The organism is Rhodobacter maris (assembly GCF_900217815.1).
In the GTDB taxonomy this organism is placed as follows: Bacteria; Pseudomonadota; Alphaproteobacteria; order Rhodobacterales; family Rhodobacteraceae; genus Rhodobacter; species Rhodobacter maris.
The window spans coordinates 56140-111195 of record NZ_OBMT01000010.1; the positions used below are offsets into that span (position 1 = coordinate 56140).

At 66.3% G+C, this 55056-nt stretch carries 52 protein-coding genes (1 of these 52 only partly in view); 37 read left to right on the forward strand and 15 right to left on the reverse strand.

Annotation, left to right across the window (positions count from 1 at the left end; translation table 11 throughout):
* From amaB to CRO22_RS13285, 5 genes are all read left to right on the forward strand, one after another.
* Positions 1-404: the end of an L-piperidine-6-carboxylate dehydrogenase gene (gene amaB, locus CRO22_RS13265; RefSeq protein ID WP_217991903.1), read on the forward strand. 1108 nt of this gene lie to the left of the window's left edge; the window shows 404 of its 1512 coding nt (coding positions 1109-1512); its start codon lies off the left edge, out of view; the stop codon is at positions 402-404.
* Between the two features lie 8 nt (positions 405-412).
* Positions 413-1648 carry a pyridoxal phosphate-dependent aminotransferase gene (locus tag CRO22_RS13270; protein WP_217991904.1) on the forward strand — a complete coding sequence of 412 codons (1236 nt, stop codon included), beginning with the start codon at positions 413-415 and terminating at the stop codon, positions 1646-1648.
* Positions 1649-1799: 151 nt separating this feature from the next.
* Positions 1800-2747, forward strand: a complete 948-nt coding sequence (locus CRO22_RS13275) for a TAXI family TRAP transporter solute-binding subunit (protein ID WP_097070649.1) — start codon at positions 1800-1802, stop codon at positions 2745-2747.
* Positions 2748-2816: 69 nt separating this feature from the next.
* Positions 2817-4892, forward strand: coding sequence for a TRAP transporter permease (locus CRO22_RS13280; RefSeq protein ID WP_097070650.1), 2076 nt, complete (start codon positions 2817-2819; stop codon positions 4890-4892).
* Positions 4889-5254, forward strand: coding sequence for a DUF1850 domain-containing protein (locus CRO22_RS13285; protein ID WP_097070651.1), 366 nt, complete (start codon positions 4889-4891; stop codon positions 5252-5254). Before CRO22_RS13280 ends, CRO22_RS13285 begins: the two co-directional genes overlap by 4 nt.
* A gap of 108 nt (positions 5255-5362) precedes the next feature.
* On the opposite strand, the gene CRO22_RS13290 is transcribed toward CRO22_RS13285, so the two are convergent.
* From CRO22_RS13290 to CRO22_RS13320, 7 genes are all read right to left on the reverse strand, one after another.
* The gene (locus CRO22_RS13290; RefSeq protein WP_097070652.1) at positions 5363-6916 is read right to left on the reverse strand and encodes a Ppx/GppA family phosphatase; all 1554 of its coding nucleotides are present in this window, start codon (positions 6914-6916) and stop codon (positions 5363-5365) included.
* Positions 6917-6953: 37 nt separating this feature from the next.
* Positions 6954-9131: an RNA degradosome polyphosphate kinase gene (locus tag CRO22_RS13295; protein WP_097070653.1), complete on the reverse strand. Its 2178-nt coding sequence runs from the start codon at positions 9129-9131 to the stop codon at positions 6954-6956.
* Between the two features lie 49 nt (positions 9132-9180).
* A complete protein-coding gene (locus CRO22_RS13300; protein WP_097070654.1) occupies positions 9181-9855 on the reverse strand; it encodes a P-loop NTPase family protein in 675 nt (224 codons plus the stop codon).
* 1 nt (position 9856) lies between these two features.
* Entirely contained in the window at positions 9857-10978 is a 1122-nt protein-coding gene (locus CRO22_RS13305) for an AI-2E family transporter (RefSeq protein WP_097070655.1), read from the reverse strand.
* 162 nt (positions 10979-11140) lie between these two features.
* Positions 11141-11452 (reverse strand): hypothetical protein, encoded by a 312-nt coding sequence (locus CRO22_RS13310; protein ID WP_097070656.1) that lies wholly within the window; start codon positions 11450-11452, stop codon positions 11141-11143.
* Between the two features lie 264 nt (positions 11453-11716).
* Positions 11717-12115, reverse strand: a complete 399-nt coding sequence (locus CRO22_RS13315; RefSeq protein ID WP_176518644.1) for a DUF1842 domain-containing protein — start codon at positions 12113-12115, stop codon at positions 11717-11719.
* 214 nt (positions 12116-12329) lie between these two features.
* Complete coding sequence (locus CRO22_RS13320) at positions 12330-12821, reverse strand: NYN domain-containing protein (RefSeq protein WP_097070658.1); 492 nt, start codon at positions 12819-12821, stop codon at positions 12330-12332.
* Between the two features lie 155 nt (positions 12822-12976).
* Between CRO22_RS13320 and proS the strand changes: the two genes are divergently transcribed.
* From proS to CRO22_RS13340, 4 genes are all read left to right on the forward strand, one after another.
* Complete coding sequence (gene proS, locus CRO22_RS13325; RefSeq protein ID WP_097070697.1) at positions 12977-14314, forward strand: proline--tRNA ligase; 1338 nt, start codon at positions 12977-12979, stop codon at positions 14312-14314.
* A 186-nt stretch (positions 14315-14500) separates the two neighbouring features.
* The gene (locus tag CRO22_RS13330; RefSeq protein WP_097070659.1) at positions 14501-15139 is read left to right on the forward strand and encodes an outer membrane protein; all 639 of its coding nucleotides are present in this window, start codon (positions 14501-14503) and stop codon (positions 15137-15139) included.
* 189 nt (positions 15140-15328) lie between these two features.
* Positions 15329-17275, forward strand: coding sequence for a threonine--tRNA ligase (thrS, locus tag CRO22_RS13335; protein ID WP_097070660.1), 1947 nt, complete (start codon positions 15329-15331; stop codon positions 17273-17275).
* Positions 17276-17528: 253 nt separating this feature from the next.
* On the forward strand, positions 17529-17735 hold the full coding sequence (locus CRO22_RS13340) for a cold-shock protein (RefSeq protein WP_097070661.1): 207 nt from the start codon (positions 17529-17531) through the stop codon (positions 17733-17735).
* A 142-nt stretch (positions 17736-17877) separates the two neighbouring features.
* Here CRO22_RS13340 and CRO22_RS13345 read toward each other — a convergent pair whose 3' ends face one another.
* From CRO22_RS13345 to CRO22_RS13360, 4 genes are all read right to left on the reverse strand, one after another.
* Positions 17878-18150 carry a helix-turn-helix domain-containing protein gene (locus CRO22_RS13345; RefSeq protein ID WP_176518645.1) on the reverse strand — a complete coding sequence of 91 codons (273 nt, stop codon included), beginning with the start codon at positions 18148-18150 and terminating at the stop codon, positions 17878-17880.
* 135 nt (positions 18151-18285) lie between these two features.
* Positions 18286-18606, reverse strand: a complete 321-nt coding sequence (locus CRO22_RS13350; protein ID WP_097070663.1) for an arsenate reductase family protein — start codon at positions 18604-18606, stop codon at positions 18286-18288.
* Positions 18603-19286: an ABC transporter ATP-binding protein gene (locus tag CRO22_RS13355; RefSeq protein WP_097070664.1), complete on the reverse strand. Its 684-nt coding sequence runs from the start codon at positions 19284-19286 to the stop codon at positions 18603-18605. The genes CRO22_RS13350 and CRO22_RS13355 overlap by 4 nt, the downstream gene beginning before the upstream one ends.
* Complete coding sequence (locus CRO22_RS13360) at positions 19279-20571, reverse strand: lipoprotein-releasing ABC transporter permease subunit (RefSeq protein WP_097070665.1); 1293 nt, start codon at positions 20569-20571, stop codon at positions 19279-19281. Before CRO22_RS13360 ends, CRO22_RS13355 begins: the two co-directional genes overlap by 8 nt.
* A 215-nt stretch (positions 20572-20786) precedes the next feature.
* Between CRO22_RS13360 and murB the strand changes: the two genes are divergently transcribed.
* The 8 genes from murB (at position 20787) to recN (ending at position 30850) form a co-directional block, all read left to right on the forward strand.
* A complete protein-coding gene (gene murB / locus CRO22_RS13365; protein ID WP_097070666.1) occupies positions 20787-21707 on the forward strand; it encodes a UDP-N-acetylmuramate dehydrogenase in 921 nt (306 codons plus the stop codon).
* A gap of 95 nt (positions 21708-21802) precedes the next feature.
* Complete coding sequence (locus CRO22_RS13370; protein WP_176518646.1) at positions 21803-22717, forward strand: D-alanine--D-alanine ligase; 915 nt, start codon at positions 21803-21805, stop codon at positions 22715-22717.
* The gene (locus CRO22_RS13375) at positions 22705-23670 is read left to right on the forward strand and encodes a cell division protein FtsQ/DivIB (RefSeq protein ID WP_097070668.1); all 966 of its coding nucleotides are present in this window, start codon (positions 22705-22707) and stop codon (positions 23668-23670) included. Before CRO22_RS13370 ends, CRO22_RS13375 begins: the two co-directional genes overlap by 13 nt.
* Positions 23667-24995, forward strand: coding sequence for a cell division protein FtsA (ftsA, locus tag CRO22_RS13380; protein ID WP_097070669.1), 1329 nt, complete (start codon positions 23667-23669; stop codon positions 24993-24995). The genes CRO22_RS13375 and ftsA overlap by 4 nt, the downstream gene beginning before the upstream one ends.
* Before the next feature lie 205 nt (positions 24996-25200).
* Positions 25201-26880, forward strand: coding sequence for a cell division protein FtsZ (gene ftsZ, locus CRO22_RS13385; RefSeq protein ID WP_097070670.1), 1680 nt, complete (start codon positions 25201-25203; stop codon positions 26878-26880).
* A 235-nt stretch (positions 26881-27115) separates the two neighbouring features.
* On the forward strand, positions 27116-28066 hold the full coding sequence (lpxC, locus tag CRO22_RS13390) for a UDP-3-O-acyl-N-acetylglucosamine deacetylase (protein WP_097070698.1): 951 nt from the start codon (positions 27116-27118) through the stop codon (positions 28064-28066).
* Between the two features lie 248 nt (positions 28067-28314).
* Entirely contained in the window at positions 28315-29169 is an 855-nt protein-coding gene (locus tag CRO22_RS13395; protein ID WP_097070671.1) for an outer membrane protein assembly factor BamD, read from the forward strand.
* Between the two features lie 31 nt (positions 29170-29200).
* Positions 29201-30850, forward strand: a complete 1650-nt coding sequence (gene recN / locus CRO22_RS13400; RefSeq protein ID WP_097070672.1) for a DNA repair protein RecN — start codon at positions 29201-29203, stop codon at positions 30848-30850.
* Between the two features lie 20 nt (positions 30851-30870).
* Here recN and CRO22_RS13405 read toward each other — a convergent pair whose 3' ends face one another.
* The gene (locus CRO22_RS13405; RefSeq protein ID WP_176518647.1) at positions 30871-31257 is read right to left on the reverse strand and encodes an SgcJ/EcaC family oxidoreductase; all 387 of its coding nucleotides are present in this window, start codon (positions 31255-31257) and stop codon (positions 30871-30873) included.
* Positions 31257-32642: an FAD-binding oxidoreductase gene (locus CRO22_RS13410; protein ID WP_097070673.1), complete on the reverse strand. Its 1386-nt coding sequence runs from the start codon at positions 32640-32642 to the stop codon at positions 31257-31259. The genes CRO22_RS13405 and CRO22_RS13410 overlap by 1 nt, the downstream gene beginning before the upstream one ends.
* 159 nt (positions 32643-32801) lie before the next feature.
* On the opposite strand from CRO22_RS13410, the gene CRO22_RS13415 reads away from it, so the two are divergent.
* Positions 32802-34187 carry a bifunctional enoyl-CoA hydratase/phosphate acetyltransferase gene (locus tag CRO22_RS13415; RefSeq protein ID WP_097070674.1) on the forward strand — a complete coding sequence of 462 codons (1386 nt, stop codon included), beginning with the start codon at positions 32802-32804 and terminating at the stop codon, positions 34185-34187.
* Positions 34187-35356, forward strand: coding sequence for an acetate/propionate family kinase (locus tag CRO22_RS13420; protein ID WP_097070675.1), 1170 nt, complete (start codon positions 34187-34189; stop codon positions 35354-35356). Before CRO22_RS13415 ends, CRO22_RS13420 begins: the two co-directional genes overlap by 1 nt.
* Positions 35357-35446: 90 nt before the next feature.
* Here CRO22_RS13420 and purU read toward each other — a convergent pair whose 3' ends face one another.
* A complete protein-coding gene (purU, locus tag CRO22_RS13425) occupies positions 35447-36331 on the reverse strand; it encodes a formyltetrahydrofolate deformylase (protein WP_097070676.1) in 885 nt (294 codons plus the stop codon).
* A 934-nt stretch (positions 36332-37265) separates the two neighbouring features.
* Here purU and mraZ point away from each other — a divergent pair.
* From mraZ to CRO22_RS13480, 11 genes are all read left to right on the forward strand, one after another.
* Positions 37266-37751: a division/cell wall cluster transcriptional repressor MraZ gene (gene mraZ, locus CRO22_RS13430; RefSeq protein WP_245860980.1), complete on the forward strand. Its 486-nt coding sequence runs from the start codon at positions 37266-37268 to the stop codon at positions 37749-37751.
* 1 nt (position 37752) lies between these two features.
* Positions 37753-38763 (forward strand): 16S rRNA (cytosine(1402)-N(4))-methyltransferase RsmH, encoded by a 1011-nt coding sequence (gene rsmH, locus CRO22_RS13435; protein ID WP_097070678.1) that lies wholly within the window; start codon positions 37753-37755, stop codon positions 38761-38763.
* On the forward strand, positions 38760-39149 hold the full coding sequence (gene ftsL / locus CRO22_RS13440) for a cell division protein FtsL (RefSeq protein WP_097070679.1): 390 nt from the start codon (positions 38760-38762) through the stop codon (positions 39147-39149). The genes rsmH and ftsL overlap by 4 nt, the downstream gene beginning before the upstream one ends.
* On the forward strand, positions 39146-40948 hold the full coding sequence (locus CRO22_RS13445) for a peptidoglycan D,D-transpeptidase FtsI family protein (protein ID WP_097070680.1): 1803 nt from the start codon (positions 39146-39148) through the stop codon (positions 40946-40948). Before ftsL ends, CRO22_RS13445 begins: the two co-directional genes overlap by 4 nt.
* A 158-nt stretch (positions 40949-41106) precedes the next feature.
* On the forward strand, positions 41107-42591 hold the full coding sequence (locus CRO22_RS13450; RefSeq protein ID WP_097070681.1) for a UDP-N-acetylmuramoyl-L-alanyl-D-glutamate--2,6-diaminopimelate ligase: 1485 nt from the start codon (positions 41107-41109) through the stop codon (positions 42589-42591).
* A gap of 1 nt (position 42592) precedes the next feature.
* A complete protein-coding gene (locus tag CRO22_RS13455) occupies positions 42593-44041 on the forward strand; it encodes a UDP-N-acetylmuramoyl-tripeptide--D-alanyl-D-alanine ligase (protein WP_097070682.1) in 1449 nt (482 codons plus the stop codon).
* On the forward strand, positions 44041-45123 hold the full coding sequence (mraY, locus tag CRO22_RS13460; RefSeq protein ID WP_097070683.1) for a phospho-N-acetylmuramoyl-pentapeptide-transferase: 1083 nt from the start codon (positions 44041-44043) through the stop codon (positions 45121-45123). Before CRO22_RS13455 ends, mraY begins: the two co-directional genes overlap by 1 nt.
* A 274-nt stretch (positions 45124-45397) precedes the next feature.
* Positions 45398-45769 carry a hypothetical protein gene (locus CRO22_RS13465; protein ID WP_097070684.1) on the forward strand — a complete coding sequence of 124 codons (372 nt, stop codon included), beginning with the start codon at positions 45398-45400 and terminating at the stop codon, positions 45767-45769.
* A gap of 228 nt (positions 45770-45997) precedes the next feature.
* Positions 45998-46576: a DedA family protein gene (locus tag CRO22_RS13470; protein ID WP_097070685.1), complete on the forward strand. Its 579-nt coding sequence runs from the start codon at positions 45998-46000 to the stop codon at positions 46574-46576.
* A gap of 78 nt (positions 46577-46654) precedes the next feature.
* On the forward strand, positions 46655-48055 hold the full coding sequence (gene murD, locus CRO22_RS13475) for a UDP-N-acetylmuramoyl-L-alanine--D-glutamate ligase (protein ID WP_097070686.1): 1401 nt from the start codon (positions 46655-46657) through the stop codon (positions 48053-48055).
* Positions 48056-48072: 17 nt separating this feature from the next.
* The gene (locus CRO22_RS13480) at positions 48073-48534 is read left to right on the forward strand and encodes a GFA family protein (RefSeq protein WP_097070687.1); all 462 of its coding nucleotides are present in this window, start codon (positions 48073-48075) and stop codon (positions 48532-48534) included.
* 6 nt (positions 48535-48540) lie between these two features.
* Here CRO22_RS13480 and CRO22_RS13485 read toward each other — a convergent pair whose 3' ends face one another.
* Complete coding sequence (locus tag CRO22_RS13485) at positions 48541-49470, reverse strand: L-lactate dehydrogenase (RefSeq protein ID WP_097070688.1); 930 nt, start codon at positions 49468-49470, stop codon at positions 48541-48543.
* Positions 49471-49732: 262 nt separating this feature from the next.
* Between CRO22_RS13485 and CRO22_RS13490 the strand changes: the two genes are divergently transcribed.
* From CRO22_RS13490 to CRO22_RS13520, 7 genes are all read left to right on the forward strand, one after another.
* Entirely contained in the window at positions 49733-50902 is a 1170-nt protein-coding gene (locus CRO22_RS13490) for a peptidoglycan glycosyltransferase FtsW (RefSeq protein WP_097070689.1), read from the forward strand.
* 10 nt (positions 50903-50912) lie between these two features.
* Positions 50913-52022 (forward strand): UDP-N-acetylglucosamine--N-acetylmuramyl-(pentapeptide) pyrophosphoryl-undecaprenol N-acetylglucosamine transferase, encoded by a 1110-nt coding sequence (locus CRO22_RS13495; protein WP_097070690.1) that lies wholly within the window; start codon positions 50913-50915, stop codon positions 52020-52022.
* Complete coding sequence (murC, locus tag CRO22_RS13500) at positions 52019-53434, forward strand: UDP-N-acetylmuramate--L-alanine ligase (protein ID WP_097070691.1); 1416 nt, start codon at positions 52019-52021, stop codon at positions 53432-53434. The genes CRO22_RS13495 and murC overlap by 4 nt, the downstream gene beginning before the upstream one ends.
* A gap of 17 nt (positions 53435-53451) precedes the next feature.
* Positions 53452-53694: a DUF2484 family protein gene (locus CRO22_RS13505; RefSeq protein ID WP_097070692.1), complete on the forward strand. Its 243-nt coding sequence runs from the start codon at positions 53452-53454 to the stop codon at positions 53692-53694.
* A 494-nt stretch (positions 53695-54188) separates the two neighbouring features.
* Positions 54189-54524, forward strand: a complete 336-nt coding sequence (locus CRO22_RS13510; protein ID WP_097070693.1) for an STAS domain-containing protein — start codon at positions 54189-54191, stop codon at positions 54522-54524.
* A complete protein-coding gene (locus tag CRO22_RS13515) occupies positions 54521-54889 on the forward strand; it encodes a response regulator (RefSeq protein WP_097070694.1) in 369 nt (122 codons plus the stop codon). Before CRO22_RS13510 ends, CRO22_RS13515 begins: the two co-directional genes overlap by 4 nt.
* On the forward strand, positions 54886-55056 hold a 171-nt coding region (locus CRO22_RS13520), incomplete at its 3' end, for an Hpt domain-containing protein (RefSeq protein WP_141399428.1). The genes CRO22_RS13515 and CRO22_RS13520, both read left to right, overlap by 4 nt.

Below are 55056 nucleotides of genomic sequence, written 5' to 3' on the forward strand. Positions count from 1 at the left end.
ATTACGTCCGCCCCGCGCTGGTCGAGATGCCCGCACAAACCGGCCCGGTGCTTGAGGAAACCTTTGCCCCGATCCTTTATGTGATGCGCTGGTCCGCGTTCGATGCGGTGATCGAAGATCACAACGCCGTCGGGGCGGGGCTCTCGTCGTCGATCTTCACGCTCGATCTGCGCGAGATGGAGCAGTTCCTCTCTGCGGCGGGGTCGGATTGCGGCATCGCCAATGTCAATATCGGCACCTCGGGCGCCGAGATCGGCGGCGCCTTTGGCGGCGAAAAAGAGACCGGCGGCGGGCGCGAAAGCGGCTCGGATGCCTGGAAAGGCTACATGCGCCGCGCCACCAACACGATCAACTTCTCGCGCGAGCTGCCGCTGGCGCAGGGCGTCGTTTTCGATATCGATTGAGGTTTGACATGACGATCCAGGATCAGACCGGCGCGGCCTTCCGCCCTGCCGACCGTATCGCCACGCTTGGCGTATCTGAAATCGTGCAGATCGGCGCGACGGCGGCAGCGATGAAGCGCGCCGGGCGGCCCACCATCATCCTTGGTGCGGGCGAGCCCGATTTTGACACGCCCGAGCCGATCAAGGCCGCTGCAGCGGCGGCGATGGCGCGGGGGGAGACGAAATACACCGCGCTCGACGGCACGCCGGGGTTGAAAGCGGCGATTGTCGAAAAGTTCCGCCGCGAGAACGGGGTGGCATATAAAGCTTCGGAGATCACCGTGGGCACCGGCGCCAAGCAGGTGCTTTACAATGCGATGATGGCGAGCCTGAACCCCGGCGACGAGGTGATCATCCCGACGCCCTGCTGGACCTCGTATTTCGACATCGTGCGCATCGCAGGCGGGGTGCCGGTGGCCGTGCCCTGCGCGGGGGCGCGCGGCTTCCGGCTGCAACCGGAAGATCTTGCCGCGGCAATCACGCCGCGCACGCGTTGGCTCATGCTCAACTCGCCCTCAAACCCGACGGGCGCCGCCTATACCGAAGCCGATTACCGCCCGATTCTCGATGTGCTCCTTGCCCATCCCCAGCTCTGGCTGGTGGCGGACGACATGTATGAGCATATCTGCTACGACGGCTTCCGCTTCACCACCCCCGCCGCGCTGGAGCCGCGGCTGAAAGACCGGATCCTCACCGTCAACGGCGTCTCCAAGGCCTATGCGATGACCGGCTGGCGGATCGGCTATGCGGGCGGGCCGGAGGCGCTGATCAAGGCGATGGCGGTGGTGCAGAGCCAATCCACCTCTTGCCCGTCGTCGATCTCGCAGGCTGCCGCCGAGGCGGCGCTCACCGGCCCGCAAGACCTGCTGGCCGAACGCGCCGCCGATTTTCAGCGTCGGCGTGACCTCGTGGTGGCGGGGCTCAACGCTATTCCCGGCATTTCCTGCCGCGTGCCGGAGGGGGCGTTTTACACCTTTGCAAGCTGCGCGGGCCTGATCGGCGCGCGCACGCCCGAGGGCGGCACGATCACCTCGGACCGTGATTTTTGCGCCTGGCTGCTCGAAACCGCAGATGTGGCCATGGTGCCCGGCGCGGCCTTCGGCCTCTCGCCCTATTTCCGCATTTCCTATGCCACGGCAGAGGCGGAGCTGCGCGAGGCGCTGGCCCGCATTGCCGCCGCCTGCGCACGGCTGAGCCGCGCCTGAGGCGGCGTTTGCCCGCCGGGCGGGGTAAAAACCTGCCCGACGCGGCAAACTCGGGCTTGTCTCCCCCCGCCTTCGCGCGGCAGACTTCTCTTCGGCCCAAGGGAGGGCCCAATCCGGCCTGCGGGAGGCGGGCCGGCTGAAGGGAGGAACCATGTTTCAACGCGTCTCTTTCGCGGCCCTGATCGGCTGCGCGCTCGCGCTCTCGGCCCCCGCGGCCCGGGCCGAGCAATTCATCAACGTTCTGACCGGCGGCACGTCCGGGGTCTATTATCCGCTCGGCGTTGCGCTTTCGGATATTTACGCCAAAGGCATCGAGGGGGCGCGCACGCAGGTGCAGGCGACCAAGGCCTCGGTCGAAAACCTCAATCTGTTGCAGCAGGGCCGGGGCGAGCTGGGCTTTGCCCTGGGCGATTCGGTGATGGCGGCGGTGACCGGCAATGCCGAGGCGGGCTTCAAGGCGCCGCTCGACAAGCTGCGCGTGCTCGCCGCGATTTACCCCAACCATGTGCAGATCGCCGCGCTGTCCGAGGCGGGGATCACCACGATCACCGATCTCAAGGGCAAGACGCTCTCGGTCGGCGCGCCGAAATCGGGCACCGAACTCAATGCCCGCGCGATTTTGGGCGCGGCGGGGATGAGCTATGACGATCTCGGCAAGGTCGAATATCTGCCCTTTGCGGAATCGGTCGAGCTGATGAAAAACCGCCAGCTTGAGGCGACGCTGCAATCCTCTGGCCTCGGCAATGCCGCGATCAAAGATCTCGCCTCCTCGCAGGCGATCACCATGGTCGCGATTCCGGCAGATGTGGTGGCCTCGATCGGCCAGCCCTATGTGGCGAGCGTGATCCCGGCGGGCACCTATCAGGGGCAGGAGGCGGATGTCCCCACGGCCTCCGTGATCAACTATCTCGTCACCTCGGCGGATGTGCCCGAAGAGACCGTCTATCAGATGACCAAGCTCCTCTTTGAGCATCTGGATACCCTCAAGGCCGCCCATGCCGCGGCGGGCGCGATCTCGCTTGAAGAGGCGGCCAAACCCGGCCCGGCGCCGCTGCACCCCGGTGCCGAGCGCTATTACCGCGAGCAGGGCCTGCTCTGAGGGGGAGGCTGCGGCTGAGCTGGAGGCGGGTGGCCTGCCGGGCCGCCCGCGCGTGAGGGGAGACATGCAATGACCGAGACCAAAGCCCCGGCCCAGGCCGGGCATGACCCGCTGGGCGACGGCTTTCCGAAGAGTGCGGCCGGGCGGGCGCTGTTCTGGCTGGCGATCCTCTTTTCCAGCTACCAGATCGCCCTCGCCGCGCATCTGATCGACCTGCCAAGCCAGATCGCGCGCGCGGTTCATGTCGGCTTTTTGATGGCGCTGGGCTTCCCCTTCCTGATCCTTGCCCAGCATCGCGGCGCGCTCGCGCGCGCGCTCGGCATGGGCTGTGCCGCGCTGGCCATTGCCGTCGCCGCCTATCAGGCCGTTGAGTACACAGACCTTCTGTTGCGCGCGGGCGACCCGCTCCCGCGCGACATCTGGTTTGGCATCGCCGCGCTGATCACCACTTTCGTGGCCGCCTGGATGATGATGGGCCCGGCTTTGCCGATCATTGCCGGGCTCTTTCTCGCCTATGCGCTCTTTGGGGAGCATCTGCCCGCGCCGCTCAATCATCGCGGCTATGACCTGTCGCAGGTGGTCGAGCATCTCGCCTATGGCACGGAGGGGATCTACGGCATCCCCACCTATGTCTCCTCCACCTATATCTTCCTTTTTATCCTGTTCGGCGCCTTTCTGGAAAAGGCGGGGATGATCAAGCTTTTCACCGATGTGGCCATGGGGCTGGTGGGCCACCGCACCGGCGGGCCGGCGAAGGTGGCGGTGCTCTCTTCGGGCCTCATGGGCACGATTTCGGGCTCGGGCGTGGCAAATGTGGTCACCACCGGGCAGTTCACCATCCCGTTGATGAAGCGCTTTGGCTACCGCGCGGCCTTTGCGGGCGGCGTCGAGGCCACCGCCTCGATGGGCGGGCAGATCATGCCGCCGGTGATGGGGGCGGTGGCCTTCATCATGGCCGAAACGCTCGGCGTCGACTATGTCGAGATCGTGCGCGCGGCGCTGATCCCGGCCATTCTCTATTTCGTCGGCGTGTTCTGGATGGTGCATCTGGAGGCGGGGCGCTGCGGCTTGCGTGGCCTTGCGCGCGAGGCCCTGCCCTCGGCGCGCGCTGCGCTCAAAGAGGGCTGGCATCTGCTTTTGCCGCTCGCGGTGCTCGTCTGGCTGCTGTTTTCGGGCTACACGCCGCTTTATGCGGGCACGGTCGGGCTTGGGCTCACGGTGCTCCTGATCCTTGGCGGCTCTGCCGCGCTCGGCCTGCCCGCGGGGGTGATCCGCATGATCTTCTGGATCGGGCTCGGCCTTGTGGCCGCGGCCTTTTTCGAGTTTGGCATCACCGTAGTTCTCGCCGCGGTCGCGGTGCTTGCCCTCGTTGCGCTGGCCTCGCAAGGCGGGCGCGAGACATTGCGGATCTGCCGCGACAGCCTCGCCGATGGCGCCCGCACCGCGCTTCCCGTCGGCATCGCCTGCGCGCTCGTGGGCGTGATCATCGGCGTGATGACGCTGACCGGCGCCGCCAACAGCTTTGGTCAGTTCATTGTGGGGGTGGGGCAAAGCTCGCTGCTTTTGTCGCTCATCCTCACCATGATCACCTGCCTGATCCTCGGCATGGGGATCCCGACGATCCCGAATTACATCATCACCGCCTCGATTGCGGGCCCGGCGCTTCTTGCGCTTGGGGTGCCGCTGATCGTGAGCCATATGTTCGTGTTCTATTTCGGCATTCTGGCGGATCTCACCCCGCCCGTGGCGCTCGCCTGTTTCGCCGCCGCGCCGATCGCGCGTGAAAGCGGGCTGAAAATCAGCCTGCAGGCGGTGATGATCGCCGCGGCCGGTTTTGTCGTGCCTTTCATGGCGGTCTATACGCCCGCGTTGATGCTGCAAGACGGCGGCCCGCTCGCGCAAGCGATCGGCTACGTCCCGGCGGTCGCTTATGTGGTGCTGAAAGCGCTGATCGCGCTCGGGCTCTGGGGCGTGACGGTGATCGGCTGGGCGGGGCGCGCGCTTGCGCTGTGGGAGCGGGGGCTTGCTGGCGCGGGCGCGCTCACGCTGATTGCGGCGCTGCCACTCACCGACGAGATTGGCTTTGCCCTCGCCGCCGGGTTCGGCGCCTTGCTCTGGCTGCGCCGCGCGCGGGCGCTTGCATGAGCGCCTGCCTTCTGGCCGGAGCTTTGACGCTGGCTCTGGGGGCCGATGCGGCTTTCAGCCTCGAATGGACCCATTCGGTCGAACAGACCCGCTGGCACGAGGAGTGGCGGGTCGTGGCGGGCGCGCTGGTGCTCACCCGCGCTGCGGTCAAGGGCTCGGGCGCGGGGATGGAGCCGGGAGAGGGCGCCCGGTTGGAAAACGGTTGGTGGGTCTGGGAGCCCACCGCCGCGCCCGTGGATGAACTCATCCTTGCCGCCTCCGGCCTCACGCCCTCCGCCTGGCGCCTTTGCACCCCTGCAGGCTGCGTCGCGCTAGGGGCCAGATCCTCGGATCCGCTGCTCTTGCGCCCCTGCCCGGAGTAGGGGGGCCCGGAGCAGGGGGGGCGGGGGGGCCTCGCCCCCCGTGAAAAGCGGGGGGTGCGGGGGGCAAGGCCCCCCGCCGGGTCGCCTCGGCCCTGCCGAGGCGAAATCTCAGGCCGGCAGGATCGCCATCGGGGTCGCTTTCATCGCTGCCGCGAGCGAGGAAAACCGCGCCTCCGCCACTTCGCCAAACAGCCCGGCGCCGCGCTTTGTCAGCGTCAATTCGATCGTGTTGGTGTTCTCGTTATAGGCGAGCCGCCCGGCATCCGCCGGATCATGGATCGCGAACATCGCGCCAAAGCGCATGGCCTTGCCGAGGATCTCCGCCTCGCGCAATTGTTCGGGCCCGAGCAGCGAAAAGAGCGGCTCGAACCGGCTTCCCGAGCGCGAATTCTTGTAGCGGTGCAACAGCGCCACCCCGAGAAACACCCGCTCCGGGTGGCTCAGCGCCGCCATATTCGCCCGTGTCACATTGTCGAAACAGGCCTCGAACCGGTAATCGGGATGGGTGCGCCAGGTCGTGTCATGCAGCAGGCAGGCCGCCCGCATCAGCCGGTAGCGTGCCGGCGTCACCTCGCCAAAAAGCGGCTCGATGAAGGCATGGAGCTTCTTGCCAAAGCCCGGCAGGCGCGATTGCGTGCGCTCGGCATGGCGGCAGGCTTCGATCAGCGGATCGCGCGCGCGCAGTTTCTCGGGCATCTGCTCATAGAGCAGTCCCTCGCGGATCCCGTAGGACGAGACGTCGATCTCCCTCGGCCCGAAGGTCTCGACAAGCTCGCGCAGCACCATCGCGGCAAGCGGTACCAGTTCGAGCCGCGCCGCTGAAGTACCCGTTTTCGCCCGCAAATCAGAGATGTCCTGCTTGCCGATCCAGTCAAGTGTCCGCAGCAGGCCATCGGGCTCCATCCGGTATTCGTGCAGCACCAGAAGCGGATAATTCTGCCGCTCCATGTCGAGCCGGGCGATCGCGCGCCAGGAGCCGCCCACAAGGTAGAGCTTCTCATGGCCTGTACCCACGACCTTCGCAAGCCGCGCCATATGCTTGCGGATATGGGCGAGCTGTTCCTTCTTGCCGCCCTCAACCTGTTGCAGCCGGAACGGCCCGAGGGGCGAGGTGTCGCGCGCGCCGACGCTGCGCCCGCCCAGAACCGCAAGCTCCATCGAATTGCCACCGATGTCGCAAATGAGCCCCTGTGCATCGGGCCAGCCCACAAGCACGCCCTGCGCCGAAAGCCGCGCCTCCTCGGCGCCGTCGATCACATGCAGCCGGAGCCCGGTTTCCGCCTCGACGAGGCGCTGAAACTCCGGCCCGTCGGCGGCATCGCGCACCGCCGCGGTCGCCACGCAGGTGAGCGGGCCGATGTCCATTCCCTTCGCCAGAAGCGCGAACCGGCGCAGCGCCGAGAGCGCGCGCTCGCGCCCGCGCGGGTTCAGCCGCCCGGTCTCCGCAAGCCCCTGACCGAGCCCCGCCATCACCTTTTCATTGTAGAAATAGGCGGGAGAGCGGGCGGCGCCGTCAAACACCACCATCCGCACCGAGTTCGAGCCGACATCGACCACGCCGACGCGCGAGACCGCACGGGCTGAAGGGTCGTCGAAAAGCGGTTTGCCGAAAGCGTCCCAGTCCTCGCCATCTTCGAGGGGCGAAACGGTCTTTGGGGTCATCGGGCAGCCTTCCGAGTCGGTCCGTGCGTGAGCGGTATCAGGCTATCCTCTCTTCGGGGCCGTGGGCAAGCACCGGCACATCTTTTGCGCCCGCCGAGCCGCGCCCCGAGAGCGAGGGGTTTTCCATGAAGAAGCGATGGCAGGAGAACAGATCCTTGCCCTCGGGCAGCGAGCGCAGGAAGCGTCCGTCCGGCCCGAGCACCCAGCTTTGCGCCGTGTCGGCCATGTTCGCCGCCATGATCTGGCTGACGATCTGCGCTTTCACGGTCGGGTTTTTTGCCTCCACGAGCGTTTCCACCCGCCGCGTCAGGTTGCGCCCCATCCAGTCGGCCGACGAAAAGAACACCCGTGCCGAATCCGAAGGCAGGCCTGCGCCATTGCCAAAGCAGACGATGCGGGAATGCTCAAGGAACCGCCCGACGATGGATTTGACGCGGATATTCGCGCTCAGCCCCTTGATGCCGGGGCGCACGCCGCAGATGCCGCGCACGACGAGCGAGATTTTTACACCCGCGTTCGAGGCGGCATAAAGCGCGTCGATCACCTCGGGGTCAATGAGCGAGTTCATCTTCGCCCAGATTTCGGCGGGGCGGCCCGCGCGGGCGTGTTCGGCCTCCGCCGCGATCAGATCGAGGAGCCGCGGCTTGAGCGTGATCGGCGAGATCGCAAGGTTTTCAAGCCCTTCGGGCTGCACATAGCCCGAGAGATAGTTGAAAACCTTCGTCGCATCCCGACCCAGCGGCGCGTTGCAGGTGAAAAAGCTCAGGTCGGTATAGATCCGCGCGGTGATCGGGTGATAGTTGCCGGTGCCGTAATGGGTATAGGTCACCAGCGCATCGCCCTCGCGCCGCACCACGGTCGAGATTTTCGCATGCGTTTTCAGGTGCATGAAGCCATAAACGACATGCACCCCCGCGCGTTCGAGCCGGCGCGACTGGCGGATGTTCGCGGCCTCGTCAAAGCGCGCCTTGAGTTCCACCAGCGCGGTGACGGATTTGCCGTTCTCCGCCGCCTCGCAGAGCGCGTCCACCACGGGGCTGTCTTTCGAGGTGCGGTAGAGCGTTTGCTTGATTGCCAGCACATTCGGGTCATTCGCCGCCTGGGTGAGGAAGCGGATCACCATGTCGAAGGTTTCATAGGGGTGATGGAGCAACATGTCCTTTTGCCGGATCGCGGCGAACATGTCGCCGTCGTGATCCTGCACCCGCTCGGGCACGCGCGGCACGAAGGGCGGCCAGAGCAGGTCGGGGCGGCTGTCGAGCACCAGCTCCTTCAGATCGGCGACGCCAAGGAGGCCCTTCACCTCGACGACCTCGTCGGGGGCGACCTGCAGCTCTTCCATGATCAGCCGCCGCAGCGCCTTGGGGGCGCCGGTAGTAATCTTCAGCCGGATCACCTGGCCACGGCGGCGGCGCTTGAGCGCGGTCTCGAACTCGCGCACGAGGTCTTCGGCCTCATCCTCGACCTCGAGATCGCTGTCGCGCAGCACCCGGAAGGCGCAATGCCCGGTCTCTGTATAGCGCGGAAACAGCATGTCGAGATGAAGGAGCAGCAGCTCCTCAAGCGGCAGGAACCGCGGCGCCTCGCCCGGCAGGGTGACGAACCGGTCGATCTGCTGCGGGATCGGCAAAAGCGCCTGCATTCGCCGCTTGTCACCCTCCCGTTCGAGTTCAAGCGCAAGGCAGAAGCCGGTGTTGGGAATGAAAGGGAAGGGGTGCGCCGGGTCGATCGCGAGCGGCGAGAGCACCGGGAAGACATTGGCGAGGAAGTGATTTGCGAGGAACTTGCGATCTTCGGCGGTGATCTTCGAGCGGGTCAGAAGCTGGATGCCGGCCTCTTCCATCTCGCGGTTGAGCCGGTTCCAGGTCGATTGCTGTGTTTCCATCAGCGCGCGGGCATCGGCATTGATCAGCACGAGCTGTTCGGAGGGGGTGAGCCCATCGTCGGAAGGCAGCGCATTGCGCTCGCGCACCAGTTCCATCAGCCCCGCGACGCGCACGGTATAGAATTCATCGAGGTTGGTGGCCGAGATCGAGAGGAACCGCAGCCGCTCCAGCAGCGGCACCCGCGGGTTCGCCGCCTCTTCCAGCACGCGCCAGTTGAAGGCGAGCCAGCTCAGTTCGCGGTTGAAGAAGCGCTTCGGTCCGGTGAGATCCTCTGCGGGGAGCTCATGCGGCACGGGGAACGGGGCGGTGAGGAAATCTGCCTGTGTCATGGAGGGCTTATGCGCGGCCTTTGTGTGGGTTGCGTGACAATAGGCGCGCTCATCGCAAAGTGTCCAGCACCTCGGCGGCCATCGTGCGGCTGACCGGGCGGCGCTCCTCCAGCGCACGGGCATCGAGTGCGGCCACCAGCGCGCGCGCGGCGCCGAGCGAGCGCTCCATCCGCGGCACGAGCCAGCTCACCAGTGTCTGCGGCACGGCGAGCTGCCGGTCGGTGAAAAGCTTCACCAGCACCGCCCCCAGAAGGGCATCATCGGGCGGTGCAATATGCACGGCCGTGGTGGCATCGAGGCGGCTTTTCAGATCGGGCAGGCGCAGTCCCCAATCACGTGGCGGCGCATCGGCGGTGAAGAGAAGCCGCCCGCCCTCGGCCGCGATCAGGTTGATCAGATGGAAGGCGGCTTCTTCGGCCTCGGGGGCGCCGCGCAAGTGCTGGGCATCCTCCACCACCACCGCGCCCTGTGCCGCGAGCCGTTCCGCCTCGGCGTTGCCCAGATCCGCAACCGCGACCACCTCCGCTCCCCGCTCCTCCGCCCAGATCGCGGCCAGATGGGTTTTGCCCGCGCCCTCGGGGCCGATGAGCAGCATCCGTCCGGCGGGCCAGGCCTCGGGCGCGTCGAGCGCCGCCAGCGCCAGCGCATTGGCCGGGGCGACGAAGAAATCCTCCCGGCCCCGGGCTTGGCGCACAGGCAGATCGAAAGCCATCTGCCGGATCATCTCAGCTCTCTTTCCCGCGGGGGCCGTTTTCGAGCGCGTCGGAGAGCGTGGTGGGGCTCTCGGCCTTCTGCCATTCGAGCCCCTGATAAAGCCTTCCCTCGCGGTAATGCTCGATCGCGAAGCGCACCAGAACGCCGATCATGGCCGCGAGCGGCACCGCGACCAGCATGCCGACGAAGCCGAAGAGCGTGCCGAAGGCGGAGAGCGCAAAGATCAGCCACAGAGGATGCAGCCCGACCGAGCTGCCCACGAGCCGCGGCGTGATCACATTGCCCTCAAGAAACTGGCCCAGAGCGAAGATGCCCGCGATCACGCCGATCGAGAGCCAGTCCCCCCAGAACTGGAACAGCGCCAAGCCGATGGCCAGCACACCGCCAACGAGTGCGCCGACATAGGGAATGAAGGTCAGCATCCCGGCGATGGCGCCTGCGAGCAGGCCGAAATTCAGCCCCGCTGCCATCAACGCCACGGCATAGAAGGTGGCAAGGATCAGGCAGACCGAGATCTGTCCGCGCACGAAGCCCGAGAGAACGCGGTCGATCTCGGCGGCAAGGCGGCGCACGGTGGGCGCATGATCAAGCGGCAAAAGCCCGTTCACCTTGGCGACCATATTGTCCCAGTCGAGCAGCATGTAGAATGCGACGACCGGCACGACAACGATGAACACGAGCGCATTGACCACGCTCATCGCCGAAGAAAGGAGCGTCTGTGCCAGTTCTGCCCCGCGTGCCTTGATCGCCGCACCGACCCCGGCCAGTGTCTCGTTGATCACCGAGCCCGGTTCCATCAGCGAAGGGAAGGTGGAGGTGAGGAAGGCCTGCAGCCGTGCCGCGATCTCGGGCGCGGTCTCGACGAGGCCGGAGAGCTGGCGCACGAGCGTGGGCACGATGGCGAGGCCGAGAATAACGAAGCCGAGCGTGGCAATGAGGGCGATGGTTGCGGTGGCGAGCGCGCGGCTTGCCCCCGCGCGTTCGAGCCGGTCGGCCAGCGGGTCGAGGAAATAGGCGATTGCGCCGCCGACGAGGAAGGGCAGGATCACATCGCCGAGTTTCCACAGCACGAGCCCGAGCCCCGCCGCCGCGACACTCCAGTAAGTCACCTGTTGCCGCACCGGCAAAGCCATGAAGATCCCCCTGCAATCCGTTGGCAGGATCGCGTTTTTATGGCCCGGTTTCAAGCGTTCTCGCATCTGCAGCGAAGAGGTGACGTTGATGTGACGCAACCGCGAGGCGGGGCGCCCGGGTGCGATCGCATCCCCGCGGCAGGCCCGGCCCGGTGTGGTCCGCTAGCCGACCACTTCGGGGGCGATGGTCATCTCGGCCTGTTTCGGCCCCGGATAACGGAACACGATGCGGCACAAGGGCGGCGGCGACATCCGCTCGACCAGACGGAATTTGACCGCGAAGCCGGAGGCTTCGAGATAGGCGAGTACTTCCGCCCCGGCCTCGGGCGGCCCGCCGATCTGGCGCAGCTCGACAATCCGCACGCCGCGCAGATGATGGCGCATCAGCGCATGGTCGACCTCGGTCAGGAAACCGGCCGAGAGGGAGGGGGCCGGTGGAAGAGGCGTGGAAGAGGGGCTGAACGCATCGGTCATGGGCTCACAATGACAAGAGCCGTGCCCGGTTCCAACCGGAAAATTCGGCGCAGCCCTGCGTCATGGGCGGCACCTTGCCGAAACGGCCGGGTCTTGGCGCGCGCTTGCCGGTCGCACCGGGGGGAGGTGCGACCGGCGGCCCATCGCGCCCGCGCGGTTGTCCGGGCCGGGCGGGCAGGATCCGGCGCAGCCGGCACCGCGGGGGCGATGCCGCTCGCGGCTGCGCCAAGCGCGGCCCGCAGCCAGGGGCTGCGGGCTTGGCCGTCAATCGGCCATCTCGAGAGCGCGAATCCGCGTCACCCGGCATTCATAGCTCTGATCGGCGATGCGAAACTCGCCGGTCCCGTTCCAGTTCGCATCGACGCTGAACTGTGCCGAAAGCGGGGCCAGATAGGCGCTCGCCCCGCCGCCTTCGGTGGTGACGATCACTTGCCCCTGCAACGCGCCGACCAGAATCTGGGTGCCGAGCCCGGTGGCATGGGTGACGCCGGTGATGCGGCCGGAGAATTTCTTCGGATGCTGGGTGCCTTCGAGCATCGTGCCCGAGGCGGTGCCGTCGATCGTCTGCAATTCGCCCTGAACGGCCAGTTGCAGTTGCATCGAGCCCGCGCCGACGCGACCGGTTTCGAACTGAAGTTTCACGAGCTGGAGATCTTGCGACATGGGGTCGACCTTTCTTTGAACGATGTCGGGTGAAGATATCGAAGCGTTTCGTCGACCGGGGGCGCCGGTCGCACGACAGGTCATCTCGCGTCAGGCCGGGGGCGCCGTCTGGGAGCAAGCGGGCCGTCCGTACAGGATCGCAACACAACCATAAGGCGAGTCGCGGTTTTCGCACAGGACTTTTTGCAGCCTGCCTCCCCGCGGCAGAGGGCGTTCAGTCGAGTTCGAGCCAGAGCCTGCCATTCCGGTAGCCCCCGCGGATCAACCGACCGGGCAGGCGCAATTCGGGGTGGTCCGTTTCCCAGTCGCGGAACCGGTCGTTGGTGATGATCCGCGCGTCGAATTCCCGTGCGGCGGCAAGGAGCGTCGGATCGGCCGGTTGCCCTTTCGGGACCACCAGGACCTGTGCCTCGGGCAGGCCGATCCGGCGCGCGAGAACGGCGTCGTCGCGGTAGCGGCCCTCAAGCTTGTAGCCTGCATTCGCATCGAAGACGACTCCGGGGCGGAACCCCGCCGCCTGCAGCGGCGCCACGATTTCTATCACCGGTTCGAGCGAGGGTGTGTTGTCGCGCCAATGCATCACATTGGAGCCGTCGATCAGGATTGCGGGCCGGGCGCGACCGATGCGCCATCTGCGCAGGACCAGAAGCAGATAGACGAGGGCGAGGAGGATCAGAAGCGGCAGGCTGTCGAAAAAGAGATCCATGGAAGACCTTTGCGGGAAATGGGCGCAACATGGCAGGATTGCGGGCGGCGGAAAAGCGGCCGATTGCCCCGCCCTGCGCGATGCAGCGCGATCTTGCTCCGGGCGGCCGTTTCCTCTACCCAGCCATGAACCCTAACCCGCTCCAGAGGCTTGCCATGCGCCTGTCCCGCTACTTCCTGCCCGTTCTCAAGGAAAACCCCGCCGAGGCGCAGATCGTCTCGCACCGGCTGATGCTGCGCGCCGGCATGATCAAGCAGCAGGCGGCGGGGATCTATTCCTGGCTGCCGCTCGGTTTCAAGGTGCTCAAGCGCATCGAACAGATCGTGCATGAAGAGCAGATCCGCGCCGGGCACATTCCGCTGCTGATGCCGACGCTGCAATCGGCGGATCTGTGGCGCGAGTCGGGCCGTTACGATGCCTATGGCCCCGAGATGCTGCGCTTCAAGGACCGCCACGACCGCGAGATGCTTTACGGGCCGACGAACGAGGAGATGATCACCGACATCTTCCGCGCCCATGTCAGCTCGTATAAAGAACTGCCGCTCACGCTTTACCATGTGCAATGGAAGTTCCGCGACGAGGTCCGCCCCCGCTTTGGCGTGATGCGCGGCCGCGAATTCTACATGAAGGACGGCTATTCCTTCGACTTGACGAAGGAAGATGCGCTCCACGCCTACAACCGCCATATGGTGAGCTATCTGCGCACCTATGAACGGATGGGGCTCACCGCCATTCCGATGCGCGCCGATTCCGGCCCGATCGGCGGCGACAACACGCATGAATTCCTCGTGCTCGCGCAAACCGGCGAGAGCGAAGTGTTCTACGATGCGAAGGTGCCCGAGCTGAAACTGGGCGACCGCGAGGTGGATTACGACGACCGCGCCGCGGTGGCCGCGATCTGCGAAGAGTTCACCACGCTTTACGCCCGCACCGACGAAACGCATGACGAGGCGGTGTTCAACCAGATCCCGGAAGAGCGCCGTTGCGTGGGCCGCGGCATCGAAGTGGGGCAGATCTTCTATTTCGGCACCAAATATTCCGAGGCGATGGGCGCGACCGTCTCCACCCCCGATGGCACCCGTGTGCCGGTCGAGATGGGCTCGCACGGGATCGGCGTCTCGCGCCTTCTGGGCGCGTTGATCGAAGCGAACCACGACGACAAGGGCATCATCTGGCCGGAGGGCGTGACGCCCTTCCACTGCGGTATCGTCAACCTCAAGCAGGGCGATGCGGCGACCGATCTGGCCTGCGAGGGGCTTTACAAGGCGCTTGTCGCCAAGGGGCTCGAGCCGCTTTACGATGACCGTGAAGAGCGCGCCGGGGCGAAATTTGCCACCATGGACCTGATCGGCCTGCCGTGGCGGATCACCGTGGGCCCGCGTGGGCTTGCCAATGGCGTGGTCGAGCTGACCTCGCGCCGCACCGGCGAAAGCGAGGAGCTTTCGGCCGAGATCGCGGTGGCCCGCATTACGGAGATCTATGCCGGAAAGTGAGCCGTCCCCGGCTTGAAAACGGCTTTGAAATCGGGCCCGCGCAGGACATGTGCGGGCCCTTTTCTTCACGGCGCAGGCACGGGTTCTTGAAGGATCGTGTTCTGAGTTTCCCTTTTGAAACATTGAATTAGGTGGTCGCGAGGGGCATCTTCGGAGCCAGATAAACGTCTCTGAAGGACCACGACCATGAAAAAACTGGGTATTGCCATCGCTGCGTTGGCCGGCCTCGCAGCCCCCGCCTTCGCCGGTGGGATGAACGCGCCCGTGATGGAAAGCACGCCGATCGCGGCTATGCCCGCTCCGGCGGCGGTGAACTGGCAAGGCTTCTACGCCGGTGCCACGGCCGGGGCTGCAACGGGTGGTCGCAGCACTTACAAATTCGCCGGCACTGAGTCCTCTGACTCGTTTGGCAGCGGCAGCTACGGGGTCTTCGGTGGCTACAACTATCAGCTCGACCGCATGGTCTACGGCGGCGAGCTTGCGCTGCAGGCGACTGACTACGACCTCGACAACGGCGGCGGCCACTTCAACAACATGCTCGACCTGAAAGCCCGCGTGGGCCGGACCTACGGCGCGCGGGGCGAGTTCCTGCCCTATGCCTTCGTCGGCTATTCGAAAGGCCAGTGGAAAAACGTGAGCGGCCTGAGCAATGACGACCCCGATGGGGTGAACTACGGTCTCGGCGTCGATTACGCGCTCACCGATAAATGGGTTGTCGGCGCGGAATTCATCCGCCGCGAACTCGATGCCGATTACGACGGCGGCAACGGTAAAGTTGAGAACAATTTCAACTCCGTTGCCGTGCGCGCTGCCTACCGTTTCTGAGCGGGCGCAAGATCTGAACCGGAAGTGGGGGGCTCTTGCCCCCCTTTTCATGCGTGCTGCGCGAGGCAGCTTTGTCACACCGCGCGCTGGTCTTGCGGGCGTTGACACGCCTGCCTGATAGGCGCATATCCGCCACATCATAACCCGCAACCGGGCGTTCCGTGGGCGCCAAACCGACGAGGAGGACATATGTCCCAGGTCACTCTTTCCTTTCCCGATGGCGCGAAACGCGAATTCCCCGCAGGGGTGACGGCGGCCGAAGTGGCGGCCTCGATCTCGAATTCGCTCGCCAAGGCGGCGATTTCGGCGCAGCTCGACGGCGCGCATTGGGATCTGCAATGGCCGATCACGCAAGATGCGCGGATCTCCCTCAACACGATGAAAGACCCGGTCCCGGCGCTCGAACTCATCCGCCACGACCTTGCGCACATCATGGCGCGCGCGGTGCAGGAGATCTGGCCCGATGTGAAGGTGACGATCGGGCCGGTGCGCGATGCGGGCTGGTTTTACGACTTTGACCGCGCCGAGCCCTTTACCCCCGAGGATCTGGGGCAGATCGAAGCGCGGATGAAGCAGATCATCAACGCCCGTGAGCCGGTGAAAACCGAGGTCTGGTCGCGCGCGGCGGCGCTGAAGCACTATGAGGAGACGAACGAGCCCTACAAGGTCGAGCTCGTCAACCGCATCCCCGAAGATCAGGCGATCCGCATGTATTGGCATGGGAACTGGCAGGATCTCTGCCGCGGCCCGCATTTGCAGCACACCGGGCAAGTGCCCGCCGATGCCTTCAAGCTCACCCATGTTGCGGGCGCCTATTGGCTGGGCGACAGCACGCGGCCGATGCTGCAGCGCATCTACGGCATCGCCTTCCGTTCGCGCGACGAACTGAAAGCGCATATGACGATGCTGGAGGAGGCCGCCAAACGCGACCACCGCAAGCTCGGCAAGGAGATGGACCTCTTCCACATGCAGGAAGAGGCCCCCGGCCAGGTGTTCTGGCACCCGAACGGCTGGACGATCTACACGCAGCTTCAAGACTACATGCGCCGCCGCCAGCGCGCCGATGGCTATGTCGAGGTGAACACGCCGCAGGTCGTGAACCGCAAGCTCTGGGAGGCCTCGGGCCACTGGGAGAACTACCGCGAGAACATGTTCATCGTCGAGGTGGACGAGGAGGGCGCGCGGGAAAAGGTGATCAATGCGCTCAAGCCGATGAACTGCCCCTGCCATGTGCAGATCTTCAACCACGGGCTGAAATCCTACCGCGACCTGCCGCTGCGGATGGCGGAATTTGGCTCCTGCGCGCGCTATGAACCCTCGGGGGCGCTGCATGGCATCATGCGGGTGCGCGGCTTCACGCAGGACGATGCCCACATTTTCTGCATGGAAAGCCAGATCGAGGCGGAAACGAAGAAATTCATCGAGTTCCTCTCGGCGGTCTATGCCGACCTCGGCTTTGACAAATGGCGCATCAAGCTCTCCACCCGGCCCGAAAAGCGGATCGGCACCGAGGAAAGCTGGGATCATGCCGAAGCGGCTCTGGCGAACGCCGTCACCGCGGCGGGCTATGAATACGAGATTTTTGAGGGCGAGGGCGCGTTTTACGGGCCGAAGCTCGAATTCGTGCTCACCGATGCGATCGGGCGGGACTGGCAATGCGGCACGCTGCAGGTCGACCCGAACCTGCCCGAGCGGCTCGATGCCAGCTATATCGGCCAGGACGGCGCCAAGCACCGCCCCGTCATGCTGCACCGCGCCTGCCTTGGCTCGTTTGAACGCTTCATCGGCATGCTGATCGAGAACTTCGCGGGCAAGATGCCGCTCTGGCTCGCGCCGCGACAGGTTGTCGTCGCCTCGATTGTCTCCGAGGCTGATGATTACGTCGAGGAAGTGGCGGCCAAACTGATCGCGGCGGGGCTGCGTGCCGAATGCGACACCCGCAACGAGAAGATCAATTACAAGGTGCGCGAGCACAGCCTCGGCAAGGTGCCCTATATCTTTGCAATCGGCCTCAAGGAGGTCGAAAACCGCACGGTTTCGGTCCGCCGTCTCGGCGACACGCGCACGGAGACCGTGGCGCTCGACGCAATTGTGGCCGCTCTTGCGGCCGAGGCGACCCCGCCCGATATGCGCTGAAAAGGCCGGTGATGCCCCCCGGTTCCGTGCCCTCTGAACGGGGGGCGCAACCGGGGCGTGCGCGGTTGCCGCTACGGCAGCCTTTGCCCGCCTGCGGCGCTTTGACCGTTGCTTTTTGATGTGCCTGTGTCAGGCTTTCCCTGCGTGAGCAAAAGACTTTCTATCCGCTCCCTCTGGGGCAGCCGGGGATTTGGAAGGCGTGGCTGCACGTCTTGCGGCAATGATGCCGCGGGATAACTGCGAGGAGAGAACTATGGCTACCGGAACCGTGAAATGGTTCAACACCACCAAGGGCTACGGCTTCATCGCCCCCGATGGCGGCGGCAAAGACGTGTTCGTGCATATCTCGGCGGTGGAACGCGCCGGGCTGAAAGCACTCAGCGACAACCAGAAGATCAGCTACGAACTGATCTCGGGCCGCGATGGCCGCTCGTCGGCCGGAGAGCTCAAACTGCTCTGACCGGTCGACGGTGTCGTCGGAGGCCCGCGGCGCCCGCGCGGGCTTTTCTTTTTCGGATTGGTTTGGTGGTTTCCTTCGGCCGCGCGGGCTTGGTTTCGCGCGGCCGTTTCCCTGCGGCAATTACCGCCGCGGGACGGCCTTTTCAGTCGTCGAGATCTCCCGGGCTCAGGCCAAGCGCCCGCGCAAGCCGTGCGCGTTCCGTGACGCTCGGGCGGGCATGGCGCGACTCGAATGCCGCGATCAGTGGCGCGGGAATGCCCGATAGTTCGGCAAGGTCGGCGATGCTGAAGCCTGCGGCACGTCGCCACGCCAAAAGGGGAACGGCCCCGGCGCTGAGCCAGGCAAGCTGGGTCCAGTAATCGGGCCGGTCCTCAAGCTCATCCGCCAACTCTAGGCGATGGTTCACAGCGATCATCTGCGTGCCTCCTGCACGTCCCGACCGCGTTCGTCGGGGTATCATGCAGTAATGCGCCCGTTTCGGGCGGATTGCACGTTTTGGCATGGTTAAGAGAAATCCGAAATGCGCGGCATTCGAGCAATCGGGCGGGGCTCAGAGCTGCGCCTGTTGCGCCGCCCAGTCCCAGCCGAGGGTAAGCCCGTTGCCGCGGATCACCGGGCGCTTCATCAGCGTCGGATGGGCGGCAAGGAGCGCCGCGATCGGTTGCGCGCGCGCCTCCTCGGAGAGGCCGCGCCAGGTGGTCGAGGACCGGTTGATCAGTTCTTCCCCGAAGGCCGCCTCGAATTCGGCGATTTCCGCGGGCGAAAGTGGCTCCTTGCGTATGTCGCGCAGCACCGGCGCCTTGCCGGCCGCGGTCAATGCCGTGAGCGCCTTTTGCACCGTGCCGCAGGTCTTGATGCCATAAACAATCATTTCGCCTCCACCAGTTGGCCGCCCTCGAGCCGCAGCACCCGGTCCATCCGGGCGGCCAGCTCGAGGTTATGGGTTGCAATGAGCGCCGAAAGCCCCGTTGCGCGCACCAGTTCCATCAGCGCGGCAAAGACGGTTTCCGACGTCGTCGGGTCCAGGTTGCCGGTGGGCTCGTCGGCCAGCAGCAGCGCTGGCGCATTGGCGAGCGCGCGGCAAAAGGCAACGCGCTGCTGCTCGCCGCCCGACAGCTCGGAGGGGCGGTGGCTCTCGCGGGCGCTGAGCCCGACGCGGGCCAAAAGCTCGCGCGCCCGCGCCTCGGCTGCCTTGCGGGGGGTGGCATTGGCAAGCTGCGGCAGCACGATGTTTTCGAGCGCGGTGAACTCGGGGAGCAGGTGGTGGAACTGGTAGACAAAGCCCAGAGCCTCGCGCCGCGCCGCGGTGCGCGCGCCGTCCTTCGCCCCGGTCATGTCCATGCCGTTGATCATCACGCGTCCGGCATCGGGCGTGTCGAGAAGCCCCGCGATATGCAGGAGCGTCGATTTTCCCGCGCCCGAGGGGGCGATCAGCCCCACCACCTGCCCGCGGGGAATGACCAGCGCGGCCCCCTTGAGGACAAGGATTTCATTGGGGAGCCCACGGTGATAGCCCTTTTCGAGCGCGTCGAGCCGCAAAACCTCATTCATAGCGCAGCGCCTCCACCGGGTTGAGCCTTGCGGCGCGGCGCGCCGGGAAGATCGTCACCACGAAACTGAGCCCGAGCGCGAGGCCCACAGATTTGAGCACGTCATAGGCCTGCAGCTTTGCGGGCAGCTCGTAAATGCCGCGGATCGACGGATCCCAGGCGCCACCGCCCGAGAGCCAGTTCACCCCCGCCATCACATGCGCGATGTTGAGCGCAAGCACCACGCCCACGGCCACGCCCATCGCCGTGCCGATCACGCCGGTGAAAGCGCCGCACAAAAAGAACACCCGCATCACCGAGCCCTCGGTCAGCCCCATCGTGCGCAAGATCCCGATGTCGCGGCCCTTGTTCTTCACCAGCATGATCAGCCCGGAGGTGATGTTCATCGTCGCGATCAACACCAGCACCGAGAGGATCACGAACATCACGTTATCCTCCATCGTCAGCGCGCGCAGGAAGCTGCCTGAAGCGTCGCGCCAGCTCCAGAGCATCGTGCCCGCGCCGCCCGCTTGCAAAAGCGCCGGGGTGAGGTCGTCGACCTGTTCAGGGTCTTCGACCATCACCTCGATCTCGTCGGCGCCGCCCTCGCGGTTGAAGAAGCTCTGGGCCTCGGCGAAGGGCATGTAGATCCGGGTCCGGTCGATGTCCCAGCGCCCGGCGGTGAAGATATAGACGACGCGGTAGGCGTTGACGCGGGGCGAGACGCCGAACGGGGTTTTTACACCGTTGGGTGAGATGAGTTTGACCATGTCGCCCACGGTCACGCCCAGTTCGCGCGCAAGCTCCGAGCCCATGGCGATGCCCTGATCGAGGCTTTTGATATCCCCTTGCGCCGGATCCGAATGGGCGATGCGCGGCACGGTGAGCAGGTCGTCAAGCGCGATGCCATAGACCTCTGCCACGTTCGAGCGTTCGCCCCAGTTCGCCATCACCTGGCCGCGAATGAGCGGCGCGGCGCGGGTGACGCCGGGGATGGCGGCGATGGCCTGGGCGCGCTTTGCGTAATCGGCCATCAGGTTCGAATAGATACCGGTGCCGGGTTCCACTTCCATCTGTGCCGAATAGACCGTGACATGGGCGTTGGAGCCGAGGATCGTGTCGACGAATTCGGCGCGGAAGCCCGCGCGCACCGCGAGTGTCAGGATCAGCGCGGCCACGCCCAGCATGATGCCGATGAGCGAGATCCAGGTCATCACGGAAACGCCGCCCTCGGCGCGGCGCGCGCGCAGGTAGCGCCAGGCGATCAGGAATTCGAAGCCGGAAAACGGCGCAGTGCTCTTGGCCATGAAGGGCGCTCCCAAAGGTCGGCGCAAGCTGGCGTGGCGGTGCCAAAAGGTCAAGGGCGCGGGGATAAAACCCCCGCGAGCAATGGCGGGCCCCGGCGCCGGCCCCCGCGGCGGATCGGTTGATCGTCCTGCTGCGCCGCTCCCGCCTGTCCGATACCTGTCACGGCCCGCGGCGCCCCCTTGCTCCCTTGGGCAGGCCGCGTTAGGGCAGGGGGATGGAGAGCCTCGCCTATACCCCCCGCGGCGCGCTGACGCCGAACCGTCCGCTTGCCGATCTCACCTGGCTGCGCGTGGGCGGCCCGGCCGACTGGTTGTTCCAGCCCGCCGACGAGGCCGATCTGGCCGAGTTTCTGCGCGCGGCTCCCCCCGAGGTCGCGGTCTTCCCGATGGGGGTGGGCTCCAACCTGATCGTGCGCGACGGCGGGATCCGCGCCGTCGTGATCCGGCTCGGGCGCGGCTTCAACACGATCGAGGTGGCGGGCGAAACGGTCACCGCCGGCGCTGCGGCGCTCGATGCCCATGTGGCGCGCCGCGCGGCGGAAGCCGGGCGTGATCTGACCTTTTTGCGCACGATCCCCGGCTCGATTGGCGGCGCGGTGCGGATGAATGCGGGCTGTTACGGCGCTTATGTGGCGGATCACCTCGTCTCTGTGCGGCTGATCACCCGGGCCGGCGCGGCGCTCACCCTCCCGGCCGCCGACCTGCATCTTGGCTATCGTTCCTCCGAGATTCCGGAGGGGGCGGTGATCGTTTCGGCCACGTTCCGCGCCCCGCCCGGCGATCCGGCGGCACTCGCGGCAAAGATGGAGGAACAGATCGCGAGGCGCGACGCCTCTCAGCCCACGAAAGAGCGCTCGGCGGGCTCCACCTTCCGCAACCCTTCCGGGGCCTCGTCCACGGGCCGTGCCGATGACACGCATGAGTTGAAAGCCTGGGCGGTGATTGACCGGGCGGGGATGCGCGGCGCGCGGCTTGGCGGCGCGCAGATGAGCGAAAAACACTCGAACTTCCTGATCAATGCCGGGGGCGCCACGGCGCGCGATCTTGAGCAACTGGGCGAAGACGTGCGCAAAAAGGTTTTGCAGACCCAGGGAATTTCGTTACAATGGGAAATCATGCGCATCGGCGAATATTGAGGCCTGAGGCGCAACTATAACAAGATCATGAGGCCCCGGAGCAATCGGGGCGCAAACGGACCGGGGCAAACCCGGCAGAGGCGAAAGTGGCGGGTATGTCGAGCAGGGCAACCCCCCTTGTGGCGGTATTGATGGGCGGGCCTTCGTCTGAGCGCGAGGTGTCTTTGTCTTCGGGGCGTGAATGCGCCCAAGCGCTGCGGGTGGCGGGGTTTGACGTTCTGGAGATCGACGCGGGGGCGGACCTCGCGGAACGGCTCAAGGCGGCCGCACCTGATGTCGTGTTCAATGCGCTTCATGGCCGGTGGGGCGAGGATGGCTGCGTGCAGGGGCTGCTGGAATGGTTGCGCCTGCCCTATACCCATTCGGGCGTGCTGGCCTCCGCGCTGGCGATGGACAAGGCACGCTCCAAGGAAGCCTATGTCGCGGCGGGCCTGCCGGTGGCCGAGAGCCGCCTTGCGCGCAAGGACGAAGTTGCCGCGGCGCATGTGCTGCCCGTCCCCTATGTCGTCAAACCCTATAACGAAGGCTCCTCGGTCGGCGTTTATCTGGTGCTTGAGGGTGCGAACCGCCCGCCGGTTCTGTCTGCGGCCATGCCCGAGGTGGTGATGGTGGAGGCCTATGTGCCCGGGCGTGAGCTGACCTGCACGGTGATGGGCGATCACGCGCTTTCGGTCACTGAGATCCTCACCACCGGCTGGTATGATTACACGGCGAAATATGCCGCCGGCGGCTCACGCCATGTCTGCCCGGCCGAACTGCCCGGGGAAATTGCCGCCGCCTGCCGCGACTATGCCTTGCGCGCCCATCGTGCGCTCGGGTGCCGCGGCGTGAGCCGCACCGATTTTCGCTGGAACGCGGCGGAAGGGCTTGCGGGGCTGATCCTGCTTGAAACCAACACCCAGCCCGGCATGACCCCTACCTCGCTCGCGCCGGAACAGGCGGCGGCGGAGGGGATCGATTTTCCCGCGCTTTGCCGCTGGATTGTGGAGGATGCCTCATGCGACCGCTGAGCGCTGATCCGCGGTATCCCGCCGCGCCGCCCGCCCGCGGCCCCGCCGCCGCGCCGCGCGCTTTTGGTCCCGCCAAGTTGCAAAAGCCGATGCGCCGCAGCGCGCCGCCCTCGCGCCTTGCCTTCCGCCTCGAGCGGCTCTGGTTGACCCCCTTCGTGCGGCTGGTCACCCGGGTCGGTGTGCCGGTCTTCTGCGTCACGCTCGGTCTCGGGCTCTGGCTTGGCAACCCTGACCGGCGCGCCGAACTCGTCGAGCAATATCAGATCCTGCGCACCGAGATCCAGAACCGCCCCGAATTCCGCCTTTCCACCCTGAGCGTCGAGGGCGCTTCGGCCGAGGTGGAAGGCGCGGTGCGTGCGCTTTTGCCGGTGGGGCTGCCCGCCTCGCGCTTCGCCATCGACCTCGACAGTTACCGCGCCGCGATCCGCCGCCTCGATGCCGTGGAATCGGTGATCATCGTGGTACAATCGGGCGGCACGCTCGATGTGCGGGTGACCGAGCGTGTGCCGGTGATCCTGTGGCGCACCGCGCGCGGCATCGAGATGCTCGATGCGACCGGGCACCGTACCGCCGCGCTCACCCGCCGCGATGCCCGTCCCGACCTGCCCTTGATCGCGGGTGAGGGGGCGGATCGCGCCGTCCCCGAAGCGCTTGCCATTCTCGCCGCGGCGCGCCCGATCCTGCCGCGCGCGCGCGGCCTTGTGCGGGTGGGAGAGCGGCGCTGGGATCTGGTGCTGGACCGTGGCCAGCGCATCCTGCTGCCAGAGGAGAACCCGGTGCGCGCGGTCGAACGCACGCTTGCGCTTGATAGCGCCGAAGACCTGCTCGCGCGCGATTTCACCCGCCTCGATCTGCGCTCCGAAGCGCGCCCGACGATCCGCCTGAGCGCGGCGGCGCTCACCGCGCTGCAAGACGCCCGGGCTCTTTCCACTTCAGCAAAGGCCTCCCCATGACCGAGTTCCACAAGACTCAGCGCGCCATGCGGTCGATGCGCACCGCCGCGATGAGCCGCGGCGTGATCGCGCTTCTCGACATCGGCACGTCGAAGGTTTCCTGCCTCGTGCTGCGCTTCGACCCGCCCGAACCGGCGAATGACGTGGTCAGCCCGCTCTACCGGCAATCGGCGATGCGGGTGGTCGGCGCCAAAACGATAGCCGCGCAGGGCGTGCGCTATGGCGAGATCGACGCGATGGTGGAGACCGAGCGCGCGATCCGCACCGTGGTGCAGGCAGCGCAGAAGATGGCGAATACGCGGGTGGATCACGTCATCGCCTGTTTCTCGGGGGGCGATCCGCGCTCTTACGGGCTGGCGGGCGAGGTCGAGGTGGCGGGGAGCCATGTCGACGAGCAGGATGTGGCGCGCGTGCTCGCCGCCTGCGATTTGCCGCATATCGGGCCGGGCCGTGAGGTGCTCCATGCCCATCCGGTCAATTTCGCGCTCGATCACCGCTCCGGTCTCGGCGATCCGCGCGGGCATGTGGGGGCAAGGCTCGCGACCGACATGCATATGCTCACCGTTGATGGCGCGGCGGTGCAAAATATCATCCACTGCATCCGCCGCTGCGATCTCGAGCTTGCGGGCATCGCAAGTTCTGCCTATGTCGCCGGGCTTTCGGCGCTGGTGGAAGACGAGCAGGAGCTGGGCGCGGCCTGCATCGACATGGGCGGCGGGGCGACCGGGATTTCGATCTTTTTGAAAAAACACATGATCTTTGCCGATGCCGTGCGCATGGGGGGCGATACCGTGACGCGCGACATCGCCGCGGGGCTCCAGGTGCCGATGGCGATGGCCGAGCGCATCAAGACCTTCCATGGCGGCGTTTATGCCACCGGCATGGACGACCGCGAGATGATCGAGCTGGCGGCGAATTCCGGGGACTGGGAAAAGGACCGCCGCCGGGTGAGCCGCACCGAGCTGATCGGCATCATGCGGCCTCGCGTCGAGGAGATCCTTGAGGAGGTGCGGGCACGGCTCGATGTGGCCGGCTTCGACCTGCTCCCGAGCCAGCAAATCGTGCTGACTGGCGGCGCGAGCCAGATCCCGGGGCTTGACATGCTGGCGGCGAAGATCCTTGGGCAGAACGTGCGGCTTGGCCGCCCGATGCGGGTGCAGGGCATGCCCGAGGCCGCACGCGGTCCCGGGTTCTCGGCAATGGTCGGGCTCGCGCTCTTTGCGGCCTGCCCGCAAGACGAGTGGTGGGATTTCGAGATTCCCGTGGAGCGTGTGTCGGGGCGCTCTTTCAAGCGCGCGATCCGCTGGTTCCGCGACAACTGGTAAGTCAATAAAAAGGGGAATCCCGATTCGATTCCCCCAAATGCTGAAGCATGCGCGAAATACCGCCAAAAGCGGCATTTGCCCCTCCATATTTTGTGGAAACCCTGTGTTTTTTGGGTGACGCGCAGGGGAAAGCCCGGTAATATTGGGTCTAATTGCGGGGACAGTCGGCCGGCACAAGGCCGCGTGAACATACAGGCGGACTCCAATGACCTTGAATCTGATGGTATCAGAGAACGAAGACCTCAAGCCGCGGATCACCGTTTTCGGGGTCGGCGGTGCGGGCGGCAATGCGGTCAACAACATGATCGACAAGGCGCTTGAGGGCGTCGAATTCGTCGTGGCCAACACCGATGCGCAAGCCCTGCAGCAGTCGAAATCGCAAGCCCGCATCCAGATGGGCGTGAAAGCGACCGAGGGGCTGGGCGCCGGGGCGCGGCCCTCCGTCGGCGCGGCCGCGGCCGAGGAGACGATCGAGGAAATCGTCGATCATCTCGTGGGCGCGCATATGTGCTTCATCACTGCGGGCATGGGGGGCGGCACCGGCACCGGGGCCGCGCCGATCATCGCGCAGGCGGCGCGTGAGCTGGGCGTGCTCACCGTGGGTGTGGTGACGAAACCTTTCCAGTTCGAAGGCCCCAAGCGCATGCGTCAGGCCGAGGCCGGTATCGAGGCGCTGCAAAAGGTCGTCGACACGCTGATCATCATCCCGAACCAGAACCTGTTCCGGCTCGCCAACGAAAAAACCACTTTCACCGAAGCTTTCGCGCTCGCGGATGATGTGCTCTATCAGGGCGTCAAGGGGGTCACCGATCTGATGGTGCGCCCTGGCCTGATCAACCTCGACTTCGCGGATGTGCGCGCGGTGATGGACGAGATGGGCAAGGCGATGATGGGCACGGGCGAGGGGCAGGGCGATGATCGCGCCGTGGTGGCCGCCGAGAAGGCGATTTCGAACCCGCTTCTGGACGAGATCAGCCTCAAGGGCGCCAAGGGCGTGCTGATCAACATCACCGGCGGCTATGACCTGACGCTGTTTGAACTCGACGAGGCGGCGAACCGCATCCGCGAGGAAGTGGACCCGGATGCCAATATCATCGTTGGCTCGACGCTCGATCCGAACATGGAAGGCATGATGCGCGTCTCGGTGGTCGCCACCGGGATCGATGCGGCCCCGGCCACGACCGAGATTCCGGTGCCGCGCCGCTCGATGGCCGAACCGCTGAAAGCGGCCCATGCCCCGGAGCCGGTGAAGCCCGCGCTCAGCGTGACCGCGGCGCAGCCGGTGATGGCGGCCGCCTCCGCACAGCCCGCACCGCAGCAGGCCCCCGCCGCGCAACAAAGCTATGACCGGTCGCTTTTCGAGGCGCCGGTTGCCGAGGCTGCGCCCGTCGCGCCGCAGCCGGTGGCGCAGGAGCCCGCCGAGGACGAGTTGCCTCCGCCCGCTTACCAGCCGCGCCCGGCCGTGCAGCAGCATGCCGAGCCGACGGGCTATGCCACGGGCTATGAAGATGAGGCCAATTTCGTCGCGCCGCGTCCGCGCGCGCCCGGAACGCCCTCTCCGGAAGCGCTCGCGCGGCTGCAGGCAGCGGTGAACAAGGTGCCCGCAGGCGGGTATCAGCGCCCCGCGACGCCCGCCGCCGCGCCGATGGCCGCCAGCCGTGCCGCGGCTCCCGCCGCGCAGGCGCCCCTGCATGGCGGCGGCGAGAAAGGCCGCTTCGGTATCAATTCGCTGATCAACCGCATGACCGGCCATGGCGGCGAAGGGGCCGTGGCGACTCAACGGACGATGCCTGCCGCGCCGCAGCATCAAGCTTACGAGGATGAGGCGGAAAACGATCAGGACCGGATCGAGATCCCCGCTTTCCTGCGTCGTCAGGCGAATTGACGCATCACGAAATGCCGCAGAAGGGCTGGGGAAACCTGGCCCTTTTTATTTTTAAATCAGTGGCTTGGGCTGGTTTCGGCGGGGTTTTGCCGGGGTCGGGCGTTAATGTTTCAGTCTGTTGCAAAAGGTGAGTTGTGATGCGGAGCCATGCTCCTTAACTGACACTGGGAACCCCGGACCGGATCAAATGTTGGGTTGATACGGCGGGGGGGTTGGGAATGAAAGGCGCATGATCGTGCAAACGACGCTTGCAAAAACCGTCACCTTTGAAGGGGTGGGGCTCCATTCGGGCGCTCCGGTGCGCATGGCGCTGCACCCGGCGCCGGCCGATCACGGCATCACTTTCCGCCGCACCGATCTGGTGCAAGCGGCGGCGCGTGGCGAGGTCAAGCCCGGGGCGGATCCGCGCATCCCGGCGCTTTGGGATCGTGTCACCCCGTCGAAACTCTGCACCCTGATCGAGAATGCCGATGGCGTCTCGGTTTCGACCATCGAACATGTGATGGCGGCGCTCGCCGGGCTTGGCGTGACCAATACCCTGATCGAGATCGACGGGCCGGAAGTGCCGATCCTCGACGGCTCGTCCGCCCCTTTCGTGGCGAAAATCCGTCGCGCGGGTCTGCGCGCGCTCTCTGCCCCGCTCAGCGCGATCCGGGTGCTCAAACCCGTTGAAGTGCAGCTTGGTGACGCCCGGGCGCGGCTCGAGCCCGCGGCGGCGCTCGAGATCGATTTCGCGATCGACTTTGCCGATGCGGCGATCGGGCGGCAGGAAAAACGGCTGAAAATGTCGAACGGCGCCTTCGTGCGCGAGTTGATGGACAGCCGCACCTTCTGCCGTCAGTCCGATGTCGAATTCATGCAGGCCAACGGGCTTGCGCTGGGCGGCACCTATGAAAACGCCGTCGTCGTCGACGGGGACAAGGTGCTCAGCCCCGGCGGGTTGCGCCATGCCGATGAGGCCGTGCGCCATAAGATGCTCGACGCGATGGGGGATCTGGCGCTTGCCGGTGCGCCGTTGATCGCGCGCTATATCGGCCAGCGTGCCGGTCATGCGCTGACGAACCAGCTTCTGCGCGCGCTCTTCGCCGATCCGCGGGCCTGGCGGCGCGAGACCTGCTCGGCCGATGAGGTGCACCGGCTCCCCGGGGCGGGCGTGCTGCGCCCGGTTGCCGTCGCCGCGCGCTGAAAATCGGCGTTACCTGACGCCCCTGCGGCCGGGAACCCCCCGGCCGCATTGCATTTTTGCGCCCTCAGGGGACACCAAGGTGATGCTGCGGCCGGGCTTCGGTCACGGTTGTGAAAGCCCCTGCCTTCGGTGCGAAAGGCGTTTTGCGCCGCCGATTTTTCTGTGCTAGGAGGGGCGAAGCACGGCCCGTCTTGGGTTGCAAGCGATGGCCGGACCCGAATCCGGCGGCAGAACGGAAGAGGCAGGGCATGGCACTGGGCAGATCGGCGGCGCTTCGGGTCGGAAGTCTTGTGCTTGTGTGCACACTGGCGGCCTGCGGCGGCGGTGCCTCCGCGAACAAGGAACCGCCGCTCGAAAATTTCACCGCCGAAGAGATCTACAAGCGGGGCGAATACGAGCTTGAGGTCGGCAATCCACGGCGCCCTTCGGAAGCCTTGCGCTACTTCCAGGAAGTCGAGCGGCTCTATCCCTATTCCGAATATGCCAAGCGCGCGCTGATCATGCAGGTTTTCGCGCAGCACAAGGCGAAGAAATACGAGGAGGCGCGGGTCTCCGCGCAGCGCTATCTGGACACCTATCCGGGGTCGGAAGACGCGGCCTATGCCAAATATCTGCTGGCGCTGAGCTACTACGACCAGATCGACGAGGTCGGCCGCGATCAGGGCCTCACCTTCCAGGCGCTGCAGGCTTTGCGCGAAGTGATCGAGCAATATCCCGAGAGCGATTATGCCCGCTCGGCGGCGATGAAATTCGACCTCGCCTTCGACCATCTGGCGGCGAAGGAAATGGAGATCGGGCGCTATTACCTCAAGAAGGGGCATTATACCGCCGCGATCAACCGCTTCCGCGTTGTTGTCGAACAATATCAGACCACCACGCAGACGCCCGAGGCGCTCGAGCGGCTCGTCGAGGCCTATCTCGCGCTTGGCCTCGTCGATCAGGCGCAGACGGCGGGGGCGATCCTTGGCCACAACTTCCAGTCCTCGCCCTTCTATGACGATGCCTACCGGCGGCTCAAGAAGCAGGGGCTGGAGCCGGAGGCGAAGGGCGAAAGCTGGCTCTCGACGATCTACCGTCAGGTGATCAAGGGCGAGTGGCTCTGAGCCAGGGCCGGGCCTGCTTGCGGGGACAAACATGCTGCGCACGCTCGATATCCGGGACATGCTGCTGATCGACCGGCTCGAACTGGATTTCGGGGCCGGGCTCAATGTGCTCACCGGCGAGACCGGGGCGGGCAAGTCGATCCTGCTTGATTGCCTCGGCTTCGTGCTGGGCTGGCGGGGCAGGGCGGAGCTTGTGCGGCAGGGGGCGACGCAGGGCGAGGTGGTCGCCGTCTTCGATCTGCCCCCGGGCCATGCGGCGCGCGCGGTTCTGGGCGGGGCAGGGCTGCCGGTGTCCGACGAGCTGATCTTGCGGCGAGTGAATGCCACCGATGGGCGCAAGACCGCGTTCATCAACGACCGCCGCGCCTCCGGCGAGGTGTTGCGTGCGGTCTCGCAGACGCTCGTGGAACTGCACGGCCAGCAAGATGACGGCGGTCTTTTGAATGCCCGCGGTCACCGCGCTGCGCTCGATGCCTTCGCGGGGCATGATGATCTCCTTTTTGCCACCCGGGCTGCCTGGGGCGCGCGGGCGGCGCTTGCCAAACGCCTCGGCGAGGCGCGCGCGGCATTGGCCGCGGTGCAGGCGGAGGAGGACTTCCTGCGCCACGCCGGGGCCGAGCTCGAGAAGCTGTCGCCCCGCGCCGGAGAAGAGGCGGAGCTCGACTCGCGCCGCCGTCAGATGCAGGCCGCCGAAAAGATCCGCGCCGATGTCGCGCGCGCCGCGCAGATGCTCGGTCCCGAGGGGGCGGAGGGGGCGATGCGCGATGCTGACCGCTGGCTCTCGGGCGCCGCAGACCGCGCCGAAGGCGCGCTCGATGCGCCCCTTGCCGCGCTCGAACGTGCGCTGATCGAGCTTGGCGAGGCGGCCTCGGGCGTCGAGGCGGCGCTTGACGCCATGTCATTTGATCCGCGCGCGCTCGAAGCCTGCGAGGAGCGGCTTTTCGCGTTGCGCGCAGCGGCGCGCAAACACGCTGTGCAGCCCGACGATCTGGCGGGGCTCGCCGAAACGCTGGCTGCGCGGCTCGCGGCGCTCGACGCGGGGGAGGCGGGGATTGCGCGGCTTGAGGCGGAACTCTCTGCCGCCGAGGCGCGCTACGGCGCGGCGGCGGAAGCACTCTCGACTGCGCGTGCGGCCGCCGCGGGGCGGCTCGATGTGGCGATGGCGGCGGAACTTGCGCCGCTCAAGCTGGAACGTGCGGTGTTTTCCACCCGGATCGATCCGGGCGAGGCGGGTCCGGAGGGGTGCGATACGGTGGCCTTTACCGTCGCGACCAACCCCGGCGCGCCCGCGGGGCCTCTCGACAAGATCGCCTCGGGGGGCGAGCTCTCGCGCTTCCTGCTCGCGCTCAAGGTCGTGCTCGCGCGCGGCGCCGATGCGCTGGTGCTGATTTTCGACGAGATCGATCGCGGTGTCGGCGGCGCCACCGCCGATGCGGTGGGGCGGCGGCTGGCAAAACTTTCCGAAGGCGCGCAAGTGCTCGTCGTCACCCATTCGCCGCAGGTGGCCGCACGCGGGGCGACCCATTTCCGCGTCGCGAAATCGGTTGCCGACGGCATGACCACGTCACGCGTCGAACCGCTTGCTCCCGCCGCCCGGGTGGACGAAATCGCACGGATGATTGCGGGGGCCGAAGTGACCGACGCCGCCCGTGCCGCCGCCGAGGCGCTTTTGGCGGGGTGAGCAGGGCGCGCCGGCGCCGCTCAGGCTTCCACCACGAATTGGGCTGAGACGATCTGCCAGCCCGCGCCGGTGCGTTCGAGCGTGGCGCAGAGCACGGCGCCGATCCGGCCCGCCTCGGCGCCGGTCTCGTCGACAAGTCCCGACAGCACGAAGCGTTGCAGCAGAACCGCCGCGCTGTCGCCGATCGGGCGGAAGCGGTTGCGCCCGGTGACGAGCCGTGCACGCTGGAAGGCGCCGGCGAATTCGCCGGCGAGCAGTTCCGCAATCTCCTTCGGGTTCTGCCCGGTCCCGCCGGTCAGGCTCAGAAACTCGCCGTCCGGGGCGAACAGGGCCGCGATGCCGCGCGCGTCGCGCGTGCCCCAGAGCGCCGCAAACCGGCGCGGCAGCTCGGCCGGATCGACCAGCATCACGGCCACTCGCCCGGCGCGGGCACCAGCTTGCCGGGGTTGAGGATGCCTTGCGGATCGAGCGCGGCCTTGATCGCGCCCATCACCGCCCAGGCGGGGCCATGCTCCTCGGCCATCATGTAGCGTTTGCCCATGCCGATCCCATGTTCGCCAGTGATCGTGCCGCCCATTTCGAGCGCCATATGCGCCAGATCATGCGCCACGGATTTCGCCCGGGCAAGCTCGTCGGCATCCTTGCGGTCGAGCAGCAGGATCGCGTGGAAATTGCCGTCGCCCACATGGCCGAGGATCGGGCCGGTGAGGCCCGCCGCATCGATCATCGCGCGGCCTCGCGCCACCGCCTCGGCCAGTCGCGACATCGGCACGCAGACATCGGTCACGAGCCCCATGCAGCCCGGCCGCGCGGCAAGGCAGCTCGAATAGGCGGCATGGCGCATCTTCCAGAGCCGGTTGCGTTCCTCGGTCGTGGTGGCCCATTGGAAATCGGCGCCGCCCATCTCCGCGACCACCTCGCCAAAGCGCGCGCTGTCCTCGGCAACGCCCGCTTCCGAGCCGTGGAACTCGATCATCAGATGCGGCTTCTCCGGCATCGCCGTGCCGTTCATCTTGTTGAAGACGCGCACGATCTCGGCATCGACAAATTCGATCCGCGCCATCGGCACGCCCAGTTGCATCACATGCTGCACCGTCTCGACCGCCGCTTCGAGCGTGTCAAAGGCACAGACCGCAGAGGACACCGCCTCGGGCTGGGCATGCAGGCGCAGGGTCAGCTCGGTGATCAGCCCGAGCGTGCCCTCGGAGCCCAGCATCAGCGCGGTGAGGTCATAGCCGGAGGCAGATTTTGCCGCGCCGGAGCCGGTGCGGATCACCCGGCCGTCGGCCAGCACCACCTCAAGCGCCGCCACATTGTCCCGCATCGAGCCATAGCGCACCGTCGTCGTGCCCGAGGCGCGGGTCGCGGCCATGCCGCCGAGCGAGGCATTGGCGCCCGGATCGACCGGGAAGAAAAGCCCGGTGGTGCGCAGCTCGGTGTTGAGCGCCTCACGGGTCAGGCCGGGTTGCACCCGCACCAGACGATCTTCGGGGCGGATCTCCATCACCCGGTTCATGCGGGCGAAATCGACGACGATTCCCCCTTCGACCGCGAGCGCATGGCCCTCAAGCGAGGTGCCCGCGCCCCAACCCACCATCGGCACGCCAAACCGTGCGCACATTTTCGTGAGGGCCGCCAGCTCCCCGGTGCTTTCGGGATAGACGACAGCCTCCGGCGGGGTCGGCGCGAACCAGGTTTCGGAGCGGCCGTGCAGATCGCATTCCGCCTTTGTGCGCAAGATTCTTGCGCCCAGAAGCGCTTCTGCCTCATTCCAGAACTCAGCCCGATCCATCTGCTCCTCCGTCGTTTCGCCCCTTCTAGGCGCAACGGTCCCGCGCTGAAAGGGGCGAAAAATCGCACTGACTTGGTGTTGATCAATGCCGCCGATGGGAGCAGGACATAGGCCGGGAAAGGGAGGCGCCTGAGGTAGGGGCGCTGCAAGGAGACCGCAATGATTTTCGAAAGCCGCATGTATCACGAAATCGAGCCGGGGATGAGCGCAGAGCTGCGCCGGCTTTGCACCGCAGACGACATCTATGCCTTCGTCGCCGCCTCGGGGAACCACAATCCGATGCACCTCGAACATGTCGATGCGGAGGGCCAGAAGGAAAAACCGTTGGCCCCCGGCCTCTTCGTGGCGGCGCTGATCTCTTCGCTTCTGGGCTCGATCCTGCCCGGGCCGGGCACCCGCTACCGCGATCAGCAGCTGACCTTTCATGATTATGTCACCGCGGGCGAAGAGCTGGTGGCGAAAGTGACCGTGACGGCGAAGGAGGGCGACGGACTCGTCGCGCTCGACACCGAGGTGCGCCGGGTCGACGGTGGCGCCCTGGTGTGCTCGGGCACGGCCAAGGTCTTCGCGCCCACCACCTATATCCGCTACGAGGAAATCGACGCCCCCGGCCTCATCGTGCAACGCCACCGCCATTTCGAGGCGCTTCTGGAGAAGGCCGAAGACCTGCCGGAACTGGCCACGGCCGTGGTCTGCCCCGAGGAGCAGAGCGCGCTTGAAGGCGCGTTGATTGCCGCCGAACGCGGATTGATCCGGCCCATTCTGATTGGTGTGCCCGCCAGGATCGAGGCGGCGGCGAAAGCGCTTGGCAAGTCGCTGAGCAATTACGAGCTGGTCGAGATGACGAGCCACCGCGATGCGGCGCGCGCGGCCGTGGCGCTGGTGCGCGAGGGGCGTGCGCAGGCGATCATGAAGGGGCATCTGCACACCGATGACCTGCTGCGTCCGATGCTCGACAAGGAAAAGGGGCTGCGCATCGGGCGCCGCTTCACCCATGTGTTCGTGATGGATGTGCCCGGCGTCTCGCATCCGCTTCTGGTGACCGATGCGGCGATCAACATTGCCCCCGATCTGCCCACCAAGGTCGACATCTGCCAAAACGCGATCGATCTCGCGATCTCGCTGGGCATGGAAACGCCAAAAGTGGGCGTGCTGAGCGCGGTGGAAACAGTGAACCCGGCGATGCCCTCCTCGATCGACGCGGCGCTGCTTTCGAAAATGGCCGAGCGCGGCCAGATCAAGGGCGGCGTGGTCGATGGGCCGCTCGCGATGGATAACGCGGTTGATCTCGGTGCTGCGCGCACCAAGGGGCTGCGTGGCCCGGTGGCGGGGCAGGCCGATGTGCTCGTAGTGCCCGGGATCGACGCGGGCAACATGCTGGCCAAACAGCTCGCCTATATCAGCCATGCCGAAGCGGCGGGCGTGGTGCTCGGCGCGCGGGTGCCGGTGATCCTCAATTCGCGGTCTGACAGCGCGATGGCGCGGCTCGCCTCGGCGGCGGTGGCCTCGATCCACTGGCATCGCCTGACCGGGGGGAATGCTTGATGACACGCGCGATCCTGACGCTGAACGCGGGGTCTTCCTCGCTCAAACTGGGGCTCTTCGACGAGTCGCTGGCGCCGCTCGCCACGGCCCATGTGGACCGGCTGGGCGCGCCCGAGGCGAGCCTGAAGCTCACCGATGCCGAGGGCCGGAAACTGCCGAGCGAGGGCTTCAGTGCCGATGATTTCGCCACCCATACGCTTGCGCTGCGCTCGGCGCTCTCGGCCTTCCGCGCCGATCTGCCCGGGCTCGAGATCACCGGCATCGGCCACCGGATCGTGCATGGCGGCATCCAGCATGCCGAGCCCGAGCCGGTGACCGAGGTGCTGATGGACCATCTCGAGCGGCTCACCCCCTTTGCGCCGCTGCACCAGCCGCATAACCTTGCGGGCGTGCGCGCCGCGATCGAGGCCTTTCCGGGCGTGGCGAACATCGCCTGTTTCGACACCGCTTTCCACCGCGGTCATCCCTTCGTCGAGGATACTTATGCGCTGCCGCGCAGCTACTACGAAAAAGGCGTGCGGCGTTACGGCTTCCACGGGCTGAGCTATGCCTATATCGACGGCGTGCTGGCGGCCGAGGAGCCGGAGCTGCGCGCCGGGCGTGTGGTGGTGGCCCACCTTGGCTCGGGCGCCTCGATCTGCGCGATCCGCAACGGTCAGTCGATCGCCTGCACGATGGGGTTCTCGACGCTTTCGGGCCTGCCGATGGGCACGCGCGCGGGCGAGCTCGATGCGGGCGTGGTGCTCTATCTGATGGATCAGGAAAAGATGGATGCCGCCGAGATCACCGAGCTGCTCTTCAAGCGCTCGGGGCTCTGGGGGATGTCGGGGGTGTCGAACGACATGCGCACGCTTGTGGCCTCCAAGGAGCCCCATGCGCGCGAGGCGATCGACTATTTCTGCCATCGGGTGAGCCGCGAGATCGCCTCGCTCGGCGCGGCGATGGGCGGGCTCGACGCGCTGATCTTTTGCGGCGGCGTGGGGGAGAATTCCGCGCTCGTGCGCGAGGACGTCTGCGCCACGCTCGGCTGGGCCGGAGTGGAGATCGACAGCGAGGCCAATGCGGCCCATGCGCGCGAGATCTCGACCGGGCGGGTGGCGGTGCGCGTGATCCCGACGAACGAGGAGATCGTCATTGCCCGTGCCGCGAAATCGGCGCTGAAAATGTAAACTATCGCCTCGGCAGAGCCGAGGCGACCCGCCGGGGGGCCCCGCCCCCCGGCCAGCGACAAGAGTGCCGCGCGACGACCTCGTCGCGTCTCAGCCCATGCGCTCGGAGGTATAGCCGCCGGGCGAGGCGGCGAAAACCACGGTCTTGTTGCCGTTGATGAAGGTGCGGTGCTGCACATGGGCGTGAATGGCGCGGGCGAGCACCAGCGCCTCGACATCGCGCCCGAGGCTGACGTAATCCTCCGGGCTCTGCGCATGGGTGACGCGCACCGTGTCCTGCTCGATGATCGGGCCTTCGTCGAGATCGGCGGTGACGTAATGCGAGGTCGCCCCGATCAGCTTCACGCCGCGCTCATAGGCCTGCTTGTAGGGGTTGGCGCCCTTGAAGGAGGGCAGGAAGGAATGGTGGATGTTGATGATCCGCCCCGACATCTTCTGGCAGAGCGCATCCGAGAGGATCTGCATGTAGCGCGCGAGCACGACAAGCTCGGCGCCCGAATCCTCGACCACCGAGAGCAGCCGCGCCTCGGCCTCGGGCTTGTTCTCTTTCGTCACCTTGATGTGGTGGAAGGGGATGTCGTGGTTCACCACCACCTTTTGATAGGTGAGGTGGTTCGAGACCACGCCGACGATCTCCACCGGCAGCGCGCCGATGCGCCAGCGGTAGAGCAGGTCGTTCAGGCAGTGGCCGAAGTTCGAGACCATCAGCAGCACCTTCATCTTGGCGCTCGCGTCATGCATCGCCCAGTCCATCGCGAAGGTCTCGGCGAGCGGCGCGAAGCCCGCCTTGAGCGCGTCGAGATCCTTGCCGGTTTGCGAGGCGAAAGTGATCCGCATGAAGAACTGCCCGGTGAGCAGATCGTCGAACTGGCTCGAATCGGTGATGTTGCAGCCGGTATCGGCGAGGTAGTTGGCGATCGCGGCCACGATCCCGCGGGTCGTGGGGCAGTTCACCGTCAGCACATAGTCGGTCATTCCGGGTTCCTTTCGCGGCCCCGTGCCGGGATCTCGGGGGGCGTGGAGCGCATATTCGCCGCCCGGGCGGAAAGCTCCAGCCGGGATGCGACGACGCTTGGGTGAAAAACGTCAGCGGCGGTGTCGCAAATGCGCCCCCTGTTTCCGATAGTGGAGGCCGCCGCTGCGTGGCTGGGGTTTCGCCGCGGCGGGCCGCGGCGACCCGGGCGGGGGCTGCCGCCCCCGCACCCCCGCCTGCCCGCGGCGCAAGAGGGAGGGGCGCGCCCCTTCCGGGCGGCGTTACGGGACTGCGCCCCACCGACCGGAAGGCGGGCCGCGATGCACGGGAAATGACGGGATCCGGTGTTGATACGCCTGATCGCGCCGAATCACCGCGCCGTGTTCGCGTGTGATCTGGTACGATCTTGCCGATTCTTTGCGATGCTGGCGCAAAAGTGCAAAAGCTGATGGGAATTTGCCCCACTCGATCTTCTTGAGGATCGTTTTTTTGAAGGAACAATATATTGTGGCCTGAGTTTGAGATGGATCAAAGTTTTCCGGGACTTCCCAAGGAAGATGACACAAGCGCTTGAGTTTTCAGGGCGTCTGAAGGGCTTCGGGCAGGGGGGATTTCGCCACCTATCCAAAATTTCCCTTGAATTCCCATGCCTGACCATGGCATTCCTTGGTCATCGAGAAGACGGGCACGGGGCGGCAAGACCCCACGGCGCAAAGACCGGGTTTCATACAGGCACCCGCTTCACGAACGAGAGAGATCCGGCGCGCGAGCGAGCAGACATCCCCCCAGGTGGCGCGCGCGAACGGACAGCCCAGAAGATGGGACGAGGGCGGCGGATCGAGCAGTGGCAGCAGCTCGATCCGCCGTTTTCCATAACAGGCCACCGGAATGGCTCACCGGGGCAGGACAGGGACAGGAGTTGCCGCCTTGGCGGGCATGTTCATCGGCGAATACACCTTCAAGGTGGACAGCAAGGGTCGCGTGTCGATCCCGGCGCTGTTTCGTCGGGAACTCGAGGAGGGCGATGCCGAGGCCGCCGTCACCAAACGCCCCCGTCTCGTGCTCGTCTATGGCGCCGATACCCAGAAAATGCTGCAGGTTCATTCCTACACGGGCTTTCAGGCGCTGGCCGCGAAGATCAACGCGCTGCCTTACAGCGATCAGAGCCGCGCGATCCTGCAACGCTTCGTGCTCAACAAGGCCCATCCGACCGAGATCGACCCCGATGGCCGCCTTGTGCTGCCCGCAAGCCTGCGCGAGCGTTTCAAGCTCGCGGGCGACGCCTATTTCGCCGGCATGGGCGATATTTTCGAGATCTGGAACCCCGAGACTTTCGCCGAGGTGGACAAGGCGCGGCTCGACAAGCTGATGGCCGACAAGGGCGAGGATTTCGACCCGCTAAGTCTGCTCGGAGGGGTCTGAGATGGAAGCCCAGCCCCACATTCCGGTTTTGTTGCGGCCGCTCCTTGAAGCGGTCGCGCCTGTCTTTGGCACCTGGATCGACGGCACCTTTGGTGCGGGCGGCTATACGCGCGGGCTCATGGCCGCGGGCGCGGCCCGGGTGATCGGCATCGACCGCGACCCGGCCGTGTTCGCCATGGCCGAGACCTGGCGCGGGGAGTATGGCGACCGGCTGACGCTGGTGGAGAACACATTCTCCGAACTCGATACCGTCGCCTCGGAGGACGCGCCCGAGGGCGTGGCGGGGGTGGTGCTCGACCTTGGTGTCTCCTCGATGCAGCTGGATCAGGCCGAGCGCGGGTTTTCCTTCCTGCGCGACGGGCCGCTCGACATGCGGATGTCGCAAGAGGGGCCGAGCGCGGCAGATATCGTCAATACCGCCGAGGAGGGGGCGCTCGCCGACATCCTCTATCATTATGGCGAGGAACGCGCCTCGCGCCGGATCGCGCGGGCGATCGTGGCCGCGCGCGCCACTGCGCCCTTCGAGAGCACGAAACAGCTCGTAGGCGTCATCGAGCGCTGCCTGCCGCGCCCGAAGCCCGGCCAGAGCCACCCCGCCACACGATCATTTCAAGCGCTCCGCATTGCGGTGAACGATGAATTCGGGCAATTGATCGCAGGGTTGGAGGCGGCGGAACGCGCGCTTGCACCGGGGGGCAAACTGGCTGTCGTCACCTTTCATTCGCTTGAGGATCGCGTCGTGAAACGCTTCTTCCAGGCGCGCTCGGGTCGGGCCGCAGGGGGCAGCCGCTATGCGCCGGAGGCGGCGCAGGAAGCGGCCGCCTTCACGTTGCTGACCCGCAAGGGGGTCGGCCCAGACGATCGGGAGCTGGCCGAGAACCCGCGCGCCCGCTCGGCCATCCTGCGGGTGGGGCTGCGCACCGAGGCGCCCGCAGGCACCGCTGACCGCGCCACATTGGGCTTGCCCGCCCCCGTTCTCTCCAAACCCGCAAACCGGGAGCGCCGCAGATGAAGACCATCTCCTATCTCTTTGCCGCGCTTGTCGTTCTGGGGCTCGCCTTCTGGGCCTACCATGTCAATTATGCGACCAAGGACCGGCTGGCCGAACTGCGCCGGCTCGACAATCAGATCGCCGATCTGCAGGAAGGGCTGAGCGTGCTGCGTGCGGAATGGGCCTATTTGAACCGCCCCGAGCGGCTGCGCGAACTCGTCAATCTCAACTTCGCCACGCTGGGTCTGCTGCCGCTCGCCCCCGAGCAGTTCGGCACCGTCGCCCAGGTGGCCTATCCGCCCGCCGATGCCGAACTCGAGGGCCGCGAAAACCCGGCGCTCTCGGAGATGGAACTCTCGCCGGCGATCGACGTGATGTCCCGCCGCAGCCAGGAGGTCGCGCAATGACAACGCCGCGCACGCCGCTTCGCCCGCTGGCCCGCATCCTCGATGCCCGCGCCCGTGGCGAGAACCCCGACCGGATCGAGCGGGAGAACCTGCGCGCCCGTGGCGAGGCCGGGCGCGAGGCGGCGCGCGCGCGCGTCGAATGGCGGATCTGGCTCGTCGTGGCGATCTTCGTGATGTGCTTCTCGGCGGTTGGGGTGCGGATGGGCACGATTGCCGCCGCCACGCCTGAAGAGCCCGAACGCGGCGACAGCGCGCCCGCGATTTTGGCGCAACGCGCCGATATCACCGACCGCGAGGGACGGGTTCTGGCCACCAACCTCGTGACCCATGCGCTTTACGCCCAGCCGCCGATGATGGTCGATCCGGCGGGCACTGCGCAGAAGCTGGTGCAGATCTTCCCCGATCTGGATCTCAAACGCCTCACGGCCGATTTTACCGGCACGCGCAAATTCGTCTGGATCAAGAAGAAGATCTCGCCTGAGCAGATGCAGGCGGTGCATGACATCGGTGAGCCGGGGCTCCTGTTTGGCCCGCGTGAGATGCGGCTCTATCCCAATGGCAAGCTCGCGGCGCATGTGCTGGGCGGGGCACGGTTCGGCGCCGAAGGCGTGGCCTCGGCCGAGATCATCGGCACAGCCGGGGTCGAGAAGGCCTTCGATGGCTGGTTGCGCGACCCCGCCAACAAGGGCGCGCCGCTCGTGCTCTCGATCGATCTCACCGTGCAGCAGGCGCTGGAAGAGATCCTCGCGGGCGGCATGCGGCTGATGAATTCCAAAGGCGCGGCCGCGGTGGTGATGGAGGTGCATACGGGCGAGGTTGTGGCGATGGCGAGCCTGCCCGATTTTGACCCGAACGACCGCCCGGCGCCACTCGCCAAGGGGGATGCCTCCGACAGCCCGCTGTTCAACCGCGCGGTGCAGGGCGTTTACGAGCTTGGCTCGACCTTCAAGATCTTTGCCGTGGCGCAGGCGCTCGAGCTTGGCCTCGTGAACCCGGCGACGATGATCGAGGCGAATTCGCCGATGACCTGGGGCCGCTTCAAGATCCGCGATTTCCACAATTACGGACCATGGCTTTCGGTCACCGACGTGATCGTGGAAAGCTCCAACATTGGAACGGCGCGGATTGCGCTGATGATCGGCGGGGAGCGGCAGAAGGCTTTCCTCACGCGGCTCGGCCTGCTCGACCCCTCGCCGGTGGAGTTGGCCGAGGCCCCTTCGGTGCGCCCGCTCAGCCCGCCGAAATGGTCGGAAATTTCCTCCATGACGGTGGCTTACGGGCATGGCATCGCGGCTTCGCCGATCCATCTGGCGGCGGCCTATGCGACGATCGCGAATGGCGGATACCGGATTACGCCAACGCTGGTGCATGGCGCCGATCACCCGCCGGGCGAGGCGGTGATCAGCGAGCGGACGGCGCAGACCGCGCTTGCGATGATGCGTGCAGTGGTGACGCGCGGCACCGCCTCCTTTGCCGATGTGAAGGGCTATGAGGTTGCGGGCAAGACCGGCACCGCCGACAAGGTGCGCCCCTCCGGCGGCTATTATGACGACAAGGTGATTGCCACCTTCGCCTCGGCCTTCCCGGCCTCGGACCCGAAATATGTGCTGGTGCTGACGCTCGACGAGCCTTCGGCCTTTGCCGCCAATGCCAATCGCCGCACAGCGGGCTGGACGGCGGTGCCGGTTGCCGCCGAGGTGATCCGCCGCATCGCGCCGCTTCTGGGGCTGCGCCCGGCCGATGTGGTGCCCGAGGAGATGGCGGGGATCCAGCTGGTGAAAGCCGCGGGCGGGCATTGAGCGGCGAGGGGCGGCACCGGTCCGGCGTGCCGTCCGATCGCTTCGACGCCCACGATCACGAGGCTTTGCGCCGGTTCTGGCGCATCGCCGCAGGGGCGCGTTGACGGGGCGCGACCTTCCTCGATAAATGGGCAAAACGGCACGAAAGGACACCAGATATGGCCCCGACAGCGAAGCCATTGAGCGCATTGGGCCTGACGGCCCGGTCGGGCGAGGATGTCTCGGTTTCCGGGCTTTCGGTCGACAGTCGGCAGGTGTTGCCCGGCCATCTCTTTGCCGCGCTGCCCGGCACCAAGGTGCATGGCGCGACTTTTGTTCCGGCCGCGATCGAGCGCGGCGCGGGGGCGGTGCTGACCGATCGCGAAGGCGAGGAGATCGCGCGGGCGGCGCTTGCAAGCGCGCCCGTGGCGCTGGTTGTCGTGGAAGATGCCCGCCTTGCCCTTGCCTGCGCCGCGGCGCTCTTTTTTGGGGCCCAGCCCGAGACGATGATCGCCGTGACCGGCACCAATGGCAAAACGTCGGTCGCCACTTTCACCCGCATGCTCTGGCAGGCGATGGGCCTTGAGGCCGCCAATATCGGCACCACCGGCGTCGAAGGCGCTTTCACCGCGCCCTCCGCCCATACCACGCCCGAGCCGATCACGCTGCACCGGCTGCTCTCTGAAATGGCCGCCGCCGGGGTCACCCATGCGGCGATGGAGGCCAGCTCGCACGGGCTCGCACAGCGCCGGCTTGACGGGGTGATGCTGCGCGCCGCCGCCTTCACCAATTTCACCCAAGATCACCTCGATTATCACGAGAGCTTCGAGGCGTATTTCGAGGCCAAGGCCGGGCTTTTCACCCGCGTTCTGCCGGACGAGGGCACGGCCGTGCTCAATATCGACGACCCGAAGGGCGCCGAGCTGGCCCGCCGCGCCACCGAGCGGGGGCAAAAGGTGATCCGGGTCGGGCGCGCCGATGCCTGTGAGATCCAGCTTCAGGCGCAACGGTTTGACGCCGCGGGGCAGGATGTGCGCTTTCTCTACATGGGCGGGCCGCAGCTGGTGCGCCTGCCGCTGATCGGCGGCTTTCAGGCGATGAATGCGCTCACAGCCGCCGGGCTCTGCATCGCCTGCGGCGCGGCCCCCCGCGAGGTGTTTGCCGCGCTCGGCCAGCTTTCGACCGTGCGCGGGCGGATGCAGCTTGCCGCCACCCGAACGAATGGCGCCACGGTCTTTGTCGATTTTGCCCATACCCCGGATGCGGTCGAGACCGCGCTGAAAGCGCTCAGGCCGCATGTGATGGGCCGCCTTGTGGCGATTGTCGGCGCGGGGGGCGACCGCGACCGCACCAAGCGTCCGCTGATGGGCGCCGCGGCCACGCGCCATGCCGATCTTGTTATCGTGACGGACGACAATCCCCGCACCGAAGACCCGGCCGCGATCCGCGCAGCCGTGAGGGAGGGCGCGGGGTCGGAAGCCGTGGAGGTGGGCGACCGGGCCGAGGCGATCCTGCGCGGGGTCGATGCGCTGGGGCCCGGCGACGCGCTCCTGATCATGGGCAAGGGACATGAGCGGGGCCAGGTGATCGGCACGGATATCTTTCCGTTTGACGATGCGGAACAGGCCTCGATCGCGGTCGCGGCCCTCGACGGGGTGATCTGAGATGGCGCTCTGGACCTCTGCCGAACTCGCCATTGCCACCCATGGTCGGGCCAGCCGTGCCTTCGAGGTCACGGGGATCTCGATCGACAGCCGCGCAATTGTGCCGGGCGATCTCTTCGTGGCGCTGAAAGATGTGCGTGACGGCCATGATTTCGTGGCCGATGCGCTCAGGAAGGGCGCGGCGGCCGCGCTGGTGAGCCGGGTGCCCGAGGGCTGTTCCGCGACCGATCCGCTTCTTGTTGTGGCGGATGTTCTTGAGGCTTTGCAAGCTCTTGGCCGGGCCGGGCGGGCACGTTCTACGGCCCGGGTGATTGCCGTCACCGGCTCAGTGGGCAAAACCTCGACCAAGGAGATGCTGCGCGCGGTGCTGTCGCCGCAAGGCAAGGTCCATGCCGCCGAGGCGAGTTTCAACAACCATTGGGGTGTGCCGGTGACGCTTGCGCGCCTGCCCGTTGATGCCGATTTCGCCGTGGTCGAGATCGGCATGAACCATCCCGGAGAAATCGCGCCGCTCGCGCGCCTCACCCGCCCGCATGCGGCGCTGATCACCACCGTCGCGGCGGCGCATCTTGAGGCCTTCGAGAGCCTTGCGGGGATCGCGCGCGAGAAGGCCGCGGTCTTCGAGGGGCTCGAGCCGGGGGGCACGGCAGTGGTGCCGACCGGGCTTGAGGTGACGCCGATCCTGATCGGGGCGGCGCGGGCCCATGCCGCGCGCACGATCACCTTTGGCCCCGAACCGGGCTCGGAATATCTGCTGAAATCGGCCACGATCTCGGGCGATGCGACGATCGTGCAGGCCGAGAGTGCCGCAGGTCCGCTCCTCTTCAAGGTGATGACACCCGGAAAGCACTTTGCGTCCAATGCTCTGGGGGTGCTCGCTCTGGCCGAGGCGGTGGGCGCCGACCCGGCCCTTGTCGCGCTCGATCTTGCGCTCTGGCGTCCGCCCGCAGGGCGCGGCAGCCGCGAGCGGATCTGGCTCGACCTGATCGACGAGACGCAGAGTTTCGATCTCTTTGACGATGCCTTCAACGCCAATCCGACCTCGCTTGAGGCCGCGCTCGAGGTGCTGGCCGGGCAGCGCCCGCGCGATGGGGTGGGGCGGGTGCATCATGGCCGCCGGGTCGCCATTCTGGGTGACATGCTGGAGCTCGGCCCCGAGGAGGTGGCGCTGCATCTGGCCATCGCCGAACATCCGGCGCTGGCGCAGGTCGATCTTGTTCATGCGGCGGGCCCGCTGATGTGGCATCTCTTTGACGCGCTGCCGCGCGAGAAGCGCGGCGAATGGCATGCGAGCGCGCCCGAGCTTGTGGCGCGGGCGCCGCATCTGGTCGATGCCGGCGATGTCGTGCTCGTGAAGGGCTCGAAGGGCTCGAAAGTCAGTCTGGTTGTTGACGCGCTGCGCAAACTCGGCCAACCGGGCGCGGCGGATGCTTTCAGGGGAAGAGAATAATGCTCTACTGGCTTGCCAATCTCTCCGACGGAGGGGATTTTTTCAATCTTTTCCGATACATAACATTTCGTGCCGGGGGGGCTTTCTTCACGGCGCTGATCTTTGGCTTCCTGTTTGGCCGGCCCTTGATCACGGTCTTGCGCCGCAAGCAGGGCAAGGGCCAGCCGATCCGCGACGATGGCCCCGCCACGCATTTCGCCAAGGCCGGCACGCCCACCATGGGGGGCTTGCTGATCCTCTCGGCGCTGCTCTTTTCAACGCTGCTCTGGGCCCGGCTCGACGAGGCTTATGTCTGGATCGTGCTCGGCGTGACCTATGGCTATGCGGCGATCGGCTTTGCCGATGATTACGCCAAGGTGACGAAGCAGAACACCAAGGGCGTGAGCGGGCGCAAACGGATGGCGCTTGGCCTCGCGCTGGCGGCGGTGGCGGCAACGCTCGCTGCCCTCGTGCATCCGCCGGAACTTGCCTGGCAACTGGCGCTGCCGGTGTTCAAGGATGCGCTGGTCAATCTCGGGTTTTTCTTCATCCCCTTTGCGATGTTCGTGATCGTTGGCGCAGCCAATGCCGTGAACCTGACCGACGGGCTTGACGGGCTTGCCATCATGCCGGTGATGATCGCCGCCGCCGCCCTGGGCGCTATCGCCTATGTGGTGGGGCGTGCAGACTTCACGCAATATCTGGGTGTGCATTTCGTGCCCGGCACGGGCGAGTTGTTTGTTTTTACCGCTGCGCTGATCGGCGGAGGCTTGGGCTTTTTGTGGTATAACGCGCCGCCTGCGGCGGTGTTCATGGGCGACACGGGCTCGCTGGCGCTCGGTGGCGCGCTCGGGGCGATTGCGGTCTGCACCAAGCACGAGCTGGTGCTGGGCGTCGTCGGCGGGCTCTTCGTGGTGGAAGCGCTCAGCGTGATCATCCAGGTCGGCTATTTCAAGGCGACCGGCAAGCGCGTTTTCCTGATGGCGCCGATCCACCACCATTTCGAGAAGAAGGGCTGGGCCGAGCCGCAGATCGTGATCCGGTTCTGGATCATTGCGCTGATCCTGGCGCTGATCGGGCTCGCAACGCTGAAAGTGCGCTGAGCCCCGCGCCGCCCCCGCCACAGAGAAATGCGCAGACCGGCGTGCCCAGGGCGCGCCGGTTTTCGTTTGCCCGCGACGAAAAGCGCAGGCCCAGAGCCCCCTGTGCGTCAGATTGCTCTCTTTTCCGTGTCCGGCTTTGTCGTAATCATCCGCGCAGCGCTTCGTCCGCCGGGGGTGGCACCTGCCTCCGGGGCGACGGCTCGAGGCGCAGCGCTGGTGGCCTTCCGGCCCCGGCGTTTCGCGCCTCGGTCCGGATACATCAAAGGAACACCCCATGTCCGATACCCCGATGATCAAGAACTTCACCGACCCGCTCAAAATCACCGCGCTGCTGCTGCCGTTTCTCGTGTTCTTCGCCGATCTCTCGGGGATGAGCAATCTGACGCTGGGCTGGGGGCCGGTGATCGCGATCACGATCGGGCTTCTCGCGCTGTGCCGGTTTCTCGATGTCGTGGTCGGCGCCGATGAGCGGCCGATGACCGCCGAGCGTGCCCGGGTGGCGATCTGGGTGTTTTTGATGATGCTTGATCTCGTTGCGCTGATCTTTGCGATGATGCAGCCGGGCCTGACCTGGCTCGTCGCCGCGCTCGCGGTCACTTTCGGCTTTGTCGGCATCCTCGGCCCGGGCCTGAAAAAACGCGGCTGATCCCCGCCCCGCTACGTCCTCGTCTTGCGGCCCCGTTTCCGAAAGGAAGCGGGGTTTTCCTGTACCGGGGGGCGCAGGAGGACGCGAGCTCTCTCCAGGACCGCAGCCGCGGCCCCAATCCCCCGTCGACCGGCATTTTGCGCCCGCAAGCCGGGGCAGGGGTTTTCCTTCTGCGACGGGCCGCCTATCTGGGGCAGGCGATCCCGCCCGCTTGCCCGAAAGCCTCCCATGTCGCTTGAAACCCTGATCTCCACGCTAGGCCTGCCCGGGATTTTCCTCGGCACCATGGCTGAGGGCGAAGCGGTAGCGTTTTTCGGAGGCGTGTTGGCGCATCGGCATTTCTTTCCGATCGAGATGGTGACGGCGGTGGTGACGGCGGGCTCCATCACGGTCGACAATCTCGGCTTTGCGATCGGCCGACGCGCCGGGCAGAGGGCTTTCGTGCGCCGTGAGCTCAAGCGCGGGCCGGTGCGCGCGCTTCACGGTCTTCTGGAGCGCCACCCGCTGCCCGCGCTGCTGGGGTTTCGCTTCGTCTACGGGCTCAAGCTTGCGGGGGCGGTGCTGATCGGCACAAGCCCCGTGCCCTGGCGCCGCTTTGCCTTGCTCGACGCCCTCGCCTGTGTGATCTGGGCGCATCTCTTCTGCTGGATGGGCTTTGCCGCGGGCGGCGCGATCACCCGGATCTTTGGTCAGATGCGCCTGCCCCATCATCTCGGCCTCGCGCTCGCGGGCTTCCTGCTGGCCGCCCTTGGCCTGCACCTGTTGCGTCAGCACCGGAAGCGGACGCGCGCCGAAGAGAGCGAGTGAAGGGGCTTTTCCTTTCATCTTGGTTGCAATACCTCGGGGGGGCGGGGCCGCGCCCCGCTTGCGAGAGGGAAGACAAAGATGATTGCGGTTCAGGGCTATGCGGGCGCGCGGGTGGCGGTGCTGGGGCTCGGGCGCTCGGGGCTGGCGACAGCCGCGGCGCTCAGGGCGGGCGGCGCCGAGCCCGTGCTCTGGGATGACAGCCCCGAAGCGCGCGCGAAGGCCGAGGCGGCGGGCTGGGCCTGCACCGATCTGACCCGGACCGGTGCGCTGGAGGGGCTCGCGGCCCTGATCACCTCGCCGGGCATCCCGCATCTTTATCCGCGGCCCCATCCGGTGATTGCCGCCGCCATGGTGGCGGGCGTGCCGGTCGATAACGACATCGGGCTCTTTTTCCGCTCCTGGGCGACGCCCGCGTGGGATGATTTCGACGTCACGCCCCGCACCATCTGCGTCACCGGTTCGAACGGGAAATCGACGACTACGGCGCTGATCCATCACATCCTCGCCCATGCCGGGCGCCCGACGCAGATGGCGGGGAACATTGGCCGCGGTGTGCTTGACCTTGATCCGCCGCAGGACGGCGAGGTGGTCGTTCTCGAGCTCTCGAGCTACCAGACCGACCTTGCCCGCGCCCTCACTCCCGACATTGCTGTGTTCACCAACCTCTCGCCCGACCATCTCGACCGTCACGGCGGCAGGGGCGGCTATTTTGCCGCCAAGCGCCGCCTGTTCGCCGAGGGTGGGCCGGACCGCGCCGTGATTGGCGTGGACGAGCCCGAAGGGGTCTATCTCGCCAATCAGATTGCCATGGGGCGCGAGGATGACCGGCTGATCCGTATCTCAGCGGCGCAGAAACTCGGCGATTACGGCTGGTCGGTTTTCGCGCGCAAAGGGTTTTTGGCAGAATGGCGCAAGGGGCGGCAGGTGGCGTCGATCGACCTGCGCGGGGTCAAGGGCCTGCCCGGCGCGCATAACCATCAAAACGCCTGCGCCGCCTATGCGGCTGTGCGCTCGCTCGGGATCGCGCCGAAGCTGATCGAGGAAGCGTTTCACAGTTTTGCCGGCCTGCCGCATCGCAGCCAGACCGTGGCCGAAAAGCGCGGTGTGCGCTTTGTCAACGACAGCAAGGCCACCAATGTCGACAGCGCGGCAAAGGCGCTCGAAGCGTTTAAAAATATCCGCTGGATTGTTGGCGGCATGGGCAAGGAGGGGGGAGTTTCCGCTCTCAAGCCGCTGCTCGGCACAGTGAAGAAAGCCTATTTCATCGGTCATTCGGGGCGGGATTTCGCGCTTGAGCTGGCCCCGCTCGCGCATGAGATCTGCGAGACGATGGCGCAGGCGGTGGCGCGGGCGGCAGAAGAGGCAGAGCCGGGCGATACGGTCCTTCTGGCCCCCGCCGCGGCGAGCTTCGATCAATACCCGAACTTCGAAAAACGGGGTGACCATTTCACCGAACTGGTGCAGGCTCTTCCCGACTGAATTTCGGGGAGAGGATGATGGAGGGAAGCTGCACCTGCGGCGCGTTGCGCTATCGGCTCACGGATGCGCCGATGATCACTCATTGCTGCCATTGCAGCTGGTGTCAGCGCGAGAGCGGATCTGCTTTTGCGGTCAATGCAGTGATCGAGACCGACAAGCTCGAGATCACCGGCGCGTTCGACTATGTTATGACGCCGTCCGCCTCCGGCAAGGGGCAGGAGATCGCACGCTGCCCGATCTGCAAGGTCGCTGTTTTCAGCCATTACGCGGGGGCAGGGCGGGTTGCCGCCTTTGTGCGCGTGGGCACGCTGAAAGACCCCGCCGCCTGCCCGCCGGATGTGCATATCTACACCTCCACCAAGCTTCCCTGGGTCGTCCTGCCCGAGGGGGCGAAGGTGTTTGCCGAATATTATCGCTCTGCCGAGGTCTGGAGCGCGGCGGCACTGGACCGGCGAAAGGCGGCGCTTGCCAAGGGGTGAAGGCGCTTACCAGAGCCCTTTCGCGCTTTCCTTCAAAAGCGCGGTGGAGCGGTGCAGCGCCTCCCATTCGGGGGGATCGAGCGAGGGCACGAGCGTCGAGACGACGCCCGCCGCCCCCACCACCCGCGGCAGGCTCGCCGCCACATCCGCGACGCCCGCCACCTGCGGCGTGCGGATCGAGAGCGTCAGCACCGCGCGCTGATCGTCGCGGATCGCCAGCACCAGCCGCGCCAGCCCCGCGCCGATGCCATACCAGGTTGCGCCCTTGCCCTCGATGATGCGGTAGGCGGCGCGCCGCACGCCCTCGTCGATCTTCGCGCGCACCGACTCGGTGATATCCACGCCCAACTGTGCCGCGATCCGGTCAAGCGGCTCGGCGCCCACCCGCGCGCTTGACCAGGCGAGCACCTCGCTGTCGCCATGCTCACCCAGCACGAATCCATGCACCGAATGCGCGGCAATCCCCAGATGCCCGGCGAGCAGTGCCCTAAACCGTGCCGAGTCGAGCAAGGTGCCGGTGCCGATCACCCGCTCGGGCGGCAGACCGGAGGCCCGCTGCGCCACCTCGGTCATGATATCGACCGGGTTAGAGGCGACGATCAGGATCGCGTCCGGCGCATAAGTTCGGACCTGGGAGATCACCTCGGAGAACACTTCGGCGTTGCGCGAGAGCAGGCTCAACCGGCTCTCGCCGGGTTTTTGCGCCACGCCCGCGGCGAGAATGACCACGCCCGCGCCTTGAAGCGAGTCATAGCCGCCCGCGCCAAGCTTGCACGATTGCGCGAAGGGCACGGCGTGGTGAATGTCTTCGCGCTGTGCCTGCGCCAGCGCGGCGTTGCGATCCACGAACACCACTTCCGAGGCCACGCCCCGCATCACGATTGCAAATCCCGCCGCCGAGCCGACCATGCCCGCGCCCACGATACCGACTTTCATCGTCCGATTCCTTCTATTCGTTAGCGCCACCATCGCACTCCGGTCCCGAAAGCGAAACCCGTTTCGGCTCCGGCTTCCCCTGTCTTGCAGGGGGTCCGGGGGGCGCAGCCCCCCGGCGGGTCGCTTCGGCCCTGCCGAAGCGAAACATCTTCCCGCATCGCTGCGCCGCAGGGTGTTTGCGCTAGGCAGCGGCCACAACTTGGGCTAGAGTCGTGCCAAGACCCGGATACCGGGCGATCAGAGGCAGCAAGAGCATATCCCCATGACGGAAATGGTTTTCGGCACCGCGCCCGTGCGGGCCACGGATCCCGTGCTCCCGCGCTGGTGGCGCACGATCGACAAATGGGCCCTCGCGGCGGTGCTGGCGCTTTTCGGCGTCGGCATGCTTCTGGGGCTCGCCGCCTCGGTGCCGCTGGCGGAAAAGAACGGCTTGCCCGCCTTTTTCTACGTCAAGAAACAGGCCTTCTTCGGCGGCATTGCGCTTCTTGCGATGCTGGGTCTGTCGCTGATGACGCCGCAGCAAGTCCGCCGCATCGGCGTGATCGGCTTTCTGGGCGCTTTCATCACGCTGATGGCGCTGCCCGTCATCGGCACGGATTTCGGCAAGGGCGCAGTGCGCTGGATCTCGCTCGGCTTCGCCTCGTTCCAGCCCTCGGAATTCCTCAAGCCCGGCTTTGTCATCGTCGGCGCCTGGTTCATGGCGGCGGCGCAAGAGGTCGCGGGCCCGCCCGGGCGACTTTATTCTTTCCTGCTCACCGCGCTGATCGTGATCACCCTCGCGCTGCAACCTGACTTTGGTCAGGCCTCGCTGGTGCTCTTTTCGTGGATGGTGATGTATTTCGTCTCCGGCGCGCCGATCCTGCCTTTGGCCGCCACTGCGGGGTTGAGCGCCGCGGGCGGCTTTCTGGCCTATAATATGTCCGAACACGTGGCGCGGCGGATCAACGGCTTCCTGAGTGCCGATATCGACCCGCGCACCCAGATCGGCTATGCGACGAACGCGATCCAGGAGGGCGGCTTTCTCGGCGTCGGCGTCGGTCAGGGCTCGGTGAAATGGTCGCTCCCCGATGCCCATACCGATTTCATCATTGCCGTTGCTGCCGAGGAATACGGGCTCATTCTCGTGCTCGTGATCATCGCGCTTTACGCCACGGTGGTGCTGCGCTCGATTGCACGGATGACCCGCGAGCGCGACCCCTTCGCCCGCATCGCGGGCACCGGCCTTGCCTTTGCTTTTGGCGTACAGGCGCTGATCAACATGGGCGTGGCGGTGCGGCTTCTGCCTGCCAAGGGGATGACGTTGCCCTTCGTGAGCTATGGTGGCTCCTCCGTCATTGCCACCGGCATTGCGCTCGGTTTCCTCTTTGCGCTGACCCGGTCCCGGCCGCAAAACGAGATCGCCCGCATCCTCGGTCATCGGTCCATCGGCTGAGGGGGCGCAGATGAGCGAAAAACCTGAAAACGCGCCGCTGCTGCTGATCGCCGCTGGCGGCACCGGCGGGCATATGTTCCCCGCGCAGGCTTTGGCCGAGGCGATGGTGCGCCGCGGCTGGCGGGTGAAGCTTTCGACCGATGCGCGCGGCGCGCGCTATACCGGCGGCTTTCCCCATGTGGTGCAGGTGGAAAAGGTCGCCTCCGCCACTTTTGCGCGCGGGGGCGCTCTGGCCAAACTGGCCGTGCCCTTCCGCCTTGCAGGCGGCGTGCTCTCGGCCACCCTGCGCAACATGAAGGACCGGCCCCGCGTGGTCGTGGGCTTTGGCGGCTATCCGACGATCCCGGCGCTGGCCTCCGCCACGCTTTTGGGCCTGCCTCGCGCGATCCATGAGCAAAACGGCGTGATGGGCAAGGTCAACCGGGTCTTTGCCAAGCGTGTCAGTGCCTTTGCCTGTGGCACCTGGCCCACGGATCTGCCCACGGGGGTGCAAGGGCTCCATACCGGCAATCCGGTGCGCGCGGCGGTGGCCGAGCGCGCCGCCGCCCCCTATATCCCGCCCGGCGATTACCCGATGTCGGTGCTCGTGATCGGCGGCAGCCAGGGTGCGCGGATCCTCTCCGATCTCGTTCCCGCGGCTCTTGCGGCGTTGCCCGAGCGGCTGCGGCACCTGCTGCGGGTCTCCCATCAGGCCCGGCCGGAAGACGCCGCGCGTGTCAAGCGCGCCTATGCCGAGGCGGGTATCGATGCCGAGGTCGAGCCCTTTTTTACCGATGTGCCGCGCCGCCTGGCCGAATGCCAGCTCGTGATCTCGCGTGCGGGGGCCTCTTCTGTGGCCGACATTTCCGTGATCGGGCGGCCTGCCATCCTCATTCCCTATGCCGTTGCGGCGGGCGATCACCAGACCGCCAATGCCCGCGGCCTTGTCGATGCCGGGGCCGCGATCCTTGTGCCCGAGGCCTCGGCCCGGATGGAAACCCTGCGTGATCAGATCGCGCTGGTGCTGGACAATCCCGAAGGGGCAGGGCAGATGGCGCGGGCGGCGCTTTCCTACGGCATCCCCGATGCCACCGCGCGCCTTGTCGCCCTTGTCGAACAGCTTGCAGGATCCACCCCATGAACGCCACCAAACTGCCGGGTGAACTCGGCCCCATCCATTTTGTCGGTATCGGCGGCATCGGCATGTCGGGCATTGCCGAGGTGCTGCTGACGCAGGGGTTTGCGGTGCAGGGCTCGGATGCGAAAGCGTCCAAGATCACCGCGCGGCTTGAAGAACTTGGCGCCATTTTCCACGAGGGCCAGCGCGCCGAGAATATTGGCGAGGCCGCCGTGGTGGTGATTTCTTCCGCGATCAAGCCCGGCAACCCGGAGCTGGAAGAGGCGCGCCGTCGCCATCTGCCGGTGGTGCGCCGCGCCGAGATGCTGGCCGAACTGATGCGGCTGCGCTCGAATATTGCCGTTGCGGGCACGCATGGCAAAACCACCACGACGACGATGGTGGCGACGCTGCTGGACAAGGGGGGCTTTGACCCGACCGTGATCAACGGCGGCATCATCCATGCTTATGGCTCCAATGCGCGCGCGGGCGCGGGCGAATGGATGGTGGTCGAGGCGGATGAAAGCGACGGTTCCTTCAACCGCCTGCCCGCCACCATTGCCATCGTCACGAATATCGACCCCGAGCATATGGAGCATTGGGGCACAATCGAAAATCTGCGCCGCGGCTTTTATGATTTTGTCTCCGGTATTCCGTTTTACGGGCTGGCCGTGTGCTGCACCGATCACCCCGAGGTGCAGGCGCTTGTGGGCAAGGTCACGGACCGGCGCGTGACAACCTTCGGGTTCAACGCGCAGGCCGATGTGCGCGCGGTGAACCTCAGCTTTGCAAACGGCAACGCCCATTTTGACGTGCTGTTGCAATCCGAAGGCGCGAGCGCGAAAATCGAGGGCTGCACCCTGCCGATGCCGGGCGATCACAACGTTTCGAATGCGCTCGCGGCGGTGGCGGTGGCGCGTCATCTCGGCATGAAGAAAGACGAGATCCGTGCCGCGCTGGCGGCCTTTGGCGGCGTCAACCGGCGCTTCACCAAAGTGGGCGAAGTGCTTGGCGGCGTCACCATCATCGACGATTACGGACACCACCCGGTGGAGATCGCGGCTGTGCTCAAAGCCGCGCGCCAAGCCGTTTCGGGCACGCCCGGCGCGCGCGTGATCGCGGCGCACCAGCCGCATCGCTACACGCGCCTCTCCAACCTCTTTGACGATTTCTGCACCTGTTTCAACGAAGCTGACGTGGTCGCCATCGCCGAGGTCTATGCCGCGGGAGAAGATCCGATCCCGGGGGCGAGCCGCGACGATCTGGTGTCGGGGCTCATTCGCCACGGCCACCGTCATGCCCGTGCGATCCTGAACGAGGAGGATCTGGCGCGGCTCGTGAAGGAACAGGCGCGGCCGGGCGATATTGTCGTCTGCCTCGGGGCCGGGACGATCTCGACCTGGGCGCAGGCCTTGCCCGCGCGACTGGGAGCGTAATCGCAAGGGAGGATGCCATGACGCTTTCGCTTGTCGCCGCCTGTCTCTGGGCGGTGGTCGCATCACTCATCGCGCTCGGTCCGCGCCGGTTTCACTGGCCCGCGGCCTGGGGGTTGATTGCTCTCGGCGTGCCGATCGTCGGCTGGGTCACCTGGGAAAACGGCCCGGTGCTCGGGCTGATCGTGCTGGCGGGGGGGGTGAGTGTGCTGCGCTGGCCGGTGCGCCGGCTTTTTGCCCGGATCGGCGCGGGCGAGCGCTGACACCCGGCCGAATCGCTCCCCTTTTCGCGCGCGGCTTAACGCCGTCAGCTATGAAATCTCTGACCCAGGGGCGCCCGACCTGCGCTTTGGGCGCGCGCCTGAGCGGAATTTCCCCCCAAACAGACCCGTCCTTCCTGCGCGGAACAGAGCTCACCTCCGGGGGGAGCCCTTTGATCTTGGTGCCATTTTCTCGCAGCTTTCGCCACCGGCGCTCCGCTGCTGCGCCAAACTGATCTGAACCGTGCATTTTAGATATTTCCGCGCAACGCCTCCCGCGGCGCTTCGCGTCAAATTAACGCGTCGGGCCATAAATGGAGCCTGTAAGCGAGCCCGTCTCGCAATGTGCCGCGCCTTGTGAGCTGTCCCGATCTGCGTGAAGCGCTTGCGCAGTTGCGTTTGGTGTCGGGCGCGCCTGTGACCAGTATCCCGATCCGTTTTGCGCCCTGTGACCAGTCTCGAACTGTTTTCCTGCCCTTTTTTGACCGGAAAGCCATATGCCCAACGAGACCCCAGAGTCTTCCGCGATCAATCCGATCGTTTTGGCCGAGGATGTCGGCCTGCGTGACGCCCCGGATCTGCATGCCAGCCTGCTGCGCACTTTTGAAAGCGGCGGCGCCGTTGTTGTCGATGCCACGCGCGCCGCTGCGCTGCATGTTTCGGTGCTGCAAGTGCTCATTGCCGCGCAGCGTCAGGCCGCAGTTCTTGGCCGGAGTTTCTCCCTGATCGCCTCCGAGCGCGGCACCTGTGCCAGCGCATTTGCCCGCGCGGGCCTCGCTTTGCCCGGCGTCGCGCCGGGCGAACCCAGTTGCCGTGGAAGGACAACGCCATGACAAAAACGATCCTGATAATCGACGATTCTCCCTCTGTTTTGCAGATGGTTTCCCATACGCTGAGCGCGTCCGGGTATCGCGTGATCGAGGCCTGCGACGGGTCGGACGGTTACTCGAAAGCTGTCGCCAACAGCATCGACGCAGTGGTCACCGATCTCAACATGCCCGGCATGAACGGGCTCGATTTCATTCGCAAATATCGCGCCTCGCCCAAAAGTGCCGGGGTGCCGATCGTGTTCCTGACCACCGAGACCGATGACCGGCTCAAGCGCGAGGCGCGTGATGCCGGGGCGACCGGCTGGATTTCGAAGCCGTTCCGGCCTGAACAATTGCTCGCCGTGGTCAAGAAGGTGGCCGGGGCATGAGCGGCGCACCCGATCCGACGGAGACCTTCCGGCAGGAGGCGCGCGACCTTCTGGAAACCCTTGAACAGACGCTGCTCGATCTCGGGCAGGATCCGCAAAACCGCGATCTTGTCGATGCGAGCTTTCGCGCCATGCATACGCTCAAAGGGTCGGGCGCGATGTTCGGC

Excerpts from the sequence above, each read along its gene's own strand:
- CRO22_RS13270 (WP_217991904.1), top strand. The coding sequence starts at position 413 with ATGACGATCCAGGATCAGACCGGCGCGGCCTTCCGCCCTGCCGACCGT.
- CRO22_RS13275 (WP_097070649.1), top strand. The coding sequence starts at position 1,800 with ATGTTTCAACGCGTCTCTTTCGCGGCCCTGATCGGCTGCGCGCTCGCG.
- CRO22_RS13280 (WP_097070650.1), top strand. The coding sequence starts at position 2,817 with ATGACCGAGACCAAAGCCCCGGCCCAGGCCGGGCATGACCCGCTGGGC.
- CRO22_RS13285 (WP_097070651.1), top strand. The coding sequence starts at position 4,889 with ATGAGCGCCTGCCTTCTGGCCGGAGCTTTGACGCTGGCTCTGGGGGCC.
- CRO22_RS13290 (WP_097070652.1), bottom strand. The coding sequence starts at position 6,916 with ATGACCCCAAAGACCGTTTCGCCCCTCGAAGATGGCGAGGACTGGGAC.
- CRO22_RS13295 (WP_097070653.1), bottom strand. The coding sequence starts at position 9,131 with ATGACACAGGCAGATTTCCTCACCGCCCCGTTCCCCGTGCCGCATGAG.
- CRO22_RS13300 (WP_097070654.1), bottom strand. The coding sequence starts at position 9,855 with ATGATCCGGCAGATGGCTTTCGATCTGCCTGTGCGCCAAGCCCGGGGC.
- CRO22_RS13305 (WP_097070655.1), bottom strand. The coding sequence starts at position 10,978 with ATGGCTTTGCCGGTGCGGCAACAGGTGACTTACTGGAGTGTCGCGGCG.
- CRO22_RS13310 (WP_097070656.1), bottom strand. The coding sequence starts at position 11,452 with ATGACCGATGCGTTCAGCCCCTCTTCCACGCCTCTTCCACCGGCCCCC.
- CRO22_RS13315 (WP_176518644.1), bottom strand. The coding sequence starts at position 12,115 with ATGTCGCAAGATCTCCAGCTCGTGAAACTTCAGTTCGAAACCGGTCGC.
- CRO22_RS13320 (WP_097070658.1), bottom strand. The coding sequence starts at position 12,821 with ATGGATCTCTTTTTCGACAGCCTGCCGCTTCTGATCCTCCTCGCCCTC.
- proS (WP_097070697.1), top strand. The coding sequence starts at position 12,977 with ATGCGCCTGTCCCGCTACTTCCTGCCCGTTCTCAAGGAAAACCCCGCC.
- CRO22_RS13330 (WP_097070659.1), top strand. The coding sequence starts at position 14,501 with ATGAAAAAACTGGGTATTGCCATCGCTGCGTTGGCCGGCCTCGCAGCC.
- thrS (WP_097070660.1), top strand. The coding sequence starts at position 15,329 with ATGTCCCAGGTCACTCTTTCCTTTCCCGATGGCGCGAAACGCGAATTC.
- CRO22_RS13340 (WP_097070661.1), top strand. The coding sequence starts at position 17,529 with ATGGCTACCGGAACCGTGAAATGGTTCAACACCACCAAGGGCTACGGC.
- CRO22_RS13345 (WP_176518645.1), bottom strand. The coding sequence starts at position 18,150 with ATGATCGCTGTGAACCATCGCCTAGAGTTGGCGGATGAGCTTGAGGAC.
- CRO22_RS13350 (WP_097070663.1), bottom strand. The coding sequence starts at position 18,606 with ATGATTGTTTATGGCATCAAGACCTGCGGCACGGTGCAAAAGGCGCTC.
- CRO22_RS13355 (WP_097070664.1), bottom strand. The coding sequence starts at position 19,286 with ATGAATGAGGTTTTGCGGCTCGACGCGCTCGAAAAGGGCTATCACCGT.
- CRO22_RS13360 (WP_097070665.1), bottom strand. The coding sequence starts at position 20,571 with ATGGCCAAGAGCACTGCGCCGTTTTCCGGCTTCGAATTCCTGATCGCC.
- murB (WP_097070666.1), top strand. The coding sequence starts at position 20,787 with ATGGAGAGCCTCGCCTATACCCCCCGCGGCGCGCTGACGCCGAACCGT.
- CRO22_RS13370 (WP_176518646.1), top strand. The coding sequence starts at position 21,803 with ATGTCGAGCAGGGCAACCCCCCTTGTGGCGGTATTGATGGGCGGGCCT.
- CRO22_RS13375 (WP_097070668.1), top strand. The coding sequence starts at position 22,705 with ATGCGACCGCTGAGCGCTGATCCGCGGTATCCCGCCGCGCCGCCCGCC.
- ftsA (WP_097070669.1), top strand. The coding sequence starts at position 23,667 with ATGACCGAGTTCCACAAGACTCAGCGCGCCATGCGGTCGATGCGCACC.
- ftsZ (WP_097070670.1), top strand. The coding sequence starts at position 25,201 with ATGACCTTGAATCTGATGGTATCAGAGAACGAAGACCTCAAGCCGCGG.
- CRO22_RS13395 (WP_097070671.1), top strand. The coding sequence starts at position 28,315 with ATGGCACTGGGCAGATCGGCGGCGCTTCGGGTCGGAAGTCTTGTGCTT.
- recN (WP_097070672.1), top strand. The coding sequence starts at position 29,201 with ATGCTGCGCACGCTCGATATCCGGGACATGCTGCTGATCGACCGGCTC.
- CRO22_RS13405 (WP_176518647.1), bottom strand. The coding sequence starts at position 31,257 with ATGCTGGTCGATCCGGCCGAGCTGCCGCGCCGGTTTGCGGCGCTCTGG.
- CRO22_RS13410 (WP_097070673.1), bottom strand. The coding sequence starts at position 32,642 with ATGGATCGGGCTGAGTTCTGGAATGAGGCAGAAGCGCTTCTGGGCGCA.
- CRO22_RS13415 (WP_097070674.1), top strand. The coding sequence starts at position 32,802 with ATGATTTTCGAAAGCCGCATGTATCACGAAATCGAGCCGGGGATGAGC.
- CRO22_RS13420 (WP_097070675.1), top strand. The coding sequence starts at position 34,187 with ATGACACGCGCGATCCTGACGCTGAACGCGGGGTCTTCCTCGCTCAAA.
- purU (WP_097070676.1), bottom strand. The coding sequence starts at position 36,331 with ATGACCGACTATGTGCTGACGGTGAACTGCCCCACGACCCGCGGGATC.
- mraZ (WP_245860980.1), top strand. The coding sequence starts at position 37,266 with ATGTTCATCGGCGAATACACCTTCAAGGTGGACAGCAAGGGTCGCGTG.
- rsmH (WP_097070678.1), top strand. The coding sequence starts at position 37,753 with ATGGAAGCCCAGCCCCACATTCCGGTTTTGTTGCGGCCGCTCCTTGAA.
- ftsL (WP_097070679.1), top strand. The coding sequence starts at position 38,760 with ATGAAGACCATCTCCTATCTCTTTGCCGCGCTTGTCGTTCTGGGGCTC.
- CRO22_RS13445 (WP_097070680.1), top strand. The coding sequence starts at position 39,146 with ATGACAACGCCGCGCACGCCGCTTCGCCCGCTGGCCCGCATCCTCGAT.
- CRO22_RS13450 (WP_097070681.1), top strand. The coding sequence starts at position 41,107 with ATGGCCCCGACAGCGAAGCCATTGAGCGCATTGGGCCTGACGGCCCGG.
- CRO22_RS13455 (WP_097070682.1), top strand. The coding sequence starts at position 42,593 with ATGGCGCTCTGGACCTCTGCCGAACTCGCCATTGCCACCCATGGTCGG.
- mraY (WP_097070683.1), top strand. The coding sequence starts at position 44,041 with ATGCTCTACTGGCTTGCCAATCTCTCCGACGGAGGGGATTTTTTCAAT.
- CRO22_RS13465 (WP_097070684.1), top strand. The coding sequence starts at position 45,398 with ATGTCCGATACCCCGATGATCAAGAACTTCACCGACCCGCTCAAAATC.
- CRO22_RS13470 (WP_097070685.1), top strand. The coding sequence starts at position 45,998 with ATGTCGCTTGAAACCCTGATCTCCACGCTAGGCCTGCCCGGGATTTTC.
- murD (WP_097070686.1), top strand. The coding sequence starts at position 46,655 with ATGATTGCGGTTCAGGGCTATGCGGGCGCGCGGGTGGCGGTGCTGGGG.
- CRO22_RS13480 (WP_097070687.1), top strand. The coding sequence starts at position 48,073 with ATGGAGGGAAGCTGCACCTGCGGCGCGTTGCGCTATCGGCTCACGGAT.
- CRO22_RS13485 (WP_097070688.1), bottom strand. The coding sequence starts at position 49,470 with ATGAAAGTCGGTATCGTGGGCGCGGGCATGGTCGGCTCGGCGGCGGGA.
- CRO22_RS13490 (WP_097070689.1), top strand. The coding sequence starts at position 49,733 with ATGACGGAAATGGTTTTCGGCACCGCGCCCGTGCGGGCCACGGATCCC.
- CRO22_RS13495 (WP_097070690.1), top strand. The coding sequence starts at position 50,913 with ATGAGCGAAAAACCTGAAAACGCGCCGCTGCTGCTGATCGCCGCTGGC.
- murC (WP_097070691.1), top strand. The coding sequence starts at position 52,019 with ATGAACGCCACCAAACTGCCGGGTGAACTCGGCCCCATCCATTTTGTC.
- CRO22_RS13505 (WP_097070692.1), top strand. The coding sequence starts at position 53,452 with ATGACGCTTTCGCTTGTCGCCGCCTGTCTCTGGGCGGTGGTCGCATCA.
- CRO22_RS13510 (WP_097070693.1), top strand. The coding sequence starts at position 54,189 with ATGCCCAACGAGACCCCAGAGTCTTCCGCGATCAATCCGATCGTTTTG.
- CRO22_RS13515 (WP_097070694.1), top strand. The coding sequence starts at position 54,521 with ATGACAAAAACGATCCTGATAATCGACGATTCTCCCTCTGTTTTGCAG.